Annotated in this window: 47 protein-coding genes (1 of these 47 running past the window's edge); 16 read left to right on the top strand and 31 right to left on the bottom strand. The window is 68.5% G+C overall.

Translation table 11 applies throughout. The annotated features are described in order from the left end of the window. The 7 genes in view from BGO82_RS15590 to pobA are tightly spaced (at most 9 nt apart) and all read left to right on the top strand, a layout consistent with a single transcriptional unit that may run on beyond the window. Positions 1-881, top strand: the 3' portion of a protein-coding gene (locus BGO82_RS15590) for an aldehyde dehydrogenase (RefSeq protein WP_291306540.1). 568 nt of this gene lie to the left of the window's left edge; the window shows 881 of its 1,449 coding nt (coding positions 569-1,449); its start codon lies off the left edge, out of view; the stop codon is at positions 879-881. Beyond that, the gene (pcaD, locus tag BGO82_RS15585; protein ID WP_291306539.1) at positions 881-1,699 is read left to right on the top strand and encodes a 3-oxoadipate enol-lactonase; all 819 of its coding nucleotides are present in this window, start codon (positions 881-883) and stop codon (positions 1,697-1,699) included. The genes BGO82_RS15590 and pcaD overlap by 1 nt, the downstream gene beginning before the upstream one ends. Further along, positions 1,686-2,090: a 4-carboxymuconolactone decarboxylase gene (gene pcaC / locus BGO82_RS15580; protein ID WP_291306538.1), complete on the top strand. Its 405-nt coding sequence runs from the start codon at positions 1,686-1,688 to the stop codon at positions 2,088-2,090. Before pcaD ends, pcaC begins: the two co-directional genes overlap by 14 nt. Continuing rightward, a complete protein-coding gene (gene pcaH, locus BGO82_RS15575) occupies positions 2,087-2,836 on the top strand; it encodes a protocatechuate 3,4-dioxygenase subunit beta (protein WP_291306537.1) in 750 nt (249 codons plus the stop codon). Before pcaC ends, pcaH begins: the two co-directional genes overlap by 4 nt. Then, on the top strand, positions 2,836-3,450 hold the full coding sequence (gene pcaG, locus BGO82_RS15570; protein WP_291306536.1) for a protocatechuate 3,4-dioxygenase subunit alpha: 615 nt from the start codon (positions 2,836-2,838) through the stop codon (positions 3,448-3,450). Before pcaH ends, pcaG begins: the two co-directional genes overlap by 1 nt. 9 nt (positions 3,451-3,459) lie before the next feature. Continuing rightward, positions 3,460-4,524 carry a 3-carboxy-cis,cis-muconate cycloisomerase gene (locus BGO82_RS15565; RefSeq protein WP_291306535.1) on the top strand — a complete coding sequence of 355 codons (1,065 nt, stop codon included), beginning with the start codon at positions 3,460-3,462 and terminating at the stop codon, positions 4,522-4,524. Further along, complete coding sequence (gene pobA / locus BGO82_RS15560; RefSeq protein ID WP_291306754.1) at positions 4,524-5,693, top strand: 4-hydroxybenzoate 3-monooxygenase; 1,170 nt, start codon at positions 4,524-4,526, stop codon at positions 5,691-5,693. Before BGO82_RS15565 ends, pobA begins: the two co-directional genes overlap by 1 nt. 14 nt (positions 5,694-5,707) lie before the next feature. Here the strand turns inward: pobA and BGO82_RS15555 are convergent, their stop codons facing one another. Further along, a complete protein-coding gene (locus tag BGO82_RS15555; RefSeq protein WP_291306534.1) occupies positions 5,708-6,259 on the bottom strand; it encodes a polysaccharide biosynthesis/export family protein in 552 nt (183 codons plus the stop codon). 156 nt (positions 6,260-6,415) lie between these two features. Between BGO82_RS15555 and BGO82_RS15550 the strand changes: the two genes are divergently transcribed. Continuing rightward, positions 6,416-6,757, top strand: coding sequence for a VanZ family protein (locus BGO82_RS15550; protein ID WP_366246968.1), 342 nt, complete (start codon positions 6,416-6,418; stop codon positions 6,755-6,757). Here the strand turns inward: BGO82_RS15550 and BGO82_RS15545 are convergent. From BGO82_RS15545 to BGO82_RS15525, 5 genes are read right to left on the bottom strand one after another with little or no spacing between them, the layout of a single operon-like run. After that, positions 6,754-7,764 (bottom strand): P1 family peptidase, encoded by a 1,011-nt coding sequence (locus tag BGO82_RS15545; RefSeq protein ID WP_291306532.1) that lies wholly within the window; start codon positions 7,762-7,764, stop codon positions 6,754-6,756. The genes BGO82_RS15550 and BGO82_RS15545 overlap by 4 nt on opposite strands. Next, positions 7,761-9,053, bottom strand: a complete 1,293-nt coding sequence (locus BGO82_RS15540; protein WP_291306531.1) for a tetratricopeptide repeat protein — start codon at positions 9,051-9,053, stop codon at positions 7,761-7,763. Before BGO82_RS15540 ends, BGO82_RS15545 begins: the two co-directional genes overlap by 4 nt. 36 nt (positions 9,054-9,089) lie before the next feature. After that, a complete protein-coding gene (locus BGO82_RS15535; protein WP_291306530.1) occupies positions 9,090-9,833 on the bottom strand; it encodes a glucose 1-dehydrogenase in 744 nt (247 codons plus the stop codon). Further along, positions 9,821-11,284, bottom strand: coding sequence for an aldehyde dehydrogenase family protein (locus tag BGO82_RS15530; RefSeq protein ID WP_291306529.1), 1,464 nt, complete (start codon positions 11,282-11,284; stop codon positions 9,821-9,823). Before BGO82_RS15530 ends, BGO82_RS15535 begins: the two co-directional genes overlap by 13 nt. A gap of 59 nt (positions 11,285-11,343) precedes the next feature. Next, positions 11,344-11,592, bottom strand: coding sequence for a hypothetical protein (locus BGO82_RS15525; RefSeq protein WP_291306528.1), 249 nt, complete (start codon positions 11,590-11,592; stop codon positions 11,344-11,346). Positions 11,593-11,723: 131 nt separating this feature from the next. Here BGO82_RS15525 and BGO82_RS15520 point away from each other — a divergent pair, with 131 nt between their 5' ends. Beyond that, a complete protein-coding gene (locus BGO82_RS15520; protein WP_291306527.1) occupies positions 11,724-12,383 on the top strand; it encodes a S24 family peptidase in 660 nt (219 codons plus the stop codon). A gap of 21 nt (positions 12,384-12,404) precedes the next feature. Here the strand turns inward: BGO82_RS15520 and BGO82_RS15515 are convergent, their stop codons facing one another. The 15 genes from BGO82_RS15515 to BGO82_RS15445 form a co-directional block, all read right to left on the bottom strand. Beyond that, complete coding sequence (locus BGO82_RS15515; protein WP_291306526.1) at positions 12,405-13,994, bottom strand: dipeptide ABC transporter ATP-binding protein; 1,590 nt, start codon at positions 13,992-13,994, stop codon at positions 12,405-12,407. Beyond that, positions 13,991-14,869: an ABC transporter permease gene (locus tag BGO82_RS15510; RefSeq protein WP_291306525.1), complete on the bottom strand. Its 879-nt coding sequence runs from the start codon at positions 14,867-14,869 to the stop codon at positions 13,991-13,993. Before BGO82_RS15510 ends, BGO82_RS15515 begins: the two co-directional genes overlap by 4 nt. Further along, the gene (locus BGO82_RS15505; protein WP_291306524.1) at positions 14,869-15,813 is read right to left on the bottom strand and encodes an ABC transporter permease; all 945 of its coding nucleotides are present in this window, start codon (positions 15,811-15,813) and stop codon (positions 14,869-14,871) included. Before BGO82_RS15505 ends, BGO82_RS15510 begins: the two co-directional genes overlap by 1 nt. Before the next feature lie 198 nt (positions 15,814-16,011). After that, on the bottom strand, positions 16,012-17,490 hold the full coding sequence (locus BGO82_RS15500) for an ABC transporter substrate-binding protein (protein ID WP_291306523.1): 1,479 nt from the start codon (positions 17,488-17,490) through the stop codon (positions 16,012-16,014). A 104-nt stretch (positions 17,491-17,594) separates the two neighbouring features. Then, on the bottom strand, positions 17,595-18,878 hold the full coding sequence (locus BGO82_RS15495) for an acetylornithine deacetylase/succinyl-diaminopimelate desuccinylase family protein (RefSeq protein WP_291306522.1): 1,284 nt from the start codon (positions 18,876-18,878) through the stop codon (positions 17,595-17,597). A gap of 31 nt (positions 18,879-18,909) precedes the next feature. Next, positions 18,910-20,472 carry a PAS domain-containing sensor histidine kinase gene (locus BGO82_RS15490; protein WP_291306521.1) on the bottom strand — a complete coding sequence of 521 codons (1,563 nt, stop codon included), beginning with the start codon at positions 20,470-20,472 and terminating at the stop codon, positions 18,910-18,912. A gap of 71 nt (positions 20,473-20,543) precedes the next feature. Continuing rightward, entirely contained in the window at positions 20,544-21,602 is a 1,059-nt protein-coding gene (gene ugpC, locus BGO82_RS15485; protein ID WP_291306520.1) for a sn-glycerol-3-phosphate ABC transporter ATP-binding protein UgpC, read from the bottom strand. Positions 21,603-21,612: 10 nt separating this feature from the next. Then, entirely contained in the window at positions 21,613-23,802 is a 2,190-nt protein-coding gene (locus BGO82_RS15480; RefSeq protein WP_291306519.1) for a glycoside hydrolase family 2 TIM barrel-domain containing protein, read from the bottom strand. 13 nt (positions 23,803-23,815) lie between these two features. Further along, positions 23,816-24,631, bottom strand: coding sequence for a carbohydrate ABC transporter permease (locus tag BGO82_RS15475; protein ID WP_291306518.1), 816 nt, complete (start codon positions 24,629-24,631; stop codon positions 23,816-23,818). After that, positions 24,628-25,524, bottom strand: coding sequence for a sugar ABC transporter permease (locus BGO82_RS15470; RefSeq protein WP_291306517.1), 897 nt, complete (start codon positions 25,522-25,524; stop codon positions 24,628-24,630). Before BGO82_RS15470 ends, BGO82_RS15475 begins: the two co-directional genes overlap by 4 nt. Positions 25,525-25,644: 120 nt before the next feature. After that, on the bottom strand, positions 25,645-26,922 hold the full coding sequence (locus tag BGO82_RS15465; protein WP_291306516.1) for an extracellular solute-binding protein: 1,278 nt from the start codon (positions 26,920-26,922) through the stop codon (positions 25,645-25,647). 109 nt (positions 26,923-27,031) lie between these two features. Next, positions 27,032-28,057 (bottom strand): LacI family DNA-binding transcriptional regulator, encoded by a 1,026-nt coding sequence (locus BGO82_RS15460; RefSeq protein WP_291306515.1) that lies wholly within the window; start codon positions 28,055-28,057, stop codon positions 27,032-27,034. Between the two features lie 76 nt (positions 28,058-28,133). Beyond that, on the bottom strand, positions 28,134-29,648 hold the full coding sequence (locus BGO82_RS15455) for a hypothetical protein (RefSeq protein ID WP_291306514.1): 1,515 nt from the start codon (positions 29,646-29,648) through the stop codon (positions 28,134-28,136). After that, complete coding sequence (locus BGO82_RS15450) at positions 29,645-30,679, bottom strand: cellulase family glycosylhydrolase (protein ID WP_291306513.1); 1,035 nt, start codon at positions 30,677-30,679, stop codon at positions 29,645-29,647. Before BGO82_RS15450 ends, BGO82_RS15455 begins: the two co-directional genes overlap by 4 nt. Continuing rightward, positions 30,676-32,589 (bottom strand): GumC family protein, encoded by a 1,914-nt coding sequence (locus tag BGO82_RS15445; RefSeq protein ID WP_291306512.1) that lies wholly within the window; start codon positions 32,587-32,589, stop codon positions 30,676-30,678. The genes BGO82_RS15450 and BGO82_RS15445 overlap by 4 nt, the downstream gene beginning before the upstream one ends. Before the next feature lie 247 nt (positions 32,590-32,836). On the opposite strand from BGO82_RS15445, the gene BGO82_RS15440 reads away from it, so the two are divergent. Together BGO82_RS15440 and BGO82_RS15435 are read left to right on the top strand one after the other, a co-directional pair. After that, on the top strand, positions 32,837-34,207 hold the full coding sequence (locus BGO82_RS15440) for a lipopolysaccharide biosynthesis protein (protein ID WP_291306511.1): 1,371 nt from the start codon (positions 32,837-32,839) through the stop codon (positions 34,205-34,207). 6 nt (positions 34,208-34,213) lie between these two features. Further along, complete coding sequence (locus BGO82_RS15435) at positions 34,214-35,296, top strand: glycosyltransferase family 4 protein (protein WP_291306510.1); 1,083 nt, start codon at positions 34,214-34,216, stop codon at positions 35,294-35,296. Positions 35,297-35,463: 167 nt separating this feature from the next. Here BGO82_RS15435 and BGO82_RS15430 read toward each other — a convergent pair whose 3' ends face one another. Beyond that, entirely contained in the window at positions 35,464-36,894 is a 1,431-nt protein-coding gene (locus BGO82_RS15430; RefSeq protein ID WP_291306509.1) for a hypothetical protein, read from the bottom strand. A gap of 228 nt (positions 36,895-37,122) precedes the next feature. Between BGO82_RS15430 and BGO82_RS15425 the strand changes: the two genes are divergently transcribed. Next, positions 37,123-38,286 carry a GNAT family N-acetyltransferase gene (locus tag BGO82_RS15425; RefSeq protein WP_291306508.1) on the top strand — a complete coding sequence of 388 codons (1,164 nt, stop codon included), beginning with the start codon at positions 37,123-37,125 and terminating at the stop codon, positions 38,284-38,286. On the opposite strand, the gene BGO82_RS15420 is transcribed toward BGO82_RS15425, so the two are convergent. Genes BGO82_RS15420 through BGO82_RS15410 form a run of 3 tightly spaced genes read right to left on the bottom strand, consistent with a single transcriptional unit; the run spans position 38,283 to position 41,625 of the window. Then, positions 38,283-39,449, bottom strand: a complete 1,167-nt coding sequence (locus tag BGO82_RS15420) for an FAD-dependent oxidoreductase (protein WP_291306507.1) — start codon at positions 39,447-39,449, stop codon at positions 38,283-38,285. The genes BGO82_RS15425 and BGO82_RS15420 overlap by 4 nt on opposite strands. Further along, positions 39,446-40,234 (bottom strand): WecB/TagA/CpsF family glycosyltransferase, encoded by a 789-nt coding sequence (locus BGO82_RS15415; RefSeq protein ID WP_291306506.1) that lies wholly within the window; start codon positions 40,232-40,234, stop codon positions 39,446-39,448. The genes BGO82_RS15420 and BGO82_RS15415 overlap by 4 nt, the downstream gene beginning before the upstream one ends. Further along, complete coding sequence (locus BGO82_RS15410; RefSeq protein ID WP_291306505.1) at positions 40,231-41,625, bottom strand: exopolysaccharide biosynthesis polyprenyl glycosylphosphotransferase; 1,395 nt, start codon at positions 41,623-41,625, stop codon at positions 40,231-40,233. Before BGO82_RS15410 ends, BGO82_RS15415 begins: the two co-directional genes overlap by 4 nt. 347 nt (positions 41,626-41,972) lie before the next feature. On the opposite strand from BGO82_RS15410, the gene BGO82_RS15405 reads away from it, so the two are divergent. Both BGO82_RS15405 and BGO82_RS15400 read left to right on the top strand, forming a co-directional pair. After that, on the top strand, positions 41,973-43,823 hold the full coding sequence (locus BGO82_RS15405; protein WP_291306504.1) for an ABC transporter ATP-binding protein: 1,851 nt from the start codon (positions 41,973-41,975) through the stop codon (positions 43,821-43,823). A 1-nt stretch (position 43,824) separates the two neighbouring features. Then, a complete protein-coding gene (locus BGO82_RS15400) occupies positions 43,825-45,717 on the top strand; it encodes an ABC transporter ATP-binding protein (RefSeq protein WP_291306503.1) in 1,893 nt (630 codons plus the stop codon). A 275-nt stretch (positions 45,718-45,992) separates the two neighbouring features. On the opposite strand, the gene BGO82_RS15395 is transcribed toward BGO82_RS15400, so the two are convergent. Genes BGO82_RS15395 through BGO82_RS15370 form a run of 6 tightly spaced genes read right to left on the bottom strand, consistent with a single transcriptional unit; the run spans position 45,993 to position 53,629 of the window. Further along, positions 45,993-46,817 carry an amidohydrolase gene (locus tag BGO82_RS15395; protein WP_291306502.1) on the bottom strand — a complete coding sequence of 275 codons (825 nt, stop codon included), beginning with the start codon at positions 46,815-46,817 and terminating at the stop codon, positions 45,993-45,995. Positions 46,818-46,846: 29 nt separating this feature from the next. Then, a complete protein-coding gene (locus BGO82_RS15390; RefSeq protein ID WP_291306501.1) occupies positions 46,847-48,757 on the bottom strand; it encodes a hypothetical protein in 1,911 nt (636 codons plus the stop codon). Further along, the gene (locus BGO82_RS15385; RefSeq protein WP_291306500.1) at positions 48,758-49,579 is read right to left on the bottom strand and encodes an FAD-binding protein; all 822 of its coding nucleotides are present in this window, start codon (positions 49,577-49,579) and stop codon (positions 48,758-48,760) included. Beyond that, positions 49,576-50,325, bottom strand: coding sequence for an electron transfer flavoprotein subunit beta/FixA family protein (locus tag BGO82_RS15380; protein WP_291306499.1), 750 nt, complete (start codon positions 50,323-50,325; stop codon positions 49,576-49,578). Before BGO82_RS15380 ends, BGO82_RS15385 begins: the two co-directional genes overlap by 4 nt. After that, positions 50,322-52,745, bottom strand: a complete 2,424-nt coding sequence (locus BGO82_RS15375; protein WP_291306498.1) for an FAD-dependent oxidoreductase — start codon at positions 52,743-52,745, stop codon at positions 50,322-50,324. The genes BGO82_RS15380 and BGO82_RS15375 overlap by 4 nt, the downstream gene beginning before the upstream one ends. Beyond that, positions 52,742-53,629: a phosphotransferase gene (locus tag BGO82_RS15370; protein ID WP_291306497.1), complete on the bottom strand. Its 888-nt coding sequence runs from the start codon at positions 53,627-53,629 to the stop codon at positions 52,742-52,744. The genes BGO82_RS15375 and BGO82_RS15370 overlap by 4 nt, the downstream gene beginning before the upstream one ends. A gap of 213 nt (positions 53,630-53,842) precedes the next feature. Between BGO82_RS15370 and BGO82_RS15365 the strand changes: the two genes are divergently transcribed. Both BGO82_RS15365 and denD read left to right on the top strand, forming a co-directional pair. Continuing rightward, positions 53,843-56,497: a caspase family protein gene (locus BGO82_RS15365; RefSeq protein ID WP_291306496.1), complete on the top strand. Its 2,655-nt coding sequence runs from the start codon at positions 53,843-53,845 to the stop codon at positions 56,495-56,497. Positions 56,498-56,554: 57 nt separating this feature from the next. After that, positions 56,555-57,541 carry a D-erythronate dehydrogenase gene (gene denD, locus BGO82_RS15360; protein ID WP_291306495.1) on the top strand — a complete coding sequence of 329 codons (987 nt, stop codon included), beginning with the start codon at positions 56,555-56,557 and terminating at the stop codon, positions 57,539-57,541. Positions 57,542-57,671: the final 130 nt, after the last annotated feature.

Below are 57,671 nucleotides of genomic sequence, written 5' to 3'. Positions count from 1 at the left end.
CCGATGCCGGCATGCCCAAAGGCGTGGTCAACGTCATCAGCAACGATCCCAAGGACGCTGCCGCCGTGGTCGAAGCGCTGATCGCGCATCCGGCGGTGCGGCGCGTGAACTTCACCGGCTCGACCGGGGTCGGCCGGCGCATCGGCGAGCTTGCTGGCAAGCACCTGAAGCCGGCGCTGCTCGAGCTCGGCGGCAAGGCGCCGCTGGTGGTGCTGGACGACGCCGACCTCGACGGCGCGGTGAATGCGGCGATCTTCGGCGCGTTCATGCATCAGGGCCAGATCTGCATGTCGACCGAACGCATCATCGTCGACGACACGATCGCCGACGCGTTCGTCGACAAGCTTGCGGCGCGCGCGGCGCAATTGCCGGCGGGCGATCCGCGCGGGCATGTGGTGCTGGGCTCGCTGATCAGCACGCAATCGGCCGAAAAGATGGAGGCGCTGATCGCCGACGCGACGGCCAAGGGCGCCAAGCTCAAGGCGGGCGGCAAGCGCACCGGCACGGTGGTGGAGGCGACGGTGCTCGACAATGTCGGGCCGGGGATGCGCCTCTATACGGAGGAGTCGTTCGGGCCGGTCAAGTCGGTGATCCGCGTCAAGGGCGAGGCAGAGGCGATCCGCGTCGCCAACGACACCGAGTACGGCCTGTCGTCGGCGGTGTTCAGCCGCGACATCCAGCGGGCGCTGCGGGTCGCGGCGCAGATCGAGGCCGGCATCTGTCACATCAACGGGCCGACGGTGAACGACGAGGCGCAGATGCCGTTCGGCGGCGTCAAGGGATCGGGCTTCGGTCGCTTCGGCGGCAAGGCGGCGATCAACGAGTTCACCGATCTGCGCTGGATCACCATCGAGGATCCCAAGCAGGGCTATCCGTTCTGATGCAGTTCGCGCGCCTCAACGACGTCACGATGCACCATCAGGTGATCGGCGGGCCCAAGGGCCGGCCGACGCTGGTGCTCGTGAATTCGCTGGGGACGGATTTCCGGATCTGGCGTGACCTGGTGGTGCGGCTTGCCGGCGAGGTGACCATTGTCGCCTACGACATGCGCGGGCACGGGTTGAGCGAAGTGGGGCGCACGCCGTATTCGATCGCGCTGCTGGCGGACGACCTGGCGGCGCTGCTCGGGCATCTCGGGATCGGCCGCGCCATCATCTGCGGCGTGTCGGTGGGTGGACTGGTGGCGCAGCAGCTTTATGCCTCGCGCCCCGATCTGGTCGAGGCGCTGATGCTGTGCGACACGCTGGGAAAGATCGGCGATGCCGCGTTCTGGGCGGCACGCATCGGCCGGATCGAGGCAGAGGGCCTCGTGGCGGTGGCCGATGGCATTCTCTCGCGCTGGTTCACGGCGGCGTTCCGCGTGCCGGACAATCCCGACTATGCCGGCTATCGCACCATGTTCGAACGGCAGGCGGTCGAGGGATATCTCGCGACCTGCGTGGCGCTGCGCGATGCCGACCTCAGCGCACTGGCGCCGCGGATCCGGGTGCCGACGATCTGCGTCGTCGGCGACGAGGACGGCTCGACGCCGGCCGCGGCAGTGGCCGATTTCGCGCGGTCCATCCCGCGGGCGCGGTTCGAACTGATCAAGGCCTGCGGGCATCTTCCTTCGATCGAGCAGCCGGACACCCTGGCCGCCATCACGCGTAGTTTCATGTCCTTCGTCGCAACGGAGACGGGTTCTCATGTCAGTCACTGATCTCAAATCGCCGCGTCTCCGGCAGGGACTGGAAACCCGACGAGCCGTCCTCAGCGATGCTTATGTCGAACGGGTCGAAGCGGCGACGACCGAATTCGACGAGCCGTTCCAGGCGCTGATCACCGAGGCGGCGTGGGGGCATCTGTGGTCGCGCAACGAATGGAGCAAGCGCGAGCGCTCGATCGTCACCATCGCGCTGCTGGCCGCGCTGGGGCATACCGACGAATTGGCGATGCATATCAGGGCGACGGCGCGCACCGGCGCCACCGAAGCGGACGTACGCGAAGCGCTGTTGCATGTCGCCATCTATGCCGGCGTGCCGACGGCCAATACGGCGTTCCGGGTGGCCAAGCAGGTGTTCGCCGACATCGCGGCGGGGAAGGGCGAATGAGCGGGCGGAGCAACGAAGCGCCCGAGACCGGGCCGTTCTATCCGCGCGACCGGCTATGGCATCCGCCGGCGCTGACCCCGGCCTACAAGACCACCGTGCTGCGCTCGCCGCAGCGCGCGCCGATCTCGTTCTCCAACACGATGTCGGAAATGACCGGGCCGGTGTTCGGGCCGAACATCATCGGCGAGCTCGACAACGATTTGATCCACAATTTCGCCAAGCCCGGCGAGAGTGCGCAGGGACCGCGCATCATCGTGCACGGTCGCGTGCTCGATGAGCGTGGAAGGCCGGTGCCGGGCGTGCTGATCGAGTTCTGGCAGGCCAACGCGGCGGGGCGTTACCGGCACAAGAAGGACGGGTATCTGGCGCCGCTCGATCCGAATTTCGGCGGCTGCGGGCGGGCCCTGTCGGGCGAGGATGGCAGCTATGCGTTCCGCACCATCAAGCCGGGCGCCTATCCGTGGCCGAACGGCGTCAACGACTGGCGGCCGGCGCATATTCATTTCGCGATCTTCGGCTCGGGCTTCGCGCAGCGGCTGATCACGCAGATGTATTTCGAGGGCGACCCGCTGATCAAACTCGACCCGATGACCGGCGGCCTCAGCGACCGGCGCGCGGTGGAGCAACTGATTGCTCCGCTCGACATGGCGCGCACCATTCCCATGGATGCGACCGCGTACAAATTCGACATCGTGCTGCGCGGACGACGCTCGACCATGTTCGAGAACCGGCTGGAGGGCAATTGATGCCGCAGGCGCTCGACACGCTCAAGGAGACGCCGTCGCAGACCGCGGGGCCGTATGTCCATATCGGACTGATGCCGAACTTCGTCGGCATCCACGGGGCGCATGCCGAAGACCTCGGCGGGCGGATGCTCAACGACAAGGCCAAGGGCCAGCGCATCGCCATCGAGGGGCACGTGTTCGACGGCACCGGCGAGCCGCTGCGCGACTGCGTCATCGAGATCTGGCAGGCCGATGCCGCGGGGCTCTATCCCAGCCCGTCGGAGACGCGCGGAACCGCCGACCCCAATTTCGCCGGCTGGGGGCGGGCGGCGGCCGATCCGCAGAGCGGCCTCTATCGCTTCGAGACCATCAAGCCGGGCCGGGTGCCGTTTCCCGACGGGCGATTGCAGGGGCCGCATGTGAGCCTATGGATCGTGGCGCGTGGCATCAATCTGGGACTCAACACGCGCATGTACTTTTCCGACGAAGCGGAGGCCAATGCCGCCGATCCGATCCTGTTGCGGATCGAACACCGGACGCGCGTGCCGACGCTGATCGGGACGCGAACCGGGGACAGCTATCGCTTCGACATCCACCTGCAGGGGCCGGATGAAACAGTGTTCTTCGACATCTGAGGCGATGGCATGAGCGTGTCGCCGTTCGACCATCCGCTGCTGTCGGGCCTGCTCGGGGACGACGAGATTGCGCCGTTCTTTTCAGCCGAGGCCGAAATCGCCCAGATGCTGCGCTTCGAGATGGCGCTGGCCGAGGCCGAGGGCGCCGAGGGCGTGATCGACGCGGAGGCGGCGCGGCACGTGGTCGAGCAGTTGAAGCTGGTCGAGGTCGATGCCGACGCCATCCGCACGGCCACGACGCGCGACGGTACCGTGGGCGTGGAGTTCGTGCGGCAATTGCGCGACTGGCTCGGTGCCCCGTACGACCGGGACGTGCATTTCGGCTCCACCAGCCAGGACGTGGTCGACACCGCACTGATGCTGCGTCTGAAGCCGGTGCTGGCGATCTTCGCCGCACGACTGCGGGCGATCATCGCGCGGCTCGACGAGCTCGATCGGCGGTTCGGGACAAACCAGCTCATGGCGCGCACCCGGATGCAGGATGCCCTGCCGATCCATGTGCACGACAAGCTCGCGACGTGGCGCGCGCCGCTGCAGCGCGATCTCGACCGGCTGGCAGAGTTGAATCCGCGCCTGCTGCAGGTGCAGTTCGGCGGTGCGGCCGGCACGCTGGACAAGCTTGGGGACAAGGGGACCGCGGTCACGGCGCGGCTGGCGCAGGCGCTCGATCTCGCGGCGCCGGCGCGAAGCTGGCATACGCAGCGCGATACGATCGCGGAGCTGGCCGGCTGGCTGTCGCTGGTCAGCGGCAGCCTGGGCAAGCTCGGCGTCGACGTCGGGCTGATGGTGCAGAACCGCGTCGGCGAGATCGCGGTCGAAGGCGGCGGCGGCTCCAGCGCCATGCCGCACAAGCACAACCCGGTTGGCGCCGAGGTGCTGGTGGCGCTGGCCCATTACGGAGCGGCACTGACGGCGGCCATGCATGTGAGCCTCGTGCATGAGCAGGAGCGATCGGGCGCGGCGTGGACGCTCGAATGGCTGGCGCTGCCGCAGGCGGTGATGACGACGGCGGCCAGCCTCAGGACCACCGGTGCGCTGCTGGCGCAGGTGACGCGGATCGGCAGCCCGCCATGATCCGCACGCAGGTGGCGATCGTCGGGGCAGGACCGGCCGGCCTGCTGCTGGGCGCGCTGCTCGGCCGGGCAGGCATCGACAACATCATCGTCGAGCGCGCGAGCCCCGAGCATGTGCTGTCGCGTATCCGCGCCGGCGTGCTCGAGCAGGGCACGGTCGATCTGCTCGATGCCGTGGGATGCGGCGCGCGCCTGCACGCCGACGGATTGATCCATGAAGGGATCGACATCGCCTTCGGCGACACGCTGCATCGCGTCGACCTGAAGCAGCATTCGGGCGGGCGTGTGGTGACCGTCTATGGCCAGACCGAGGTGACGCGCGATCTGATGGAGGCGCGCGCAGCCAGCGGGCAGCGCACGATCTACGAGGCCAGCGACGTGACGCTGCACGACGTCGAGCGTTCGCCGGCGGTGAGTTTTCGGCACGACGGCGCCACGCAGCGCATCGCCTGCGATTTCATCGCCGGCTGCGACGGCTTTCACGGCGTCAGTCGTCGCAGCATTCCGGCTGAGGTGCTGCGGGTGTTCGAACGGGTGTATCCGTTCGGCTGGCTGGGGCTGATGGCGGACGTGCCGCCGGCCAATGACGAATTGATCTATGCCCGGCATGCGCGGGGCTTTGCCCTCTGCTCGATGCGCTCGCCGACGCGCAGCCGCTATTACGTGCAGGTCGATGCGAGCGAACGGGCCGAGACGTGGAGCGACGATGCGTTCTGGGACGAACTGCGGCGCCGGTTGCCGGACGCTGCGGCAGACCGCATCACGACGGGGCCGTCGATCGAGAAATCCGTGGCCGCGCTGCGTTCGTTCGTGATCGAGCCGATGCAGCATGGGCGGCTTTATCTGTGCGGCGACGCCGCGCACATCGTGCCACCCACCGGCGCCAAGGGGTTGAACCTCGCGGCCAGCGACGTGCACTATCTGTCCCGGGCGCTGATCGAGCACTACCGCGACGGCGAAGACGACGGGCTTGCTGCGTATTCCGCCCAGGCGCTCGCACGCGTGTGGAAGGCGGAGCGCTTTTCGTGGTGGATGACCTCGACGCTGCATCGCTTTCCCGAGAACGGGGAGTTCAGCGAGAAGCTGCAGCTTGCCGAGCTCGACTATCTCATGGGCTCGGATGCGGCGATGAGCGCGCTGGCCGAGAACTATGTCGGCCTGCCGTTCTAGCGCGCCGCGATCGGTCAGAACCAGCGGTCATCGATGACGAGGCTGTCGCCGGGGCGGATCGGCGTGTCCAGCGGCACCGACAGCTTTGCCGTTTGCGCACCCAGCTTGCGATAGATGGTGACGTGGCCGCGATCGGCGAAGTCCTTGAAACCGCCGGCGGTGGCCACGGCCGCGCGGGCGGTCATGCCCCAGACATAGGGGAACTGGCCGCCACTGACGACGGCCCCGTCGATGAAGAAGGGACGGTAGGTGCTGATCTCCACCGACACTTTTGGGCTGATCATGTAGCCGTCGGCAAGCAGCCGGGTGATCATCTGCTCGGTGCTGGTGATGGTGCGGCCGCGCACATTGATCGAGCCGGCCAGCGGCAGGCTGATGGTACCCTTGTCGGTGACGGTGTAGGTGGTGCTCAGCGTGGCGTCGCCATAGACGGTGACGCGCAGGATATCGCCGGTGTCGAGGGTGTATTCGGTCGGGGCGGAAAGGCTGCTGTCCGGCATCCGGTTGACGGCACAGCCAGCAAGCGAAAGCGCCGCCAGGGCGACGAACAGCACGGACCAACGCATGACACAACCACGGGACGCAATACACAACTGGCTCAAAGGTGCGCCAGCATGGTTAATATTGCTTGAAGGCAGGTGCAGCCTGCGAGCGCCGCTTAACCAGCCGCTTACCCTGATAGGGTAGGTCCCTCCAGTCCAACCCCGGCTCCCATCGTGTCGCTGTCGCTCCTGCTCAAAATCCTCGCCTGGCTGCTGCTGGCCGCGCTGGTGGTGGTGACCATCGGCCCCATCGGCTGGCGGCCGATCTCGCCGTTGCCGACGCAACTTGAGCGGGCCCTGGCGCTGTTGCTGATCGGCATCGTGTTCGCGCTGGCCTATCCACGGCACATATTGCTGGTCGGCCTGCTGCTGGTGGGAGCGACGGCGCTGCTTGAGCTGACGCAGGTGTTCGAGCCGAGCCGGCATGGCCGCTGGCTCGATCTTGGAGTGAAGGTGGCTGGCGGCGTCGTCGGCCTCGCCATCGGCGCCGTGCTGACGCGCCTGAGGCCTGGGCCGCGCTAGTCGCGCTTCCCCCATTTCTGCTGCCAGGTCGGGAAGTGATCGCCGGGCGCCGGCGTCGCGAAATAGACGGCGCGCGCGATGGCGCGGCTGAGGCAGACCGCCGCCGCGTGGCCAAGCGCGATCATGTCGTAGATCGGCTCGCTGATCGGCCGGCTGCCCGTCGAGACCGAGAACACGATGTCGCCGTCGACTGGGGAATGCGACGGGCTGATGGCGCGCGCCATGCCATCCTGCGCTGCCACCGACAGGCGCTTGAGCTGCGCCTTGCTGAGATCGGCGTCGGTGGCGACGATAGCGATGGTGGTGTTGGACATCTCGGTCATGTATTCGCGCTTGGTGCGCCCGGCGTCGACCAGCGAGACACGCTGCGGGGAGGGGCCGAGACCACCGAATTCGTCGCCGATCTCGAACGCGCCGGCCCAGAAATGGCCGGCATCGCCAGCGACGACGCCGCCGGTAGGATTCGCGCCTACCAGAGCGGCCACGGTGAAGCCGCTGGGCAGCAGCAGCGACGCGGAGCCGAGGCCGCCCTTGAGCCCGGCGGTCGTGGCGCCGACGCCGCAGCCGGCGGTTCCGAGGGCGAAATCTTCGGCGGCGGCTTCGAGCGCGCGCCGGCCGAGGTTGCGGTATGGATTCTCGTTCCAGCTCTTGTCGCCGCCATTGATCAGGTCGAACAGGATGGCGCCCGGCACGATGGGCACGGTCACCGGCCCCACCGCAAAGCCGCGGCCCTGGGCGCGCAGGCCATCGGCGACGCCCGAAGCGGCGTCGAGGCCGAAGGCCGAGCCGCCGGAGAGGACGAGCGCATCGACCTGATCGACCAGCTTGTCGGGCGAGAGCAGATCGGTCTCGCGCGAGCCGGGCGAGCCCCCCATCACGTCGACGGAGGCGCGGAACGGCCGGTCGGCGACGAGCACCGTGGTGCCGGTCTTGATGGTGTGGTCTTCGGCATTGCCGACGCGAAGGCCGGCGACATCGGTGATGAGATTGCGGGGGCCAGGTTTCATGTAAGCGCCAGGTGTGAGCGGACGAGAGCGAGGTCACGGTTGAGAGGCACGCCGTCGGGGTCCCAGATGCGGCGCATTTCCAGCATGTCGGCAGCGACACGCCAATTGCCCAGCTTGAGATGGGCGTCGAGCAGGAGCTGTCCGAACAGGTCGCGCTGGGCGTGGCTGCCGCCGATCTCGGTCATCCGCGGATTGGCAACGGCGAGGTTGCGTGCGGCGATGGCCCAGTCGCGCTTCGCATGGGCATAGACGCCGCGCGCGGCGGGCAGCGCCACCTCGCGCCAGACCAGGCGGTCGAAGGCGTCCGACGTGCGGGCCTTCTCCTCGACGGCGGCGAGGAGCGCGTCGGCCTCGGCATAGTCGGCGCGGGCGAGGCCATAGAGATATTGCAGCGTCAGGAACGGCTGGATGACGTCCTGTGCACGAGGCTTCAGATATTGCGCCAGTTGCTGCCAGCGGTCGCCGACGTCGAGGCCGGCGATCTCCATGCGGGCAAGCAGCGATACCGCGCCGACCTGGTCCTGCGAATAGGTCGGCTCGATGCCCCACACATGGTTGTCGTAGGCGTCGAACACCGCGGCGGTGTCGCCCAGCGAGATGTGGAACAGCGCCTTGTGCCACCAATTGTGGGTGTACATGAAGCTGTTGAGGTCGACCCAGGTGCGCTGCGCCTCGCCGAGGAAGTCGACGCCCTCGCGCACGCGGCCGGTCGAGAGCATCACATGCGCCAGCGCGTGGTGGGCCCATGGCTCCTTCTGCTTGATCTCGAGGGCGCGGCGGGCGGCACGCTCGGCGTCGGCAAGCTGATGCGTCTGCTCGTAGCCGAAGGCCAGCATGCCGTAGAGGTGGGGGCTGTCGGAATTGGCCGCCTCGGCCCTCTGCGCGATGGCCAGCATGGCGGGCGCGTCGCCGCGATTGAAGCTGAAATATTGGTGCAGCTTCACCGACGCGAGGTCGCGCGGGAAGGCATCGACGATGGTTTCGCCGATGGCCTGCACGGCGGGGATGTCGCCGGCGATCCAGCGCTCGAGCTGGCGCAGCAGCAGCGCCTCGCGCGGATTGGCCGCCGCCGCGGCGCTGCGGGCGCGGTCGAGATAGAGCTGCGCACGCGCTTCCGCCCCGGCGGCCTCGAGGAACATCCAGGTGAAGCCGGCATAGATGTTGGCGAGCACCGACTCCGCATCGGCGTCGGCGGCGGCCAGCACGTTGGTGGCCCTGGTCTCGTAGGCGAGGAAGCCGGTGACGAAATCGTCGATGCCGTGCAGCGTCGTGGCGTCACCGCTGCTCACTGCGTTGCCAAGCGCATCCTGGGCCATGGCCAAACCTCAGATCACGCGACCGCCGTCGACTTCGAGCGCGACGCCGGTGATCATGCTGGCTTCGTCGGAGCAGAGGAAGCAGGCGGCGTTGCCCATGTCGGCAGGAGTGGAGAAGCGGCCGAGCGGAATCGTGGCGAGGAATTTTGCACGGATTTCGGGCGTGTCCTCGCCCATGAAGGTCTTGAGCAGCGGCGTCTCGCCGGCCACCGGGTTGATGGCGTTGACGCGGATGCCGAGCGGGGCGAGCTCCACCGCCATCGACTTGGTGGCGGTCACCATCCAGCCCTTACTGGCATTGTACCAGCTCAGCCGGGGGCGCGGGCTGACGGCGGCAGTGGAGGCGACGTTGAGGATGACGCCGGACTTCGCCGCCTTGAAGCGCGGCACGGCGTGCTTGGCCATGAGGTAGACCGACTTCACGTTGACGGCCAGCACGCGGTCGAAATCGGCCTCGGAAATTTCGTCGAGCGGCGCCGGCAGGTGGCTGACGCCGGCGTTGTTGACCAGGATGTCGAGCTTGCCGAAGGCGGCGTAGGCGGCATCGACCAGGGCGGCGACCGAGGCATCCTTCGACACATCGACCTGCTGCGATTTCGCGCCGAGCTCCTTGGCCAGCGCCGCGGCGCCGTCACCATTGATGTCGGCAATCAGCACCCTGGCGCCTTCGTCGACGAATTTGCGGACGATGCCGGCGCCGAAACCCGAGGCACCGCCGGTGACGATCGCGGTCTTGCCGTCTAGCCGTGCCATGCCGCCACCGTCTTGAGCACACTGAACCCGTACAATGCTTCCATGCCTTTCTCGCGGCCGAAGCCGGATTTGCCGGTGCCGCCGAAGGGCAGCTCGACGCCGCCGCCGGCCCCGTAATTGTTGATGAACACCTGGCCCGAGCGGATGGCCTTGGCCAGCCGCATCTGCCGGCCGCCGTGATCGGTCCAGAGGCCGGCGACAAGGCCGAAATCGGTGCCGTTGGCGATGGCGACGGCCTCCTCCTCGCTGTCGAACGGGATCACAACCTGTACCGGGCCGAAAATTTCGTCCTGCGCCAGCCGGTTGTCGGGGGAGACACCCGCGAGCAGCGTCGGCTGCAGGAAATGGCCGCCGGCGGGGGCATCGGTCTCGATGCTGCCGCGGCCCGCGATCTCGGCGCCGCCGAGGTCGCCGAGGAAGTCCGAGACCACCTGCTTTTGCCGTTCGCTGACCATCGGGCCGAGGTCGAGGTCGGCAATCGCCGCGCCGACGCGCAGCGCGCGGTAGCGCTCGGCCATGCGGGCCAGCAGTTCATCGTGAATCTTGCGCTCAACCAGGATGCGCGAGCTTGCCGAGCAGGTCTGGCCGGCGTTCTGGATGCCGGCGTTGACGAGGAAGGGCAGGGCGCGGTCGAGATCGGCGTCGGCAAACACCAGTTGCGGCGACTTGCCGCCGAGCTCCAGCGTCACCGGAACGACGTTCTGCGCGGCGGCGCGCTGGATGATCTGTCCGACCGGCACCGAGCCGGTAAAGGAGATGTGGTTGACGCCCGGATGCGCGGTCAACGCCGCGCCTGCCTCCTCGCCGAGGCCGGGGACGACATTGAGCGCACCGTCCGGCAGGCCGGCTTCCTTGGCGATTTGCGCGAAGGCGATGGCGGTGAGGCAGGCTTCTTCGGCCGGCTTCAGCACCACGGCGTTGCCCATGGTCAGCGCGCCGCCGACGGAGCGGCCCAGCACCTGCATGGGGTAGTTCCACGGGATGATGTGGCCGGTGACGCCGTGTGGCTCGCGCAGGGTATAGACGGTATAGCCGTCGAGATAGGGAATGGTCTCGCCCATCACCTTGTCGGCGGCCCCGCCATAAAACTCCATGTAGCGGGCGAGGGCGAGGGCGTCGGCGCGCGCCTGCTTCAGCGGCTTGCCGACATCGAGCGCCTCGATACGGGCGAGGTCGTCGACCCGCTCAAGCACGAGCCGGCCGATGCGGGCAAGAATGCGTCCGCGTTCGGCCGCGGGTGTCCTGCCCCAGGCGCCGTCGAGGGCGGCGCGCGCCGCGGCCACCGCCGCGTCGATGTCGGCCGCGGTGCCGCGTGGGATCTGCGCGATAACGGTGCCGTCGGACGGGTTCTCGACGGGCAGGGCATCGCCGCCGAGCGGGGCGACCCAGCGGCCGCCGATGAAGCATTTGGAGGGATCGAAGAAAAGCTGCGGATCGGGTCGGATGTTCATGCCGACCTGCCTACGCCGCTCCTCCCTTGGCATCAAGACATGACGACGCCAGGGGGCACTCAGTGCTCCGGCCGTGTCCGCCGGCGAACGTCCGTCGGTGTGCCGGCAGCCTTGCGGGCAGTCTCGGCGATGGAGTCGATCCAGGCGAGCAAGGCGGCGCCGCGCAGCCCGTGCTGCTCGCCGATGAGGGTGATCGACATGGCCAGCGCGGCGCGCACCACCGGGATGCTGCGTCCGGCGGTCGCGGCGGCGATGCCGAGATACGTCTCGGCGACCGCGTCGGCGCCCAAAGGCGGCCCTTCGCTCATCGTGGCTTCGCTTCCAACATGGCCTGTGTCACAAAGGGGTGTCCACGACTCTGGGCGCACCGTGTGATATGCAAAATTATTCTTGCATTGTGCCAACGTAATTTTGCATCCGTCAAGTGGATTTGTCGGGTATGGCCGAACTCGATGGGAAAACGCAGGAAGAGCGTATCGCGGCGCTGGTGAACGCCGTGGGCGGGCCGGTGCGGGCGGCGGCGCTGCTGGGTAAGACGCGAACACATGTCGACAACATGCGCAAGCCAGGCGCGCCGCTGCGGCTCGAGGACGTGCTGGTGCTGGCGCGGGCCGCCGGGGTGACGCTCGACTGGGTGGCGAGCGGTCAGGCCGTGCGGCCGGACCTGCGGGGGCTGAGCGACGCCGGCGCCGCGACGTTCGACGCCCTGCCGGGCTTCGTGCGGCTGTTGCCGCTGCGGCCGGAGGTGGTGACGGCCGGCGGGCGCATGGTCGAGCGGTGGACGCCATCCGAATTCGCCGTGAGCTCACACTGGCTGGACGGGCTCGGGCTCAGCGAGGCGGCGGCACGCTATGCGTCGGCGGGCGATGGCGGCATGGCGCCGGCGATCGGCAAGGGGGCTTTCCTCGTGCTCGATATCCGGGAGCGGCCGGCTAGAACGGGTCTCTATCTGGTGGCGGTCGGCGACGAGCTCTTGCCGCGGCGGCTGCAGCGGCTTCCCGATGGGACGACGGAGCTGATCGCCGATGCCGATCCGCGCTGGCGGTTCGCCGGTGAGGCGGAAATGTATCGCATCGTGTGGGCGGGGCAGGGCGTATAGCGCCGCCTCCGCGACCCTAACCTATTCCGCCAATGCCCGTTCGAGGCTCGGGGTCGCGGCCAGGAGGTCGCGGGTGTAGGGGTGCTGGGGATTGGCGAAGACCTCGGCGGTCGGACCGGATTCGACGATCTTGCCGGATTTCATCACCAGCACGCGATCGGTGATCGAGCGCACCACGCTCAGATCGTGCGAGATGAACAGATAGGAGATGGCGAGGCGGTCGCTGAGCTCGGCCAGCAGGTCGAGGATCTGGGCGCGGATGGAGACGTCGAGCGCCGACACCGCCTCGTCGAGGATGATCAGCGACGGCTCGATGATCAAGGCGCGGGCGATGGCGATGCGCTGGCGCTGGCCGCCCGAAAATTCGTGGATGTATTTTTCCGCATCCGATGGAGCGAGGCCGACATTGGTGAGGGCGGCATCGATGCGTCGCCGGCGTTCGGCGCCGCGCGGCGCGTCGGTCCCCAGCAGATGGAACGGTTCGGTGACCAGCGTGTCGACGCGCTGGCGCGGATCGAACGAACCGTAGGGATCCTGGAACACCACCTGCAGCTTGCGGCGGGTCTTGAGGTCGCGGCCGTCGAGCGGCACCCCGTCGATGCGGATGGACCCGGCCTGCGCTGTTTCCAGCGCCATGATGGCGCGGGCGAGGGTGGACTTGCCGCTGCCGCTTTCGCCGACGAGGCCGACATTCTCGCCGCGCTCGATGGTGAGGCTGACATTGTCGACGGCGCGGAACGCGCCGGCCGGACCGAACAGTCGCTGCGGCGGCACGCGGTAGTCGCGCACGAGGCCGTCCACGGTCAGCACCGGCTCCCCGCCGGGCAGCGAGGGGTCGCGCGGCGGCACGTGCGCCGACGCCTCGAACAGCTGGCGCGTATAGGGATGGGCGAGGGCGCGGAACACCTCGCGCGTCGCCCCGGATTCGACCACTTCGCCATGGCGCATCACCACCACGTCGTCGGCGAGGCCGGCGACCACCGCAAGATCGTGGGTGATGAAGATCAGCCCCATGCCGTCTTCCGCGACGAGGCGCTTCAGGAGCTCGAGGATGCGGGCCTGGGTGGTGACGTCGAGCGCTGTCGTCGGCTCGTCGGCGATCAGCAGCTTCGGGCGGAGTGCAATGGCCGAAGCGATGACGACGCGCTGGCGCTGGCCGCCGCTCAGCTCGTGCGGGAAGCGCGTGCGGGGGAATTGCGCTGCCGGCAGGCCGACGCGCTCCAGCACGCGGTCGGCCTCGGCGAGGGCGTCACGGCGGTTCATCTTGCCGTGCACCCAGATGGTCTCGGCCACCTGGTCGCCGATGGTCTTCAGCGGATCGAGCGCCGTCATCGGCTCCTGGAACACCATGCCGACGTCGCGGCCGCGAATGGCGCACATGTCGCGCTCAGACTTTTGCAGCAGATCGGCGCCGTCGAGACGAATGGTGCCGGAGACCGTGGCGGAGGCCGGCAGCAGCCGCATGATGGAGAGCGCCGTCATCGACTTGCCCGAGCCGGATTCGCCGATGATGCCGAGCACGCGGCCGGGCTCGAGGCGAAGGTCGATGCCATGCAGGATCGGGACGGGGCCGATCGCGAGCTTCAGATCGCTGATTTCGAGCAGGCTCATTGGCGGCTCCGCTGCAGGCGCGGATCGAAAATGTCGCGCAGCCCGTCGCCCATCAGGTTCAGGCCGAGCACGGTCAGCACGATGGCGACGCCGGGGATGATGGCGAGATGCGGGGCAAGCGAGATCAGGGTCTGGCTGTCGGCCAGCATCTTGCCCCAGCTCGGGGTCGGCGGCTGCGCGCCGAGGCCGACATAGGCGAGCGCCGCCTCGGCCAGGATGCCGAGGGAGAACTGGATGGTGATCTGCACCACCAGCGTATTGAGGATGTTGGGCAGGATGTGCTCGAGCGAGATGCGGGTGGCGCCCTTGCCGGCGACGCGGGCGGCGAGGATGAAGTCGCGGGTCCAGATGCTGAGCGCGGCGGCACGGCTCAGTCGGGCGAAGACAGGGATGTTGAAGATGCCGATGGCGATGACGGCGTTGGTGGCGCTGGGGCCGAAAACGGCAGTGATGAGGATGGCGATCAGCAGCGCCGGAAAGGCGAAGACCAGGTCGTTGAGCCGCATGATGGTCTCGTCGAGCAGCGTGCCGCGGCGGGCGGCCGCCCACAGGCCGAGCGGCACGCCGACGCCCACGCCGACCGTCACGGCGATGAGGGCGACGGCAAGCGAGGTGCGGGCGCCGACCAGGATCTGCGAGAACACGTCGCGGCCGTACTGGTCGGTGCCGAACCAGTGCGCGGCGGTGGGGGCGTGGAGCTTGTTGGGAATGTCCTGCGCGGCGAAGTCGTAGGGCGTCCACACGAAGCTCAGCAACGCGATGCCGACGAAGAGCAGGGTGACGATGGCGCCGGCGACGAAGCTGGGCGAACGCAGCGCGGCGCGCAGCAGCGAGCCACGCGGCAGGTCGATGGAGGCGATGCCGGCGTCGGCCATCAGCGCCTCCTGAGCCGCGGGTCGACGGCGATGTAGCTCAGATCGACCAGGAAATTGACGAGGATGACGGCGAATACCAGCAGCATCACCACCGATTTGACGACGATCAGGTCGCGCTGGGTGATGCCCTGGAAGATGAGGCGCCCGAGCCCGGGCAGGAAGAACACGTTCTCGATGATGATGGCGCCGGCCAGCAGGAAGGCGAATTGCAGCCCGACGATGGTCAGCACCGGGATCAGGGCGTTGCGCACCGCGTGACGCCAGAGCGTGGCGCGCTGCGACAGGCCGCGGGCCCGGGCTGAACGGATGTAGTCTTCCTCGAGCGTATCGAGCAGGGCCGAGCGCATGACGCGGGCAAGGATCGAGGCCTGCGGCAGCGCCAGCGCGATGGCGGGCAAAATGAGCGAGCGCAGGCCGATCCACAGGCCCTTGTCCCAGCCCGGAAAGCCGCCGGCCGAAAACCAGTGGAGGATCACCGCGAACACCCAGACGAGCAGGATGGCGAACCAGAAATTGGGCACGGCCACGCCGAACTGGGTGACGCCCATCACGGCGAAATCGGTTCTGGAATTGCGTTTTGCGGCGGCAAGAATGCCGGCCGGAAAGGCGATGAGGATAGTGAGGCTCAGCGACAGCACGGCGAGCGGCAGCGACACGCCGAGGCGCTGCAGCACCAGCTCGGTCACCGGGGTCTTGTAGGTGTAGGAGATGCCGAGATCGCCATGCAGCATGCCGAACAGCCAGGTGACGTAGCGGCTGAAGGCCGGTTGGTCGAGGCCGAGCTGCTCGCGCAGGGCGGCGAGGGTGTCGGGCTGCGCGTTCATGCCCAGCATGAACTGCGCCGGATCGCCGGGCACGACCTCGAGGATCAGGAAGATGACGATGGACGCGACAAGCAGGCTGATGACGAGCGAGCCCAGGCGGCCGAGCAGATAGGTGGACATCGGGCTATTCAACCATGCCTGCGCAGGGGCGCAAGCGGAGCAGTGCGATTGCGGTCGGGCTTTCCCTGCACGGCGAAAAGGGTGGCCCCGAAGGCGATGGAAAGGGGCGGCCACGAACATGAAGTGTGCGGCCGCCCCTGTACCAGCTTGGCTGGTCCTCCTCGCCCGCGCCGCGGGAGAGGAGTCCTGATTGCGAGGTCACTGTGCCCAGGACATCTCGGAGATGATCGTGGCCGGGATCGGTGCGTTTTCCCAGATGCCCTTGAGGTCCTTGTTGGCCACGGTGATGTTGGGCAGCTCGAACAGGAAGCCGGCCGCAAAGTCGTTGGCGAGCAGCTTCTGCACGTCCTGCTTGATGGCGGTCTGCTTGGCAGGATCGGTGGTGTTGCCCAGCTCGGTCATCAGCTTGGCGAACTCCGGATTCTTGTAGTTGAAGTAGTAGCCGTCCTTGCCGAAATTGCCGAAATCGTTGGGCTCGACGTGGCTGACGATGGTCAGGTCATAGTCCTTGTTGGTGAACACGTTGGAGAGCCAATCGGCCCATTCGACATTGGTGATGTCGACCTTGATGCCGATGTTGGCGAGCTCCTGCTGGATCACCGGGCCGGCGGCCCGGGCATATTGGGCCGGCGGCAGCTTCAGCGACAGCGTCAGGTCCTTCACGCCGGCTTCGGCGAGCAGGGCCTTGGACTTGTCGGGGTCGAAATTGGAGATCGAGGTCAGGTCGATATAGGCCGGATCGCCGGGCGAGAAGAACGAGCCGATCGGCGTACCGTAGCCGAACTGCGCGGCGTCGATGATCGCCTTGCGGTCGATGGCGTGGGCGATGGCCTCGCGCACCTTGATGTTGTCGAGCGGCGCCTTGCCGTTGTTCATGGCCAGCACGGTTTCGCCCTGGGTCGAGCCGACGGTCACGGAGAAGCGCGGGTCGGCCTTGATCTGGTCGACGGCCTCGGGCGCCGGGAAGCCGCCGAAGACGTCGACGTCGCCGGCGAGGATCGCCGCGACCGCCGCGGTCGGATCGGAGATGAACTTGATGGTGGCCTTCTCGATCGAGGGCTTGGCGCCCCAATAGTCCGGATTGGCGACGAGGGTGACATGGTCGCCCTTGACCCAGTCGCTGAAGCGGTAGGGGCCGGTGCCGACCGGGTTGGTGGCGTTGGTGGCGGCGGTCTTCTGCGACACGATCACCGCATCGCCCCAGCCCATGTCATAGAGGAAATCGCCCTGCGGGCCGCTGAGTGTCACCTTGACCGTGGTGGGATCGACGACGTCGACCGAGGCGATCTTGGCGAACAGCTGCTTCTGCGCGTTGACCGACTTTTCCCCGCGTGCGGCATCCAGCGAGTATTTCACGTCGTCGGCGGTGAAGGGCGTGCCGTCCTGAAACTTCACGCCGTCGTGCAGGTGGAAGGTGTAGGTCAGGCCGTCGGCGGAGATGTCCCAGGACTTGGCGAGCAGCGGCTGCACGGCGCCATCGCGGTCGATGCGGGTCAGGCCCTCGAAGATGTTGTCATAGGTCACCGAGCGGATGGCGGCGGCAGCGCCGCCGGTGGTGGGATCGAGGCTCGGGGGTTCGAGCTGCATCGCGATATTCACATCGGTCCGCGATTGGGCATAAGCGGTGCCCGACAGCATTGCGCCGGCAATCGCCAGCAGAATCAAGGATTTGCGCATGGACGTCCCTTCCCGTAAGGCAGCCGCCTGGTGCGGCCTTGGGCGAAGCTTAGAACGATTTTGCGCGCGCACAAATGGTCTTTCGGGACAGAAAAACCCAATCGCTACACGCGCAGGAGATTTTCCAGCGCCAGCCCCATCACCTTGGCGGAATCGAGCATGTCGGTGATGCCGACATATTCGTCGGGCTGGTGCGCCAGATCGAGGATGCCGGGACCGTAGGCGATGCAGTCGTGCAGCCGGCCGATGCGGTCGATATGCTTCTGGTCGTAGGTGCCGGGCGAAACCACGTAGTCGGGGCTGAGGCCGAGCACTGCATTGATGGCGGCGTCGACGGCGCGGACGACGGGCGCAGCCTTGTCGGTCATGGTCGGCGGGATGGTCCATAGGTCGCGCAGCTCGTAGCTGAAGCCGGGGCGGGTGGCCTTCAGCCGCTCCAGCAGGTCCAGCACTTCCTGGCGCACCGCTTCGGGCTTTTCCTCGATCAGATAGCGGCGGTCGATGACGATGCGGGCCGAATGGGCGACGACCGGAGCGGGAAAGCCGGTGTAGCCGTCTTCAGGCTCGGGTTGGCCGCCGTGGATGGAATTGATGTTGAGCGTCGATTGCCGGGCGAGCGGCGGCACCACCGGCATCGCCGTCTGCCGGGTGGCGAGGGCGGGGTAAAGGCTGGTCTCGATCTCGCCGAGCAGCGCCGCCATGTGGCGGATGGCGCTGTCGCCGAGGAACGGCATGGAGCCGTGGGCGATGCGGCCATGCGTCTCGATCTCCGCCCACCACACGCCGCGGTGGCCGAGGCAGATGCGGTTCTTGTTGAGCGGCTCGGGAATGATGACGTGCTGCACGCGGTTGGGCGAGAACATACCCCTCTCGGCGAGGTACGCGACACCGCCATATCCGCCGGTTTCCTCGTCGGCGGTGGCGGAAATCTCGATGGCGCCGGAGAAATCCGGGTGGGTGTCGATGAAGGCCTCGGCGGCGATGATGGAGGCGGCGAGGCCGCCTTTCATGTCGCACGCGCCGCGGCCATAGACCTTGTCGTCCTTCACTTCGCCGCCGAAGGGATCGACGGTCCAGCCGCTGCCGATCTCGACCACGTCGTGGTGCGAGTTGAAATGCACGGTATCGCCGCCGGCCTTGCCGGGGCGGCGGGCGACCACGTTCCAGCGCGGATATTTGTCGATGTCGCCGATGGCGCCTTCGGCGCGGATCAGCTCGATCTCGGGAAAGCGCGGCCTGAGCCGGCGTTCGACGTATTCGCAGATCTCGCGATAGGCGTTGCCCGGCGGGTTGATGGTGGGGATGCGGATCAGGTCGGCGGTGAAGGCGACGAGGTCGTCGCGACGGCTGTCGACGGCGTCGGTGAGGCGGGAGGGCTGCTGGGTCATGCCGCCATGGTGGCGGCGCCCGGCGGCAAGGTCAATCGGCGCGCGGGCCGATTTGCGCCAGGACCTTTTCCAGATCGGACTGGAAGAAGGGCTTGGACAGGCGCGGAATGGTCTGGTCGGCGCCGGGCGGCAATTCGGCATAGCCGGTGGCGAGGACCACCCGCAGATGCGGGTTGAGCTCGTGCGCGGCGCCGATCAACTGGATACCGGTCATCTGTGGCATGGCCTGGTCGGTGATCATCAGGTCGAAGCCGTTGTTGGTCTTGAGCTGCTCGAGCGCGAGCTGGCCGGAATGCACCTCGACCACTTCATGACCGAGATCCTCGAGCATCGCCGAGGTGTTCATGGCGACGAGGAAATCGTCGTCGACGACGAGGACGCGCAGCGGCCGGCCTGCGTCCGGCTCGGCGGCTTCGGCGGCGTCGCCGGGCTCGGTCGCCGCCATTTCGGCGGCTTCGCCGGTGACCTCGGGGAGCCACAGGGTGACGGTAGTGCCGGTGCCCAGCGTGCTTTCGAGCGTCACCGTGCCGCCCGACTGCTCGGTCAGGCCGCGTACCATGGCGAGGCCGAGGCCGGTGCCCTTGCCGACGCCCTTGGTGGTGAAGAACGGTTCGGTGGCGTGGGTGAGCGTCTCCTCGTCCATGCCGGTGCCGGTATCGGTGAGCGACAGGGTGACGTAGCGACCGGGCGGGAGCCCCGACTGCCGGCTGGCCAGCACCTCGTCGCGGGCGCTGATCGTCAGGCGGCCGCCGTCCGGCATGGCGTCCTTGGCGTTGACCGCGAGGTTGAGGATGGCGAGCTCGAGCTGGTTGGCATCGATGAGCACGCGGCTCAGCGGGCCGATGGTATAGGTTTCGATCTCGACGCCGGGACCGAGCGAGCGTGACAGCAGCTCGGTCATGCTGGAGACCAGGGCGGCGACGTCGACGAAATCGGGCCGCAATTCCTGCCGGCGGGCAAAGGCCAGCATGCGCTGCGTCAGCGAGGCGCCGCGACGGGCGCCCTGCATGGCGTTGTCGATGAGCCGGATGAGGCGCGGATCGTCGGGGATGCGCTTGCGCAGCAGCTCGAGGCTGCCGGTGATGGCCATCAGCAGATTGTTGAAATCGTGCGCCACGCCGCCGGTCAGACGGCCGATGGCCTCCATCTTCTGGCTCTGCAGCAGCTCTTCCTTGGTCTGCGCCAGCGACTGCGCCGCTTCCCGGCGTTCGGTGAGGTCGCGCGTCACCTTGGCAAAGCCGATGGTGCGGCCGTCCTCGTCCCTGATCGGGTCGATGATGACGTGGGCCCAGAAGCGCGAGCCGTCCTTGCGGACGCGCCAGCCTTCGTTTTCGAAGCGGCCCTCGGTTTCCGCCGTGCGCAGCGCGCGGGCCGGCAGGTCCACGGCACGATCCTCGGGCGTATAGAAGCGGGAGAAATGCTGGCCCAGGATTTCCTCGGCCCGATAGCCCTTGAAGCGCTGGGCACCCGGATTCCAGCTCGCCACATAGCCGCCGGCGTCCAGCATATAGATGGCGTAGTCGGCAATCGCGTCGATGAGCAGCCGGTAGCGATCGGCCTCGCTCATCGTATGGACGGATCGGATTTCGGTCATGCGCTCCCCGCTGCGCCCACAATGCAGCGGCAATGGAACGAGGGAAACAGGGAAAGGTTCCGACTGCCGAGCTACCGGATACGCTGGCCGGCGGGGTCGAAAAGCAGGGCCTTGGCGGGGTCGAAGCGGGCGGAGAGCTTGTCGCCGCCCTTGAGCTCGCGGTCGTTCTGGGTGGCGATGGTGAGCACGTCGCCGGCGCCGTGGCGGGCATAGGCGTAGGACTCGCTGCCCAGATGCTCGACCATTTCGACGGTGACGTCGAGCTGCGAGGCGCCGCCGGCCTTGAAGTATTCGGGGCGGAGGCCGACCGTGACCTCGCTGCCATGGGCGGCTTTGGCGACCAGCGGGATGGTCTGGTTGCCGTGATCGGGCAGGCGGACGACGCTGCCGTCGACGATGCCCTTGAGGAAATTCATCTTGGGCGAGCCGATGAAACCGGCGACGAACAGGTTGTCCGGATCGTCGTAGAGCTTGAGCGGCGAGCCGACCTGGGCGATGGCGCCGTCGCGCAGCACCACGATCTTGTCGGCCAGGGTCATGGCCTCCACCTGGTCGTGGGTGACGTAGATGATGGTGGTCGCCAGCTCCTTGTGCAGCCGGGCGATCTCGATGCGCATGTGGACGCGCAGTTCGGCGTCGAGGTTGCTGAGCGGCTCGTCGAACAGGAACACCTGCGGGTGGCGGACGATGGCGCGGCCGATGGCGACGCGCTGGCGCTGGCCGCCCGAAAGCTCCTTGGGCCGGCGGTTGAGCAGCGGCTCGAGTTCGAGGATGCGGGCGGCCTCGGTCACCTGCCTGTCGATCTCGGCCTTGGCGACGCCGGCGAAGCGCAGAGCGAAGCCCATGTTTTCGCGCACCGTCATGTGCGGATAGAGCGCGTAGGACTGGAACACCATGGCGATGCCGCGGCGCGACGGATCGACGTCGTTCATGCGCTTGTCGCCGATGTCGAGCTCGCCGCCGCTGATGGTCTCGAGGCCGGCGATGAGGCGCAGCAGGGTGGACTTGCCGCAGCCCGAGGGGCCGACGAAAACCACGAATTCCTTGTCCTCGATGTCGAGGTCGATGCCCCTGAGGACTTCGACCGCCCCGAAGGATTTGCGAATGCCGCGCAGCTTCAATCCGCTCATCGGGGACTCCTCAGGTGGCGCTCAGAGAGATGGTGGTGGTGCCAAAGCGCGGGCCGGTCACCCTGACGGCGATGGGGCCGGGCGTGCCGGTGGATTCGAGCCAGAAGCCGGTCGAGCCGCCGCGCAGCGGCACGAGGTGCGGGCCGACCAGGCGCGCAGCGCCCTCGACCTCGATGTCGACCGGGTCGAACAGGAAGGGCAGCTTGTTGCCGGCCTGGTCGAGAGCGCGGACCATGACGCGCACGCAGTCCTTGCCGGCGGCGTCGATCTCGTTGCGGTCGGCGACCACGTCGAGGCGGTGCGCCACAGGGTCGGCGACGTAGCTGATCTCGGCGGCCGGCTTACCGTCGACATAGCCGACGAGCTTCACGTCCAGCCATTCCATGCCCCACAGGCCGAGCTCTTCGGCGGTGAAGTGCCGGCGGTCGATGACCACGGGCGGATGCGGCAGATGCGGGAAGGCCTCGCGGTCGGGGCCGACGCGCTTGGGCGGGTGGTTGCCGTAGATGAGCTCGACCTCGTCGCAATTGGTGAGCACGATCAGCGGCAGGGTGCCGCCGATATTGCGCTCGCCGCGGGCCCAGAAGGTCACCGGCTGCAGGATCACCTCTTCGTGCGGCTCGCACTGGCTGGCATAGACATAGGCGGCGAATTTCGGTTCGCGGAACATGTCCATGACGCCATGGTGGCAGATGCGGTCGCCCGAGCCGAAATCCTTGTGGGTATTGTAGTCGAAGGCGCACCAGCCGATGGCGCCGGCGATGCCGGGATTGCCGTAGGCGGCATCGAGCACTTCGAGATGGCGGCGGACGTGCTCGGCCTGGCGCTGCTCCTGGTCGAAGCTCTTGGTCGGGTACATGTGCCCGCCGAACTCGGTGATCATGTAGGGTACGGGGCGGTCGAGGCCGGTGGTTTCGGCGATGGGGCGCAGCGCCGTGCGCGGACGGTTGCCGCCCAGCTCCTCGTTACCGAGGATGAAGTCGTTCATGGTGTAGACGTCTTCGAGCAGCTCGCTGTCGGTGATGTAGCGGACGCCGCCGGTGGGGCGGGTGGCGTCGAGCTCGTGCGCCAGCCGGTTGGTCTCGAGGTAGAAGTCGTGATCGTCCTGCGATTCATTGATGCGCACGCCCCAGATGACGATGGACGGGTGGTTCCAGTCGCGGGTGATCATGCGGCGGACATTCTCGATGGCTTCGGCCTGCCACGCTTTGTCGCCGATGTGCTGCCAGCCGGGGATCTCCTCGAACACCAGCAGGCCAAGCCGGTCGCAGGCATCGAGGAACCACGGCGATTGCGGGTAGTGCGAGGTGCGCACCATGTTGACGTGCAGCTCGTGCTTGAGGATTTCGGCGTCGCGCTCCTGCGCGGCGCGGCCGAGGCCGTAGCCGGCATAGGGGAAGGATTGGTGGCGGTTGAGGCCGCGCAGCTTCAGCGGCCTGCCGTTGAGGCGGAAGCCCTCGGTGGTGAACTCGGCGGTGCGGAAGCCGAAGCCGGTGGTAAGGGTGTCGTCGCCGAGGGCGAGGTCCAGCACATAGAGGTTGGGGCTATCGAGATCCCACAGCGCGATGCCGGCGAGATCGTCGAAGCGGACGAGCATGCGTGCCGCGGCGGGCATCGAGGTGGTGGCGACGATGCTGCCGCCGGCGTCGCGCAGCGTGGCGGTGAGGGTGCCCGAGACGGCTGCGTTCGTCGGGTTGCTGAGATCGACGCGGGCGCGGACGGATTTGCGGTCGGCCAGCGCGTCGGGGGTTTCGATCTTGACGGCGCCGATGGAGACGGGGGCGGTGAGCTTCAGCCAGACGTCGCGATAGAGGCCGGCATAGGTCAGGTAGTCGATGCGGCCGCCGAAGGGCGGGATTTCAGGGTTCTCCGAGCCGTCGATGCTGACGGTGAGCTCGTTGCGGCCGGGCCGCAGCCGGCCGGTGAGACGCGCCTCGAACGGCGTGTAGCCATCCTTGTGGGAGGCGATGCGCTCGCCGTTGAGCGACACCACGGCATTGGCCATGGCGGCGTCGAAAACCAGCGATACCTCCTTGCCGGCCCAGGCGGGATCGGCGTCGAAGCTCTTGGTGTAGGTGAAGGGACGCTGGTAGATGCGCTCGTCGAAATAGGCGAAGGGCAGCTCCACCGCGTTGTGCGGCAGGGTGACGGCCTTGCCCTCGAACAGCCAGCCGTCATTGAAGGAAGTCACGGAACGCATAGTCGATAGAACCTTATTTCACGGAGCCCAGCAGTCCTTCGACGAACTGGCGCTGGAGCAGGAAGAAGATGATGAGGGTGGGAAGCGTCGCCAGCACCGTGCCGAACAGGATCATGCCGTAGTCGGGGGTGTAGGCGGAGGTGAGGGCCGAGATGATCAGCGTCGCGGTCTTCATGTCGGCGGTGTTGAGCACGATCAGCGGCCAGAGGTAGTTGTTCCAGTTGGCCATGAACACGATGATGGTGGCCGCCGCGTAGGTGGAACGCATCACCGGCAGGTAGATGTAGAGGAAGATCTGCCATTCCTTGAGGCCGTCGACGCGCGCGGCGTCGCGCAGCTCGGCGGGGAACGCCTTGGTGGCCTGGCGGAAGTAGAAGATGATGAAGATCGAGGCGATGCCGGGCAGGATCACCGCGGCGTAGGTGTTGGTGAGGTGCGCCTGCGAGATCATCACGAACAGCGGCACCATCAGCGCCGCGAACGGGATCGACAGCAGCAGCAGCATCAGGGCAAACAGCCGTTCGCGGAAGCGCGAGCGGAACATCTCGAAGCCGTAGCCGGCGAGCGAGGAGACGGCGAGGGTGAGCAGGCTGCCGACCACGGCGATGAGCGCCGAGTTCCAGAAGATGCGCGCCACGTCGACGGTGGCAAAGAAGGTCGCGGCGTTGGCGAACAGGCTGTCGCCGAGGCTCGGCTTGCCGGTGACGATGTCGGCCGATTTGTTGGTGGCGCCCACGACCATCCAGTAGAACGGAAAGACCGAGACGAAGGCGGCGACGCTGAGCAGGACGTAGACGAGGGGGCGGCGGGCGAGGGCGAGCGCGTTCATGCGGCGGGCCTCCGGTCGCGGGCGATGAGGAACTGCAGGAAGCTCAGGATCGCGACGATGACCACGATGACCCAGGAGACGGTGGCGGAGTAGCCGAAGCTGGGCATGAATTTGAAGGTCAGGTTGTAGATGTAGAGCGACAGCGTCAGCGTGGCGTCGGAGGGGCCGCCGATCGTGATGTTGTTGACCTCGTCGAACAGCTGCAGCGTGCCGATGGTGGAGATGATGGTGGTGAACAGGATCACCGGCTTCAGCATCGGGATGGTGATGCCGGTGAAGCGGGCCCAGGCGGGAATGCCGTCGATGCGGGCGGCCTCATAGATAGAGCGGTCGATGTTCTGCAGCGCCGCGAGGTAGAAGATCATGTTGTAGCCGGTCCAGCGCCAGGTGATGGCGAGGATGATCAGCACCTTGGCCCAGAACGGATCCTGCAGCCACGGGATCGGGCCGGAGACGACGTGCAGCCAGATCAGCGCGTTGTTGACCACGCCGTCGGTGGCGAACATCGATTTGAACAGGGTCGAGTAGGCGATCAGCGAGGTGACGCAGGGCAGAAAGATCGCGGTGCGGAAGAGGCCGCGGAAGCGCAGCTTCGGGTCGTTCAGGGCGACCGCAAAGAGCAGCGCCAGCACGATCATGATGGGGACCTGCACGACAAAGAAGATGCAGGTGTTGACGAGGGCGCGGATGAACACCGGGTCCTTGGTGAGGCGAATGATGTTGGCCCAGCCGCCGAAGCTCAGATTCATGCCCTTGCCGACCTGGAAGCTCATCCACAGCGACCAGATGATGGGGTAGATCATGAAGATGCCGAGCAGCACCAGCGCCGGGGCGACGAAGGCCCAGCCCGTCACCTGTTCGCTACGGCCGAGCTTCGCTTGCGCCACTTGCACCCCCCGAAGACAAACGCCGCGATACACTAGCGGCCGGCAAGCGGTCGCGCCACCGTCACCACGGGGCGCGGCCGCCGGGAGAACGGAGGCGGGCGAAACGCACCGCCTCCGAAACCCGGTTTACTGCATCTGCTGCTGGGCCTGGTCGTTGATGGCCTTGAGCGCGTCATCGACGCTGCCGCCCTTGGCGATGGCCGGAAGCTGCGCCACCACGGCGGCATCCACTTCGGCCGTGAAGGTGCCGTAGTCGACGCCCGGGATCTTGGCGAGCCAGTCGGAGAAATTGGCCCAGACGGGCTGGCCGCCGAAGAACTCGTCGGAAGATTTGTAGGCCTCGCCGTCACGGGCGGCGAGCCAGGTGCCGACGGCGCCCTGGCCGACCAGGATCTTCTGGTAGAAGTCCTTGTCGCCGGCCCAGATGGTCTTGAGGAAGTCGATGGCGGCGTCCTTGCCCGGACCCGAGGACAGCACGTACCAGCTCGAGCCGCCTTCGTTGGAGTAGTGCGTGGCGCCGTCGACGCCGGCCAGCTTAGGCGTGGGCGCGACGCCCCATTTGCCGGACTGGTCGGGCTTGGACTTGATGGTGCCCACCATCCAGGCGCCGTCGACGGTGCCGACCGTGTCGCCCGAGGTGAAGGCGCCGGTGAAATCGGTCCAGCCGGACACCGGCTTGACGATGTCGGCCTGCCAGATCTTGCCGTAGGCGGTGAGCGCGGCCTTCAGCGGGGCGTTGTCGACGATGTTCAGCGAGCCGTCCTTGTTGAAGTACCAGGCGCCGGCCGACTGCATCATGATGCGGATGAGACCGTCGCCATTGAGGTCGAGACCGAACAGGTTATGGCCAGTCTTGGCCTTCACGGTCTTGCCGATGTCGATAAGCTTGTCCCAGTCGATGTCCTGCAGGTCGGCGGCCTTGTAGCCGGCCTGGTCGAGATAGTCGGTGCGGTAGAACAAGCCCGTTACGCCGGAGTCGAAGGGCAGCGAATAGGCCTTGCCGTCATGGGTCGCGGCCGCGACCTTGTACTGGGCGAATTGCGACATATCGATGCTGTCGCCGAGCGGCACGAAGGCGCCCGGGAAGGACTGCAGATATTTCTGCGCCACGTCGTCCTGGATCAGCACGATGTCGGGCAGGCCCTGGGTGTTGTTGGCGAGAAGCTGGGTCTGCAGCTTCTGGCGGATATCGTCCTGCGACATGGACACATCGATGTTGATGGTCACGTCGGGGTGGTCCCTGTTGTAGCGCGCGGCGGCCTCACGCATGGCGGCGCCGTTGAAATTGGTGTCCCAGCACCAGACGTTGACGGTCGTCGCCGCGAGGGCGGCCGAGGCGGTGATCATGCTGATCCCGGCCACGGCAATGCCAAGGGCGCGACGCCAGGGGGCGAAGCGATTCATGTGATGTCCTCCCATAACAGAGGCGGGTTCCTCCCTGCCTCGTGCCCACATTGGTAGCGGGGCGGTTCGGGAGGCGCAATATTTTCAGTAAATATTTATTCCGGGATTTTCAGATCGCCGCCGGCGGCCGGCGCGTGCTGCCGCGCCAGATGATCTGGTTGGCGAGGGTGATGCGCTTGGCAAGCTCGCGGCCGGCAATGCGCTCGAGCAGCAGCTCGACGGCGGTCTCGCCGATCTCTTCGGAGGGCAGGTGCACGGTGGTCAGCGGCGGGTTGAGGAATTGCGCCACCGAGATGTCGTTGAAGCTGGCGATGGCGATATCGTCGGGGATGGCGAGGTCGAGCTCGTGCGCGGCGCGATAGACGCCGACGGCGATGTTGTCGTTGCAGGTGACGATGACGTCGGGCGGCTTCTTCTGGCCGAGCAGCCGCAGGCCCAGTTGGTAGCCGGTCTGCTCGGTGTTGCGTTCGATGGCGCGGTCGGTGGCGCACAGCTTGGGCTCGAACAGATCGTGCTCCTGCATCCAGGCGACATAGGCGCGGCAGCGGCTCTCCTCGTAGGGGCCGGGGCTGTTCTCGTCGACCCAGCCGGCAAAGCCGATGCGGCGGTAGTTCATCTCGGTCAGCGAGGTCAGCAGCTTGCGCATGGCGAGCAGCAGGTCGCTGTCGACGCCGTCGAACTCGCCCGACGGCGGGGCGAAGTCGGCGAAGACGACGTGGCGGCTGTGCTTTTTCAGCCAGGCGATCTCATGCTCGCGATGGCCGCCGATGGCGATGACGCCGGAGGCGCTCTGCAGCAGCGACGCCTCGGGCAGCGATTCGGTGTGGTAGACCTTCACCGTCTCGATCTTGAGGGCCTGGCAGCGGCTCTCGATGCCGAGGCGGAGGCCGACGTAATACGGGTCGATCAGCTCCTGCTCGGGACGCAGGAAATGCACCAGCGCCACCTTGTTGAGGCCCTGCTGGTTGGCGCGGTTGCGCGCCCGCGGGGTGGCGTAGTTCATCGCCTCGGCCGTCTCGATGATGGCCTGGCGCTTCCTGGCCGTCACCGACAGGGTCTGGTCGAAATTGAGCACGCGCGACACGGTCGCGGTCGACACACCGACGGCTTTGGCGATTTCCTTGAGGGTAACCATTGGCTTCAGCTTGAAGGGGGAGCCCCACCTCTCGGCAGCCTTGATGGCAAAAACCGGCCAAGGCGGCAATAAATATTTACTCGCGGAAACTCCGCGCCTGTGAGGTCGGCGACCAGTGGGCGGCAAGGCGGGCGCCGCCGAGCAGCAGCGCGAAGCCGAGCGCCAGCGGCGAGAAGAAGGCCTCCTCCTGCAGCACGGCGTTGGCGGTGATGGCGACGACCGCGACCACTAGGAACAGCACGGCAAAATCGCCGCTGCGACGATAGGCACGCCACGCGGCACGGGCAATGGCCAGCAGGAAGGCGAGGAACAGCAGGCTGCCGATGCCCATCTGGTAGAGCATGACGCCGATGGCGCTTTCCATCGGCTGGGCGGCGGCGCCGTGCGCCTGGGCGAGATCCCAGTTGACGTCGACGGTGGTGCTCGACAGGTTGCCGCCGAGCCCGAGGCCGACCCCGAGCGGATTGTGCGTGAATTCGCGCAGGCCGGCGAACAGGCCGAGCACGTGGTAGTCGCCGGCGCGGATGCCGAAGCCGATCGAGCCGGCAACCCAGGCCACCGACGCCGCAACGGTGAGCAGCAGCGCCGGCCGAATGCCGAGCAGCGGCTTTGCGAGGCGGACGAACAGGCCGACCAGCAGCAGGAACATAGCGCCCTTGGAGCCGATGACCAGGAGCAGCGGCAGCGCCAGCAGCGGCAGCAGCCAGCGCCTGTTGAACAGCAACCACACCGAGACGATGCTCAGCGCGTAGGCGAAGCTGATCGAATGGAACGTCGGTCCACCGATGCGGAAGACCTGCGGCAGGCCGGGGATAGGCAGGTTGAACAGATTGGTCAGCAGCACGTCCTGCAGGCCGCGGAGCACGAAGCCGGTCTCCTGCAGCGCCTTTTCGTAGGCGCCGCTCTGGATCTGCCGGGCGATGGCGCGGAGGATGTACTGGTCGCCGTGGAACAGGCTGAGGAAATCCATGCCGAAGGCGAGCTCGCAATAGCCGTAGGCGATGGCGAAGCCGGCGAGCCAGGGCACGGTGCGCGTGAGGTCGATGCGATAGAGGCTGGCGGCGATGATGGCGACGTAGAAGCAGGCGATCGGGGTGATGACGTTGCGGAAATAGACGATGGCGTCCTTGGCGTCGCCGTGCACGGCGCCGAGGCCGAGATAGACGACGATCGTGCCGCACAGCCAGACGCCGCCGACGATCCAGGGCCGCAACTCGGCGATGGCGCGAGCCCGCGCCTGGAAGGCGGCGAGGAAGAAGGCGGCGAAGGCAGTGGCGAGAATGACGAAATTGGCGCCGCGCAGGGCGTCGAAATCGGTGTTGTCGGGGATGCTCGGCGTGTACCAGGCGACCACCATGTTCTGGGTGACGAAGGAGACGGCGACGAGCAGCGGGATCGATGCCGGCACGGCGATGGCGACGATCGCCGTCATCACGAAGCTGGCGGCGACGCCGAAGACGGTGGAGACGGCAAAGCTCGAGACCGAGAGGATGACGACGAGCACGGCGATGCCGGCATGAAACAGCGCCTCGGCGGCGGCCGGCGCGAGGCGCAGGCGAAGCGGGGGCTGCTGCAGCGCGTCGGTAGTCATGCGAGCAGCGCCTCGACCATGCCGGCATCGATGCCGCCGGCTGCGGCGCGATCGGCGACGAAGCCGAAGCCCTGGTCTGCTTCCCAATAGGTCCAGCCGATACCATTGGCCTCGGCGGCTTCGCGCACGACGCGGACCCAGCGGGCGCGGCTTTGCGGATCGACGGCGAAATCGAGCACGCCGAATTCGCCGAGCAGGGCGGGGGTGCCGTGCGCCTTGGCCCAGGCGGCGAGGGTGGCGAGGTCGCCGGCGATGCGGGCGGCGGTCCAGGCGGTCTTGAGCTCGGCCTCGAGATAGCGGCGGTCGGCGGCGTCGAGGGTGGCCGCGAGAGCTGTGATCTCGGGCATGTCGGGGCTGAGCGGGAAGGGCAGATTGTGCATGCGGGCGAGGGGGTTAGGGTCCCAGGTCTCGCCCTGATGGGTGAACAGCATCGGGGTGTAATAGTGCGCCGCGACGATGCTGTTGGCGTCGGCCAGGGGGCCGGTGGCGTCGAGCTCCCAGATGCCCTGCACGCGGGCGGGACCCCAGATCACCGTGTGGTTTGTGGTGGCAGTGCGAACGATTTCGACCAGCGATTCTCTCAGGTTATCCCACGCTCGCGGTGCCAATGGCGGCTCGTTGAGCAGCTCGGCATAGACGCGGTCCGGATCGGTGGCGGCAACGACCGGGGCCAGCAGCCGCCAGCAGAGCTGGATCTGGTCGGAGTCGATGTCGCCACCCGGGTGCAGGTCGAGGATGGCGTTGAAGCCATGGGCGGTCACCGTTGCCAGCACCGCGGCGATGCGGCCGAGCGTGGCCGGCGACACGAAGGTCGGATCGACGGGCAGGCGGATGGTCTCGAAGCCCAGCGCACGCAACCGGTCGAGCAGCGCCGGGGCCGGTTCGCGCGGCGTGGCGGCGAGCCAGTCGGGCAGGGCGAAACCGCGGCTCGGGACGCGCGCCTGTGCCGAAGCCTGCGCCAGGGCGGGTGCGACGACGCCGGCCGCGAGCGCGGCGAGGGCGGTGCGGCGGGTGACGCGCAAGGCGGTCACTGTACCGCGGCGACCCTCGAGGGGCGCGATGGCGATTGCACCGGCACCAATTGCGGACGCGGCGGCGGCTCGCCGGGCAGCACCAGCGCCACCTCGCCCGGATGCAGCGGGCGTCGCCGCAACTCGTCGGTGGAGGCGACGCGGATGTCGAGATCGGCGCTGGACGCGAGGTGATGGGTGTCGCCCACGAGGATGAAGCGGTAGGCGGCGGCGTCGCCGGGAATTTCGCCGGGCTCGGCGACCAGCGCCTTGCCGCCGATGCGCTCGAGGCCCATGGCGGCGAGCGCCGTGCCATAGGCGGCGAGCTCGGGATCGCTGGCGGTGACGGCGAGCACGAAGGGGCCGTCATGGGTGGGCAGCACGGCGAGCACTTCGCGCAGCAAATCCTGCACGGCCTGGGTCAGCGGCGTCGCGTCGGTGCCGAAGATTTCGCGGCGGGCGCTGTCGAGGCTGGCATAGCGGCGGGCGGTGGAGCGCGGCAATTCCGCGGGCGTGGCGCGGGCGAGGCCGCGCTCGCGGCGGGGCCGGTCGGGCGTGACCGGCGCGGGCGCCGGGGCGGTATCGCGCGCGGCGGGGCCGAGCAGCAGCGCCAGGCCCGAGCCCGCGAGCAGGCCGAGCACGGCGCTGACCGGCAGCAGCAGAGCGGGCTTCGGCCAGGTGGCCTCGGTGGGGGCGGCGGCGCGGGAGATGACGTGCACCTGCTGGTTCTGCAGGCCCTCGATCTGCGCCGTCTCCTGCGAGCGCTGCTGGAAATCGTCGAGCACCTTGTGGGCGGCGTCGGCCTTGCCCTGCAATTGGCGAAGCTGTACCTGCGCCAGGTTCATGTCGGCGGCTTTCCGGCGCATGCCGGCGAGGCTGGCATCGAGCTTGTCGAGATTGGCGGCGGCGAGGTCGCGGTCGGCCTGGAGCTGGCGCGAGATGCGCGCCGCCTCGCGCGACAGCAGTGCCACGACCTTGGCGAGCTCGGCATTGGCCTGCACCACGGTGGGGTGGCGCGGGCCGAGCGTCGCCTGGGCGCTGGCGAGGGCGGCGGCCTTCTGGTTGTAGTCGGTGCGCAAGGCGTCCATGGCCGGCGACGACAGTGCGTCGGAGAGGCGGAGCAGGGCGGCGGGCGAGGTGCCGGCGGCCCTGGCCTGGTCGAGGCGGGCCTGCGCCAGGCTGAGCGCGTCCTGGGCGGCGACGACCTGCGCCGAGATGGCGTCGATCTGCGACTGCAGGGTGCCGCCGGTGGTTTCGTCGTAGATGCCGTTCTGCTGCTTGAAGTCGGCGACGGCGCGCTCGGCGGCGCCGACGTCGGCCTGCAAGGCGGTGATGCGGGTATTGAGCGTGCTGGTGACGCTGGCGGCGGCATTGGTCTGCTGCGCGCCATTGGCGGCGATGTACTGCTCGACCACGGCGTTGGCGATGCGGGCCGCCTTGTCGGGGCTGGCCGATTTGACGGTGACGTCGATGACGTAGGTCAGGCCCTCGCGCTCGACGTTGACGGCGCGCAGGAATTTCTGCAGCGCCACGGCGTCGTCGGCGGGAGCGGCGGGGCGGAGGATGCCCAGCAGGCCGCCGCCGGAGCCGGCGAATTCGGGGTCGGCGGCAAGGCCGAGCCGGTCGAAGACCTTGCCGAGCAGATCGCGCGATTCGATCACCGCGACCTGGCTGGCGATGGCGGCGCTGTCGGCGCCGATGCCGGGCAGCACGCTGTCGATATTGGTGGTCTTGATGTCGCGCGGATCGACCAGGATGGCGGCGGTGGCGGTGTAGCTGGCCGGCGTAACCAGGACATAGAGCGAGGCCAGAACGATGCTGGCGACGGTCACCAGCACCACCAGCAGGCGGCGGCGCCAGAGGATGCTCCACACGGCACCCACGTCGAACAGCGGAGGCGGGTTGCGATAGTCGAGAATGGCGGAGGTCATGGTGCCGCGAGGTCCTGTTTGGGGCGAAGCTATCGCGCGGGCCAAGACCAACCAATGTTAGGCGGCGGTTAACCTTAAAGCCGCTGCATTTGAGTCAAATGCGAGCGATCGGATCGCCGTTCCAGCCGGGGCCGGAGTAACCATTGCGGGCCGTGGCGGTGGAAGCGGGTGGCGCGATTGGCGATAAGCGGGCATGCACGCGGCGTCGGTCCCGGGTGCGATCCTGTCCCGCGGATGGCGAACCTGAGTGAGCAGCACCGAAGCCATTGACTATTCGGCCCCGGCCGAACGCATTTCGGTGACCGGCCTCGCCCGCAACGGCGCGGTCGCGGGAATCATCAAGCTGGCGAGCGCCGGGCTGTCGTTCGCGATGTTCCTGGCGGTGGCGCTGGTGACCGACGAGCGGCAGTTCGGCCTGTTCAGCGCCGCCTATGCCGGGGCGAGCCTGGTGTCGTTCTTCGCCAGCGTCGGGCAGCAGAGCGTGGTGCTGCGCTTCTGGCCGCAATATGCCGGCGCCGGACAAAAGGGGGTAGCCAACAGCCTGATGCTGCGCTCGATCCTGGTCGCCATGGGCGGCCTCGTGGCGACCAGCGCCGGGCTGGTGCTGGTGGGCATGCTGCCGGGGTTCAGCGTGGCGACGCCGGAATGGCTGCCGCTCTGCTGTGCCGCGGCGCTGCTGTCGCTGGCGCTGGGCTGGTCGGAATTCGCCTCGGGCGCGTTCCGCGCCAAGAGCGTGCTGGTGGGGGCGCTGCTGCCGCGCGACGTGGTGTGGCGCGCGCTCGTGCTGCTGGCGACCGGCGGCCTCTATGTCACGCATGGGAGCACCGACGCGGTGACGGTGACGCTGCTCACGGCCGGGCTGCTGCTGCTGTCGGTGCTGCCGCAGGCGGTGCTGCTGCTGCGCGACACGCTGCGGCTCGAGCGGACCCCGCTGAGCCTGGAGCAGAAGCGGGAATTTCGCAGCGTGACGCTGGGGCTCTGGGGCGCCACGTCGCTGCCGCCGGCGCTGGGGCAGGTGAGCACGCTGCTGGTCGCCGCCATCCTCGGGCCGGAAGTGGCGGGCGCGGTGTTCGTCGCCGACCGCACGACGCGCGTGGTGCTGCTGGCGCTCACCGGCATCAACCAGGCGCTGGCGCCGGAAATCAGCGGCGCCTATTACAGCGGCGACACCGAGCATGTGCAGCGGATCACCAGCCTCACGGCGCTGGGCGCGAGCGTGGTGGCGGTGCTGACGCTGGCGGTGTTCGCCGCGTTCGGGCCGTTCATCCTCCGAATCTTCGATCCGGCCTATGCGACGCCCGGCACGCATGCGGTGCTGATCATTTTCGCGCTGGGGGCGAGCTTCGCCGCGGCGTGCGGGCCGATCGAACTGCTGTCGCACCTGACGGGACTGCAGAACTCGCTGCTCAAGGTGCTGGTGGCGGTCAACGCCATCGGCCTCTGTGTCACGGCGCTGGCGACGTGGCAGCTCGGCCCGCCGGGCGCGGCGGCGAGCATCGCCGGCACGCTGATCGTGTGGAACAGCATTTCGGTCGGCATCGCCAAACGGCGCATCGGCATCGACTCGTCGGTGCTGGGATTGCTGCGGCTGCCGGCCGGCCGGCGCGTGCTGGGATAGCCGCAGGTGAAGATCGTCCAGGTGCAGACGCAGGCCGAAGCGGCAGGGGCGCAGCGGGTGTCCGACATGGTCGGCGCGGGCCTGAGGGCACGCGGCCACGAGGTGCGCACGGTGTTCCTCTATCGCAAGACCGACGCCTATGATGGCGATCCGCACGCCGATTTCGTGCTCGCGCACCGGCCGCGCGGCGCCGGCGATCTGCTGCGCGCGGTGACGGGGCTCGTCGGCTACATGCGCCGGGCGCGCCCCGATGCGGTGATCTCGTACCAGCACTACGGCAACATCGCCGGCACCATCGCCGGCCGGCTGGCCGGGGCGCGGCACCTGCTCGCCAACCAGAGCGGGGCGCCGGGCCGGCATGGCGGCTGGCCGGCGGCGCTGGCCGACCGGCTGCTGGGGCTCGCCGGTGTGTATCACTATTCCATTGCCAATTCGGGCTGGCTGGCGGCGCAGTTCGACGGCTATCCCGCGGGCTATCGCAGGCGGCTCAAGCGGATCGACCATGGCGTCGCCGCCGCGGCGAGCGCGCTGGGGCGGCGCGAGGCGCGGGCGGCGTTCGACCTGCCGGCCGGGAGCTGTCTCATGGTGTCGAGCGGGCGGCTGACGCGCGACAAGAACCACGCGGCGCTGGTCGGCGTGCTCGCGGCGCTGCCCGACGTGCACCTGGCGCTGGCGGGGGTCGGGCCGGAGCGGGAGCCGCTGCTGGCGCTGGCGGCGGCGAAGGGCATCGGCGGGCGGCTGCATCTGGTCGGCGAGCTGCCGCGGCAGCAGCTGGCGGATTTCCTCGCGGCCGGCGATGTGTACGTGTTTCCGTCGCGAACCGAGACGTTCGGGCTGGCGGCGGCGGAGGCGGCGATCGCGGGACTGCCGGTGGTCGCCAATGACCTGACGGTGCTGCGCGAGGTGCTGGGCGAGGCGGCGATCTACGCCGATGCCGAACGGCCCGAGGCGCTGGCGGCGGCGGTGCAACAGGTGCGCAGCGATCCGGCGCTGGCCGCGGCGCTGTCGCGCGCCGGGCGGCAGCTGGCGGAGCGCTATTCGCCAGAGCGCATGTGCGCCGAGTATGAGGCGCTGCTGGTCCGGACTTAGGATACGGAATTTTGTGGTTGTGGCCCCCACCCCCAGCCCCTCCCCGCAAGGGGGAGGGGAGCCCGACTGCACCACCGTGATCGCGGCTCCATCGCCTCCCTCCCCCTTGCGGGGAGGGAACGAGGGTGGGGGCAGAATTCGCCGGATATTGTTTTGTGCGAGGTTGCCTAGCGCTTCCGCACCGCGGCGATGCCATCGATCACTTCGAGGCGGCCGGCGCGGTTGAGGGTATGGATCTGCGGATAGGGGAAGTCGCCGGCGCCGGACACCGGGCGCGGCTCGCCGAGGACCACTTCGTCGGCATCGAGCCGGACGATGCGGCTGAGGCCGAGGCCGGCGCCATAGCCGTCGGTGCCGTCCTGCACCGGCAGCAGCAGCTCGCTGCCGTGGCGGATGACGCCGCCGCCGGGACGGGCGCGGCGCCGGTCGATGCGGATGGGATTGCGGCGATGCGGCGTCCACGGGCCGAGCAGCGTCGGGGCGCGATACACCACCAGCGTGTCGGAGGTGCTGCCGAGGCCGCCGTCGCGGTCGGTGGCGAACAGCCAGAGGGCGCCGTCGTGCTCGACGAGGGTGGCGTCGGAAATCTCGCCGCCGAGGAGCGTGGCCGCCGGGGTCCAGCGATCGGGGAAGCGCTCGGCGCGGTAGAGCGTCAGCCCGCCGCCGCCGCTGCCTTCGGGCAGCATCCAGAGGCTGCCGTCGCGGGCGAAGATCTGCGGATAGGAGAGATGGTGCGGCGCTTCGAGCACGGGCACCGGCGGGCCGGCGACGCCGTGGTCGTCGAGCGCCGAGACCGAGATGACGGCCTTGCGCGTGGTGTGCGGATAGTCCTCGACGAAGATGTAGCGGCGGCCGTCGTGCTCGACCGGGAAGGGGTCGGCGAAAAAGCGGCTGCCGTCGTCGGGCAGCACGGACCAGCCGGCGCCGAGCGCGCCCGTCTCGGCGACGCCGGGGCCGTCGAGGAGGCGGTAGCCGACGCGCCAATGGGCGAAGCGGTAGCGGCGGCGCCGCAGCGCTTCGCGGGCGAGGCGCGGCAGGGCCGAGCCGAGGTAGCGCAGCGCGAAGGCGCCGCTGTCGGGGGGCGCGGCGAGCGGCGCGGTGGCGCGGTCGCCGGCGCCGTAGCGGGCGACGGCGGCGACGGCGAGGGTGATGGCGCGGGCGAAGACGTCGTCGGCGCCGGCGGCCATGACGACGCGGTTGTCGACCATCGGCGCGGCGTGGCCGAAGCCGCGGCCGTCGAGCACGATGTCGATCTCGGGCAGGCGGCCGCCGGCCAGCGCGGCGGGAACGGCGGCGTCGTCGACGGTGCCGTCGAAGGCGAGGCGGAGGGTGGGGGCCGTCGCTGCGGCGGTGCCGGTCAGATCGACGGCGAGATCGGCGGCGCCGGGGCGGGAACGGGCCGGCAGATCGACGGCGGCCGACAGGGCGCCGCGATGGAGGAGGCGGCGCTCGAGCGCCAGCACGGCGCGCGTCGTGGCGGGCCAGCCGGCCGCGGCGGCGGGGATGATCGCGAGATCGTGACCGGCGGCCGCGAGGCGGTCGGCGAGGATCGCGTGCCAGCGGCGGGCCGGGCGCGGAACGATGATGTCAATTTGCATAAAACACCGTTCTTGCTGCAATGGCGCGGAACGCCGGCTGTCGGCAGGGTCGCCGCAGACGGGGCCGGAGGCAAAGCATTTCTGCCCGCCCGGCGGCGGAATTGGCGTCAACCTTAACCGCGCTTCGGTGCGGCGGCGCCGGCGTAAACCATTTGCGCAAGCGTAAGTTGCCGCCGGCTGCGGCGTGGCCGATGAGGAGCGGCAGATCAAGGGAGGGGCGTCGCCCTCGTGTTCGCTGTTTCGGTTGAAGACGATTTCAACTTCGCCTCGCCGGAGTATGCCGCGCTGTACCGCGCGTCGTCAGCGACGGCGTTCCAGCATCCCGCCTGGCTTGCCGAGCTTTATGGCCGGCTGGTGGCGGCGAACGACGCGACGCCGCTGATCGTGGTGCTGCGCCATGCCGCCGATCGCTCGCTGGCGGCGGTGCTGCCGCTGGTGCGACGGCGCTACGGCATGCTGAAGGTGGTGGAGTTCGCCGATCTGCGCGTCTCCGATTATACGGCGGTGGTGACCGACCCGGCGACGTTCGGCGCAATCGTCGCCGGCGGCGCGACGTGGCGGCAGATCGTTGCGGCCATCGGCCCGCACGACGTGCTGCGCATCGGCAAGCTGCCGGACGGGGCGTTGCCGCTCAACCGGCTGTTCGGGGTCGGCGCGCTGCGGCCGATGCGCACCAATTCCTATGCGGTGCCGCTGGACGGCGATTTCGAGAGCTGGCGGGCCAGCCACCTCAACCGCTCCTACGGCAAGGAACTCGGCAAGAAGCTGCGGCAGCTCAGGCGCAAGGGCGAGGTGGCGTTTGCCGAAGTCACCGACGCGGTGGGCCTCAGGGCGGCGTTCGAGGCGATGAAGGTCTTCCGCCGCGACCGCTTCGAGCTCAATGGCGGCGGCGAGCTGCTGCAGGTGCCGGCCTATTTCGATTTCTACCTCGCGATCGCGCGCCGGCCGGAACTGGCGCGCACCTATCGCCTGACGGTCGACGGCCGCATCGTCGCCACGGCGCTGGGGCTTGCCCATGGCGGCGCGTTCCTCGTCATCCTCGGCGGCTTCACCCAGACCGAGTTCAAGAACCAGTCGCTGGGCAGCCTGCTGTTCGAGCAGATCGCGCGGGACTGCATCGCGCATGGCGAGACGCTGCTCGATTTCACCATCGGCGACGAGCCCTACAAGCGCACGTTCGGGGCGCAGCCGACGCCGATGTGGCAGCTGTTGCGGGCCGGCAGCCCGCTCGGCTTCGTCGCCTCGGCGGTGGTCGAGCGGCTGCCGTCGGTGAAGGCGCTGGCGCGCAGCCTGTTCGACTCGCGCACCGGCAAGGCACGGCCGCAGGACGACGCCGCGGCGGCGCCCGAGCCGGCGGTGCTTGCGGAGCAGCCGGAGCGCGTCGGGGACTAGGCGCGCAGGGCGCGGATGCGGGCTGCCAGCGGCGGGCTCAGCGTATCGATGGCATTGAGCAGGCGGCGGCGCAGGAACTGCGCCTGCCGCCGGGCGCGCCACGACAGGCGGGTGTCGACGGTGAAGGCGCGGCGATAGCCGGCGAGACCGAGGGCGTGCGCATCCATCGCCGCCTTGACCGGATCGTCGTAGAAGGCGGCGATCCTGGCCGCGTCCATGCCGGGCGTCGCCAGCCAGGCCGGCACATGGGCGGCGAGGCGCTCGACGTCGGTCAGGAGGCGGCTGACGCCGGTGCCGGCGGCGGGGCAGGAGGTCTGGTAGGCGTCGCCGATCAGCACCACGCCCGGCTGCCGGACGTTGCGGGCGACCGCGAGGTCCATGATCCAGTTCTGCACCCGCCCCTCGAGCTCGACGTCGTCGAGGCGATGGCGGAGGCCGGGGAGCCTGTCGTCGAGCGCGGCGAGCGGGTCGGCGCGCAGCGCCTTGATCCACGCGTCGCGGTGGTCGAGGAAGACGAAGAGGTTGGCGCGGATGAGCCCGCCGATGGGGAACAGGGTCAGATAGTCGATGCCGTCGCGCGGGCGCTCGCCATAGACGGTCAGCGCCGGATGAGCAGCGATGCCGTCGCGCGGTCTCAAATTGAAGCCGAAGGTCAGCGACTGGCGCTCGTGCAGCACCTCGCGCGTGATGCCGAGGCGGGCGCGCAGCAAATCGCTCATGCCGCTAGCGAGGACGACGAGGCGGGCGCCGAGCGTGCCGTGCTCGGCGATGGTCAACTGCTGCAGTTCGGCGCCGGTCGCAAGCTCGGTGACGCGGCCGATGACAGTGCGCACGCCGCCTGGCAGGGCGCTGCGCATGGTTTTGACCATGTCGGCGTAGAAGGCGGCCTGGTAGCGGGCATTGGTGCGGTCGACGATGCGCCCATGGCGGATGTTGAGCGACTGGTCGAAGCGGGTGGAGTGCGCGGCGAGCAGGTCGAGCAGGCCGAGGCGCTCGAGACTTTCGAGCTGCATGCCGCCGAGCTTTTCGACGCGGAATTCGTCGGGCGGCACGGCGTTGCGGTCGATCAGGGTGACGCGTGCGCCGGTACGGGCAAGGGCGATGGCGGCGATGGTGCCGGCGAGGCCGCCGCCGACGATGGCGATATCGGTGTCCGCGGTCATCGCGAATTCCTCAGCATGGCGTAGAGCGCCTTGGGGTTGGTGGTCAGGTAGCGCACGAACAGGCGGCGCGGCTCCATCAGCAGCCGCCACAGCCATTCGAAGCCGAGGCGCTGCCAGAGCAGGGGCGCGCGCCGGACTTTCCCGGCCATGTGGTCGAACAGGCCGCCGGCCGTCTTGATCATGCCGACATGGCGGAGCCTGTGGCCGTGCTCGCGGAAGAATATCTGCTCGCGCGGCACGCCGAGGCCGAGCCACAAGATGTCGGGGGCGAGCGCGTCGATCTCGGCGAGCTTTGCCTCGAGCGCCGCGCCGTCCAGATAGCCATGCGTGGCACCGGCGATGTCGAGGCGCGGATAGGCGGCGCGAGCGGCGGCCACGGCGCGGGCGTTCTCGGCCTCGGTGGCGCCGAACAGGTAGAAGCTGGTGCCGGTGGTTTCCGCCAGCCGCGCCACGTCGTGGAAGAGGTCGGTGGTGGCGACGCGCTCGGGCAGCGGCTCGCGGCAGAGCAGGCGCGAGGCGATGACCAGCGGCTGGCCGTCGGCGACGATCTGGTCGGCCAGTGCAAAGAGGGCTGCCTGCGCCGGATCGAAGGCAGTGCGGGCGATGACCTCGCCATTGGCGGAGGTGAAGAACAGCGGCCCCTGCGGCCGCCGGCGCGCCGCAAGGCGCACCATCAGCTCGGCTTCGGCGCGGCGGTCGATGACGGTGATGGGCAGGCCGCCGAGGACGATGGTGGGCGCGTCCCGTTCCGGCGCGGCGCCGCCGATGATGTCGAGCACGCTCATCGCGCGTTCCTGCGGGCGGCGGGGTGGAACACGGTGAGGATGATGATCCAGAGGTCGAGCAGGATCGACCAGTTGTCGATGTAGTAGATGTCGTGCTCGACGCGGCCTTCGATCTGCTCGCGCGTCGTGGTCTCGCCGCGGAAGCCGTGCACCTGGGCCCAGCCGGTGATGCCCGGCTTGATGCGCTGGCGATGGGCGTAGACCGCAAGCTCGCGGCTCAGCGCCTCGTCGTGCGAGACGGCGTGCGGCCGCGGGCCGACCAGGCTCATCTGGCCGGTGAGGACGTTGACCAGCTGCGGCAGCTCGTCGATCGAGGTGGCGCGGATGAAGCGGCCGACGCGGGTGATGCGCGGGTCGTTCTTTTGCGCCTGCTGCATCCGGTAGCCGCTTTCGACCACCCGCATGGAGCGGAACTTCCAGATCATGAAGGTGTCGCCGTTGAAGCCGCGGCGCGCCTGCCGGAAGATCACCGGGCCGCGGGATTCGACGACGATCAGCAGGGCGACGAGGGCCAGCAGCGGCGACAGCAGCAGCAGCCCGAGGCCGGCGAGCACGATGTCGAAGGCGCGCTTGAGGATCACCGAGGTTTCGCCCATCGGCGTGCGCACGATGCGCAGCACGTTGTTGGGACCGATGGCGGTGACGTCGAGGAATTTCAGCGCCCGGTTGCGCGAGGCGGGGGCGTAGAGCAGGTTCAGGGCGTAGCGCTTGAGCTCGCTGGCGACACCCTCGAAGGCGTCGAGCTCGGCGAGGTTGCCGACGAAGACGAGCTGGTCGGTGCCGTGCCTGAGGTTGCGTTGCGCGAACTGCAGGACGGCCTCGGGGCGCAGCCTGCCGGCCTCGTCGCGGGCCTCCTCGAAATACAGGGTGGATTGCAGCTTGTGGCCCTGCCGCCAGATCTCGCCGCCGAGGAGGAAATTGAGCACGTCGGCGCGGTTTCCCATCACGGCGATGGTGTCGTAGTGCAATTCGCCGCGGCGGATGCGCCCGTCGACGAAGGTCTGGACGAGGTTGCGCACCACGAACATCACGGGAATGCCGACGAGGTAGGCGGTGGTCAGCGAGACGCGCGAGAAATCGCCGACGCGGCCGAGCAGGAACGCGGTGAGCAGCGTGATGCCGATCGAGGCGGTCCAGGAATAGAAGGCGTGCTGGATGTCGAGATAGGGCGTGACCGTGCGGTCGAGCAGGCGGGAGCAGGCGACGGCGGCGAACAGGCCATAGACGAAGGCGGTCAGCACGCCATAGGCGACGTAGAAGTGCCCGTCGAAGGTCGCCAGCGACTGGTGCAGGCCCCACAGATGGTAGGCGACGGCCGCGCCGAGCACGAGGACGAAGGCGATGGCGGCCTCGATGGCGGCGACGATGGCACACAGGATCAGCCGATGCATCACCTCCTCGCCGCGGGGGAGAGCGCGGCGATCCGAGCTGGCGGCGAGGTGTTCGGTGTTGGCCAGTTCCGGCGGGATCCGTGGAAATTTCCACGATCTCTAGCGGGAATTTCAATCACGCGGAGGCGATGCTTAAGCATTGGTTAAGGCGTAAAATTTGCTGAAAATTGTCCGGAGCCGGCAGGGCGGCGGCACAGGACCATGTCAGGCTTGTGACGTTGCAACTCGCGGATTTGGCGTTGAAATCCGCCGCCCAGTGTCCTAACAGTCGTTACCGACTCGGACCCCGACAAGGAGTCCGCTCTCGCCCGTGCAGTCGCGGGCATCCAGATTTCGGATCAACTCCCGTGACCACGGACCGGGCCGGCGCCAGACGGCGCGCCAATTCATTCTCCCATGTCGCCAAGGCGAGCTGGGGGAAAGGCGTAGGTACGCTATGGCGGATCGTCCGCCTCAATCTGCGCCATCCGGTGCAGGTGACGATCTGCATCGTGTCGACCTTCATCGCGGCGACGCTGCAATTGTTCATCCCGCGGCTGCTCGGCCATGCGGTCGACCAGGCGCAGGGGCTGGGCGCGGGGTCGGGCGCGGCGGCGCAGGCGGCGCTGTGGCAGACGGCGATGCTGCTGCTCAGCATCTCCATCGGGCGCGGCGTGTTCACGCTGCTGCAGAACTATTACAGCGAAAGCGTCGGGCACCACGCGGCCTACGAGCTGCGCCTCGCGGCCTACGAGAAGCTGCAGCAGCTCAGCTTTTCGTTCCACGACCGGGTGCATTCGGGCGACCTGATCACGCTGGGCATCCTCGACATCGACGGCGTGCGCATGTTCTTCGCCACGGCACTGGTGCGCTTCGTGCTGCTGGTGGTGCTGATCGGGGTCGGGGCCTATCTGCTGATCTCGTCCGATCTGGTGCTCGGGCTGTTGAGCCTCAGCTTCGTGCCGTTCGTGGCGTGGACCTCGTCGCGGACGCAGCTCAAGCTGCGCGCCACCTGGCTCGAACTGCAGAACCGGTTGACGGTGATGTCGCGGGTGATGGAAGAAAATCTCGGCGGCATCCGCGTCGTCCGCGCCTTCTATGCCGGCGAGCACGAGATGCAGAAGTTCGAGAAGACCTCGGGCCACGCGCTCGAGCTGGCGCATGAGCGCGTCGATCTGCGGGTCAAGAGCACCTCGGCGATGAACTTCTCGTTCTTCCTCGCCATGATGCTGGTGCTGTGGGTGGGCGGCAACAAGGTGATGGCGGGCGAGATCAGCGTCGGCTCGCTGGCGCAGTTCCTGACCTTCATGACCATTCTGCAGATGCCGGTGCGGCAGCTTGGCCTCCTGGTCAATTCCATTGCCCGCGGCGCCACCTGCGGCATGCGGCTGTTCACCCTGCTCGATCTCGAGCTCGCGGTGCAGGACAAGCCCAACGCGCCCGAGCTCAAGGTGACCGAGGGCACGCTCGAATTCTCGCATGTGAGCTTCCGCTATCCGGGCACCACCCGCGACGTGCTCAGGGATGTGAGCTTCACCGCCAGGCGCGGCGAGACCATCGCGCTGGTCGGCCCGCCGGGCAGCGGCAAGTCCAGCCTCGTGCACCTGATTCCGCGCTATTACGACGTGTCGAGCGGCACCATCACCATCGACGGGCAGAACGTCGCCGAGGTGAAGCTCGATTCGCTGCGCCGGCAGGTGGCGGTGGTGCAGCAGGATTCGTTCCTGTTCACCACCACGATCGAGAACAACATCGCCTACGGCAATCCGTGGGCGAAGGAGCGGCGCATCGAGCGCGCGGCGGAATCGGCGCAATTGCACAATTACGTCGCCGGCCTGCCGGCGGGCTACGACACGATCGTGGGCGAGCGCGGGGTGTCGCTGAGCGGCGGGCAGCGGCAGCGCCTCACCATCGCGCGCAGCCTGGTGCTGAAGCCGGCGGTGATGGTGTTCGACGATTCGACCGCGGCGATCGACGCGGCGACCGAGCAGCGCATCCGGCTCGCCATGCGCAAATTCTCCGAGGGCCGGGTGACGATCATCATCGCGCACCGGCTGAGCTCGCTGATGCATGCCGACCAGATCCTGTTCATCGAGGACGGCAAGATCGTCGAGCGCGGCTCGCATCTCGAGCTGCTGGCGCGGCGCGGCAAGTACCGGGCGCTGTACGATCTGCAGGTCAGGCCGGAGACCGACGCGCCGCTGATGGCGGGAGAATGAGATGAGCACCGTCGACGTCGATCTCGAGGAAGAAGACCGCAGCCGCCGCCCGAGCAAGGCGGTGGTCGGCTCGCACCGCGAGGAAGAGGAGGTGTTCGGCAAGGCGTACGATCCGCGCATCGTCCGGCGCATCTGGTCGTTCGTCAAACCCTATCGCAGCCGCATCCTGATCTCGGTGGTGTCGGTGCTGGTGTTCACGCTCACCAACCTCGCGATCCCGCTGATCATCCGCTTCGCCATCGACAAGGGCATGGCGTCGGGCAGCGACGGGCAGGTGCTGCTGTGGTGCATCGCGGCGTTCTTCGTGGTGATCTGCATCAATTACGGCGCCAGCCGGGTGCAGGAATCGGTGGTCGGCAAGGTGGCCGAGCACGTGCTGTTCGACATGCGCCGGGCGATGATGGCGCGGCTGCAGAAGGTGTCGCTGAGCTTCATGGACAAGACCGAGGTGGGGCGGCTGATGTCGCGCCTGCAGGGCGACGTGAACTCGATGCAGGAGTTCCTCGAGACCTCGGTGATGTCGGTGGGCGACATCGTGCTGCTGTTCGGCATCTTCTTCGTGCTGCTGGCGCTGGATTTCCGGCTGGGCCTGCTGACCATGGCGACGATGCCGACGCTATTGGTCATCCGCTTCTTCTGGCTGCCGCCGGCCAAGCGCAGCTTCATGGCGGCGCACGAGACCAATTCGATCGCCAACGGCGCGCTGGCCGAGGGCATCAACGGCGTGCGCACGGTGCAGAGCCTCAACCGGCAGCGGGTCAATTTCGACCTCTATGACGAGAAGGCCTACAACAACCTCAAGACGCATCTGCGCGCCGCCAAGTTCGCGCAGGTGACGGTGCCGATCGTCGATACGCTCACCGGCATCTCGATGGCGACGGTGATCGTGGTCGGCGGCCAGATGGTGCTCAACCACGAGCTCGCCATCGGCGTGATGGTGGCGTTCCTGTTCTACATCCAGCGCTTCTTCGATCCGATCCGCTCGCTGACCATGCAGTATTCGGTAATGCAGCGCGCCATGGCGTCGGGGCAGCGCATCTCGGAAGTGCTCGACGTGCCGGTCGACATCAAGGACAAGCCCGACGCCGTCGATCTCAAGCCCGACATGGACGGCTCGGTCGAGTTCCGGCACGTGACCTTCGGCTATCGCAAGAACCAGCCGGTGCTCAAGGATGTGAGCTTCACGGTGAAGCCGGGCGAGACCGTGGCGCTCATCGGGCCGACGGGCTCGGGCAAGACCTCGTCGATGGCGCTGGTGCACCGCTTCTACGACGTGTGGGACGGCGCGGTGGTGGTGGGCGGGCACGACGTGCGCGACGTGACGCAGGCCTCGCTCGGCCGCTCCATCGCCATGGTGCTGCAGGAGCCGTTCCTGTTCACCGGCACCGTGATCGAGAACATCCGCTACGCCAAGACCGACGCCACGGTGGAAGAGGTCACCAAGGCGGCGCAGGCGGTGGGCGCGCACGATTTCATCATGGCGCTGCCCGAGGGCTACGACACCAAGCTCGAGCAGCGCGGCGGCAACCTATCGCTGGGGCAGCGGCAGCTGATCAGCTTCGCCCGCGCGCTGGTGCAGGACGCCAAGATCCTGGTGCTGGACGAGGCCACGGCGTCGATCGACAGCTACACCGAGCTGCAGATCCAGGAGGCGCTGAAGGTGCTGCTCAAGGGCCGCACCGGCCTCGTGATCGCGCACCGGCTGGCGACCATCCGCAACGCCGACCGCATCCTGGTGTTGCAGAACGGTGTTCTGATCGAGCAGGGCAATCACGAGCAGCTGATGAAGCTCGGCGGCCTCTACGCCAAGCTCTACAACATGAACTACGCCAGCTTCGACGACATCCCCGAAGAGATGATCCCCACCGCCGCGGGCGTGGGGGCGGCGACGTAGGGCGCCGAACCCGCCATCTGCTCACCTCGCCCCTTCAGGGGAGAGGTCGCGCGCTTGGCGAGCAGAGCGAGCCTAGCAAGCGGGTGAGGGGTGCGATGCCTCCTCCGAGCGATGCTGTTCGCAACGTGCAAGGTTCACCACCGCACCCCTCACCCAGCTCCGCTACGTCGCTGCGCTCCGAAGCTGCGCTACCCTCTCCCCTGAGGGGCGAGGGGACCGACTGCAGGATCGTTGCGCGCCTGAGAGGCGAGGGGTGCCAGCGGCGAGGGCGCAGATCAGATCCGATAGATCCGCTCGGCGTTGCGGTGGAACAGGCGGGCCTGTTCGTCGGTGCTGGCGCCGGCGACGAGGACTTTCGTGGCCTCGACCCATTGCGTCAGCGTGCCGTTGCGGGTCAGCACCGGGCGGTCGGAGCCCCACACCACGCGGTCCCAGCCGAAGCGCTCCAGCATGTGCTCGACGACGGGGCGCAGATCGTCGGCCGTCCAGTCGGGCCGCGCATGGGTGACGATGCCGGAAATCTTGCCGGCGACGTTGGGCAATTGCGCCAGCGCGGCGATGTCGGCGCGCCATTGCCGGATGTCGCCGCTCGAAATCGGCGGGTTGCCGCAATGGTCGAGCACGAACTGCACGTCGGGGCAGGCGGCGGCGAGATCGCGGGCGAGCCCGAGCTGGCGCGCCCGCACGCAGATGTCGAAGCTCAGGCCGAGCGGCGCCAGGCGGCGGAGATTGTCGCGGAACACCGCGCCGGCGGACAACTCGTCCGGGTCGGATTGCAGCAGGCGGCGGATGCCCTTGATGCGCCGGTCGACCGCCATGCGCTCGAGGTGCTGGGGGAAGTCGACGTGCTCGGGGCGGGCGTTGGAGATGGCGCCGACCACGCGCGGGTCGAGGTCGAGCACGAAGCGCGTCTCGTCCTCCATCTCCTGCACCGGAACGTCGACCTCCATGTGCAGGGCCGCCTCGATGCCGAGCGTTTCGGCTTCGGCGAAATAGCTCGGCGCGTCCCATTGCCGGTTGAGGGCCGGCACCTCGGCCAGCCAGGGATAGCTGAACTTGTCGAGGTAGATGAGGTGCAGATGGGTATCGACGATGCGCATGGATCAGCCTGTAGCAAAGCGGGTGAGGATCAGGACGCCGGAATGGCCAGCGCCGCGAGGGTGCCGGTGATGGCCGCATCATAGGCCCAGGGGCCGGCGGTTTCGATGCGGATCGTGATCGGCGCGTCGAGTCCGGCGATGGTGCCGGCGGCCAAAGCGCGATAGTCGGCGATGCTGCGGATGGTGGGCGAGATCAGCATGCCGGCGCGGATCATGCCCGGGATCAGGCGGTAGGTCTCGCTGCGGCCGTCGGCGTAGCCGAGGGTGAGATAGACCAGCGGCGGCTTGAAGGCGATCTCGGCGAGGCGGCCGAGGAGCGTTTCGCCGATGTCGAGTTGCAGCAGCAGCGGCCGGCCCTGCGGCAGGGCGATGTCCTTGCCAAAGCCGGCGGCGATCGGCGCGAGGGGCGTTGCGGCGATCGGCGCGGGCGCGGGGCGGCGGTCGAGGAGCAACTGGCCGGAGGCCTCGCCGGCAATGGCATAGTCCGACAGCAGCAGGGGCCAGAGCGATCCTTCGACCGAGGCGGGGTGGCGGTTGTCGGTGGCGCCGGGGGCGAACAGCAGATGGTCGGGCGCGCCGGGGCCGGAGAGATAGGCGGCGTTGCGGGCGATCAGCGCCGGCGAGGCGGTCATGTTCTCCTGGATGGTCGGGCGCGGCGCGTAGTCGAGCCCGGCGGCGATCACCGCGCCCTGGATGTTGGAGAGGGCATCGACGCGGCCGGTGAGCGGCGGCAGGGGCAGGTCGGCGCGGATCTGCGCGTAGGCGGCGTCGGAGCGCTGTTGCTGGCCGGCAAGCCATGCCGCGGGGTTGCGGACGAAGGCGCCGGCCGCCGTCACCTGGCCGGCGAGGATGCCGGCCGGGGTGGCGGCGAGCGGCGCCAGCGACTGGCCGGTGGCGGCGAACAGGCCGCAGATGCCGACGAGCGCCAGCAGCATCGGGGCGTAGAGGGTCCAGGCGATGCGGGGGCGCCAGGCCGGCGCGGTGCGGGGCAGGCCGAGCAGGAGCAGCAGCATGAGCAGCAGGCCCCAGGCGGCGATGGAGTGCGTGTCGTGGCGGACGAAGCCGGCCTTCAGCGCCATGAAGCCGGTGCCGGCGACCAGCAGCAGGCGCAGCAGCGAAACCAGCGGCCGTTCCTCGCCGCGGCGGACGAGGCCGATCTCGCGCCATAGCGCGACGAGCAGGGTGAAGGCGCAGAGCGCGAGGAACGCCACGAGCTCGAGCAGCGGGCCGTCGACGGCGAGCGCGGCGGTATAGGCTGCCGTCATCTCGGCGCTGCCGATGAGGAAGGGCACGAAATCCCCCGGCTGCTGGCCGGCGAGGACGAACAGCGCCCAGCTGGCGGCGGCGTAGCCGAGGGTCGCCACCGGCGGGCGGCGGCGGGAGAGCGCCGCGATGTCGACCAAAACGAACACCCCGAGGCAGAAGGGGATGAACGATACCTTGCCGAGCCCGATGGCGGCAGCGGCGACGATGCCGGCGGTGCGGCCGGCCCAGCCGTCGCGCCGCGCCAGCGCCAGCAGGCCGGCGAGCAGCGGAATGGCGAGCAGGAGGCCGTCATTGGCCTGCCAGGCGACGGTGGGCCAGAGCAGCAGCGCCGCGGCGGCGAGGATGGCCCAGCCCAGCGGCCGGCCGGTGTCGCTCAGGCGGGCGAAGCCCCAGCTCAGATAAAGCACGAGGGCGAGCCGCCCGAGCACGTACCAGCCGGAATCGCCGCCGGCCCAGTCGCGATGGTAGAGCGGGAACAGCGGGCCGTTGGTGAAGACGAACTGCGTTCCATAAGCGAAGCGGTGGAGGCCGGCATAGACCGAAGCGAGGATCCACGAGCCCTCCATGTCGCCGAGCGGAAACTCGAAGCCGAACGGGGCAAGGCCGGTGAGGAACAGCAGCAGGAACAGCGCGAAGGCAATCACACCCGGCCAGACCGCGCGCCGCTCCGCCATCTAGAGCTTGCTCGTCAGCTCGGGCACCAGCGCGAACAGATCGCCCACCAGGCCGTAATCGGCGATGGAAAAGATCGGCGCCTGCGGGTCGGAATTGATGGCGACGATCAGCTTGCTCGATTTCATGCCGGCGAGGTGCTGGATGGCGCCGGAGATGCCGATGGCGATGTAGAGGTCGGGGGCGACGATCTTGCCGGTCTGGCCGACCTGCAGATCGTTGGCGGCGTAGCCGGCATCGACCGCGGCGCGCGAGGCGCCGATGGCGGCATCGAGTTTGGCCGCCAGCGGGCCGAGCAGGGCGTCGAACGTCTCCTTGCTGCCGAAGGCGCGGCCGCCGGAAACGACGATTTTCGCCGAGCCCAGCTCCGGCCGGTCGGAGATTTGCGCATCCTCGGAAACGAGGCGGGAGAGCGTGGTGTCGGCGGGGCTCAGCGTGATGGTCGTAACGCCCGCGAGCGAGGTGGGCGGGAAGGCGGAGGCGCGCACCGTGACGATGCGCCTGGCGTCGGCCGACTGCACCGTCTCGATGGCGCTGCCGGCATAGGTCGGGCGCTTGAAGATGTCGGGCGCGAGCACCTCGACCACGTCGGAGATCAGCATGACGTCGAGCAGGGCGGCGAGGCGAGGCAGCAAATTCTTGCCGGTCGAGGTGGCCGGGGCGACGATGGCGTCGTAGCCGGCGAGCGCGGCGATCGGCTCGGCCCAGGCTTCGGCGATGGCGTTCGGCGGCAGCTCCAGCACGTGCACCTCGGCGCCGAGCGCGAGCGCGGCGGTGAGCGCGTGCGGGGTCGCGGCGCCGTCGGCGATGAGCAGCGTGGTCATGGCAGCACCCTCGCGTCGCGCAGTTTGGCGAGCAATTCGTCCACCGAGCCGACGACGATGCCGGGCGGGCGCGCCGCGGGTTCCTCGACCCTGAGGGTCGTCAAGCGCGGCGCGAGGTCGACGCCGAGCTCGGCCGGCGTGGTTTTGGCCAGCGGCTTCGAGCGGGCCTTGATGATGTTGGGCAGCGCGGTGAAGCGCGGCGTGTTGAGGCGGAGGTCGGTGGTGACCACGGCGGGCAGCTCCAGCTCCAGCGTCTGCAGGCCGCCGTCGACCTCGCGGGTGACGGTCGCCTTGCCGTCGGCGACGGCGATGCGGCTGGCAAACGTTGCCTGGCCGCGGCCGAGCAGGGCGGCCAGCATCTGGCCGGTGGCGTTGGTATCGTCGTCGATGGCCTGCTTGCCGAGCAGCACCAGGTCGGGCGCTTCGCTGCGGGCGATGGCGGCAAGGGTCTTGGCGACGCCGAGCGAGTCGGCCTTGCCGTCGTGCACGACGAGGATGGCGCGGTCGGCGCCCATGGCGAGGGCCTGGCGCAGCGTGTCCTCGGCCTTGGCGGGGCCGATGGACGCGACGACGATCTCGCTGGCGATGCCGGCTTCCCTGAGGCGGATGGCCTCCTCGACGGCGATCTCGTCGAACGGGTTCATCGCCATCTTGACGTTGTCGAGCTCGACGCCCGAGCCGTCGGATTTGACGCGGACGCGGAAATTGGCGTCGACGACGCGCTTGACGGCCACCACTATCTTCACGCCTTCACCTTCGCGTTCTGCGGGTCGTAGAGCGGCGCGAAATGAATCTGCGCCGTGACCCGCTCATTGGCGACGACCAGCTCGTAGTTGCCCGCCTGGGGCTCCGGGTGGCGCACATAGCCCATGCCGATGGGCTTGCCAATCGTGTAGCCATAGCCGCCGGAGGTGAGGTAGCCGGCGAACTCGCCATTGCGCAAGATGGTCTCGCGGCCGAGTAGAACGATGTCCTCGCGAGCGGTGGTGAAGGTGGCAAGCCGTTTCCTCAGCGGCTTGTCCTGCAGCGCAACAAGTGCGTCGCGGCCGAGGAACGGCACGCCGGATCCGAGCTTTACCGCCCAGCCGAGCCCGGCCTCGAACGGCGTGTCGTTGGGCGTGATGTCGCTGCCCCAGGCGCGATAGCCCTTTTCGAGGCGCAGCGAGTCGAGGGCGCGATAGCCGACCGGGCGGAGGCCGTGCGGCGCGCCGGCGGCGAGCAGCGCGTCGTAGACGTCGCCGGTGGCGGCGAGCGGCACGTGCAGCTCCCAGCCGAGCTCGCCGACATAGGTGACGCGCAGGGCGCGCACCTCGTGCCCGGCGATGGGGACGAGGCGCACATGGCCGAAGGGGAAGGCGGCGTTGGAGATGTCGGCACCGGTCACGGCGCCGAGGATGTCGCGGGCGCGCGGGCCCATCAGCACCAGCGTGCCGAAGTCTTCGGTGACGTCGGCGATGGTGGCGTCGCTGCCAGCCGGGATATGGTCGCGTATCCAGGCGAGGTCGTGGGTGCGAAAGCCGGTGCCGGTGACGATGTAGAAGCGGTCGTCGGCAAGGCGCGCGATGGTGAGATCGCATTCGATGCCGCCGCGCGAGTTCAGCAGCTGCGTGTAGGTCAGGCGGCCGACGGGCTTGTCGACGCTGTTGGCGGCGATCCAGCTCAGCGCCGCCGCGGCGTCCTTGCCGGCGACCTCGTATTTGGCGAAGGAGGACTGGTCGAAGAGGCCGGCCTTTTCGCGCACCAGCCGGTGCTCGGCGCCGACGGCGTCGAACCAGTTCTGTCGGCCCATGGCATAGCGGTCGTGCGGCTCGCTGCCGGGCGGGGCGAACCAGCTGGGGCGCTCCCAGCCGAGCTTGCTGCCGAACACGGCGCCGGCGGCCTTGAGGCGATCGTAGAGCGGCGAGACGATGCGGTTGCGGCCGCTCTCATATTCCTCGTGCGGGTAGGCGATTGTGTAGTGCTTGCCGTAAGCCTCGAGGGTGCGCTCGCTGACCCAGTCGCGGTCGCGGTGGAGGGCCGAGAAGCGGCGGATGTCGACGACCCAGAGGTCGAGCGGCGCTTCGCCGCGCATGGCCCATTCGGCCAGGGCCCAGCCGGCGCCGCCGGCCGAGGCGATGCCGAAGGCGTTGAAGCCGGCGCCGACGTACAGATTGGCGCATTCGGGCGCGGCGCCGAGGATGAAATTGCCGTCGGGGGTGAAGCTTTCGGGGCCGTTGATCATCTGCCGGATGCCGGCGGTGGCGAGCACTGGCACGCGCGCCATCGCCTGCTCGAGATGCTGGCCGAAATGCTCCCAATCGTCGTCGAAGAGCTGGAACTCGAAGGGGCGCGGGATGTCGCCGGTGGTCCAGGCGATGGGGTCGGGCTCGTAGCCGCCCATCACCAGGCCGCCGACCTCCTCCTTGAAGTAGGTGCGCCGGTCGGGGTCGCGCAGCGTCGGCAGGCCGGGAGCGAGGCCGTCGATCTTTTCGGTGACGATGTACTGGTGCCTGACCGGCTGCAGCGGCACCGCGACGCCGGCCATGGCGCCGATCTCGCGGGCCCACATGCCGGCGCAGTTGATGACCGTGTCGCAGGCGATGCGGCCGGCGGTGGTGAGCACCGCGGCGATGCGCGCGCCCTGCATCTCGAAGCCGGTGACGCGCACGCCCTCGTGGATCCTGGCGCCGTGCATGCGGGCGCCGCGGGCCAGCGATTGCGTGATGTCGGAGGGCGAGGCCTGGCCGTCGGTGGGCAGCCACGAGGCGCCGATCAGGTCGGAGACGTCGAGCAGCGGCCACATGCGCTTGACCTCGGCGGGCGAGATCAGCTCCATCTCCATGCCGAAGCTGCGCGCCGTGGTGGCGAGCCGCTTGTACTCGGTCCAGCGGTCGTCGGTCATGGCGAGGCGCAGGCAGCCGGTCATCTTCCAGCCGGTGGCGAGGCCGGTCTCGGCCTCGAGGGTCTTGTAGAGCTCGACCGAGCGTTTCAGCACCTGGGTGATCGAGGCCGAGGAGCGGAGCTGGCCGACGAGCCCGGCCGCGTGCCAGGTCGAGCCCGAGGTGAGCTTGCCCTGTTCGAGCAGCAGCACGTCGGCCTTGTGCTCCTTCGCCAGATGGTAGGCCGTCGAGCAGCCGATGATGCCGCCGCCGATCACCACGATCTGCGCGTGCGCCGGCAAGGTCATGCGGGCGGCCCGCCGAAGCGCCGGCGATACGCGCCGAGCGCAATGTCGAGCCGGGCGAAATTCTCGTCGGCATAGGCGGCGTAGTCGACGCCGGGGCGGTCGAGATGGTCGACCGAGACCAGCGACCACAGTGCCTCGCGCAGCAGCGAGGCGGCCTCCATCGCGGCATGGCTGCGCCGCACCGCCGCGCTCGGCGGGGCGCCGAAATAGCTCGCGAGCAATGTCTCGGACTCGGCGGCCGAGAAATGGTTGTTCGAGCTCAGATTGGCGAGGTCGAACATGGCGGTGCCGAAGCCGGCATATTCGTAGTCGATCAGCCACAGGCGGCGGCCGTCGTCGATGAGGTTGGCGGGCAGCAGGTCATGGTGGCCGACGACGATGGGCAAATCCGTCTGCGCCGCTTCGAGCTCGGCGTTGATCGCCTGCCAGGCGGCGAGCGGGGCGTCGGCGTGGCCCGTCTCGCGCAATTGGCGCAGGTAGTCGCGGTTGACGTGGAACACCCAGAAGATGAAGCCCGGGCCGCTGAGGCCGGGCGGCATGTCATGGTGGAAGCGGCGGAGGAAGGCGGCGATGCGCGGGATGGCGGCGCGCACCCGGTCGGCCGTCAGCACCTCGCCCTCGATGAAGCGCGACACCATCAGGCCGGGCTCGGCATGCACCACCTCCGGGGCAAAGCCGGCGGCGTGGGCGGCGCGGGCCGCCATCACCTCGCGGTCGCGGAAGACGTGGTGGAAGGGGAAGTCGCGGGTGATGCGGACGACGTATCTGCCGGTGGAATCGGTGGCGGTGAAGCTCTGGTTGGAGATGCCGCCCGCCAGCGGGGCGAGGGCCACGGGGCCGGTCCAGATCGGCAGCGCGGCGATACGGCCTTCGACGTCCGACATTTTGGCCCGGATGCTCCTCCTCGACCGGAGAACGACCCGGCGGCGCCTTGTTAGCCGATCGGAAGGCGCCGTCCAACCCGGTTTAGCTGCCGTTCAGGTTGGGCCGCCTATGTTTTGCATCTTGCCCGCCGGCCGCGGGGCGGCCAAGGATAGCGCCGCCTGAGGCGTCTATTGGGGTAAGCCCGCCGTTTCGACCATGCCGAAAGCCCACCCGTGATCTTCCGCGTCCTGTTCGTCGCCACCGTTTTCGCGGCCAGCCCGCTTGCCGCCACTCAGGTTGCATGGGCCGCCCAGGCGATGCACGGGGTGGCGCTGGTCATCGGCGAGAGCAAATACGAGCAATTGCCGGCGCTCGCCAATCCGAGCAAGGACGCGCGCGACATCGACCGGCTGCTGGGCGATCTCGGCTTCGACGTCGACCGCGTGCTCAATGCCGATGGCGACGAATTGCAGGAGGCGATCGCCCGCTTCGAGGACGAAGCCAAGGATGCCGACATCGCGCTGATCTACTATTCGGGGCACGGCATCGAGGCCAAGGGGCAGAACTTCATCGCCCCCACCGATACCGACCTCAAGACGCCGGAGACGGCGGGCGCCAGCATGATCGCGGTGCAGCCGATCCTCGATGCGCTTGCCAGGGTGGTGCCGGTGTCGATCATCCTGCTCGACGCTTGCCGCTCCGATCCGTTCCCGCCGGGGCAGACCATCGTGCTGCCGGGCGACACCGCGCCGACGCCGGTCGAGGGGCACGGGCTCGCCCCGGTGCGCGGGCCGACGCCGGTGGCGGTCAAGGCGGCCGATCCGGACAGCTTCGGCTCGGTCATCGGCTTTTCGGCAAGCCCGGGCGAGCCGGCGCTGGACGGGGCGCCGGGCGAGAATTCGCCCTATGCCGCGGCTTTGCTCAAGCATTTCGCCGCCGGCGGCTATTCGTTCGGCGACGTGATGACCATGGTCACCGAGGAGGTCTATCTCAAGACCAAGGCCAGGCAATTGCCGTGGACCAATTCGTCGCTGCGCAAGGTGCTGAATTTCGAGGCGCCGGCGGACGGAGACGGCGATTCCGACCAGTCGGCGATCAAGAGCGAGCGGCGCAAGCTGCTGCTCAGCATCGCCGGCACGCCGGTGGCGACGAAGAAATATGTCGAGCAGCTCGCCGGCCAGGAAAAGGTGCCGCTCGATGCGCTCTACGGCATGCTCGACGTGCTCGGCATCAAGACCAGCGACGAGGGCGGCGACGTCGAACAGCAATTGCAGAAGGGGGCCGAGCGGCTGAAGCAGATCATCGCCGAGAAGCCGCAGGCGGTGAAGACCGACCCCGAGCTGGAACGGCTTTCCAAGCTGGCCGACGACGCCGAGGCGGAAGGCGCCATCGCGCTGGCGCTCAAATATCGCGACGCGGCCAGCGGCCGCGCCGATACGCTGCTCGACCAGAAGCAGAAGCAGGCCGAACAGCTTCGCCAGGACATGCTCGACATCGCCGCGACCTATGCGCAGAACGCGGCGACGGCGCTCCTGAATTTCGACCACCGGCACGCGGCCGAGCTCTACGGCAAGGCCTATGACGCGGTGAAGGACTGGGACAAGGCGCAGGCGCTGACCTACAAGATCGGGCAGGGCGATGCGCTCTACGACCAGGGCTATTACAAGGCCGACAACGCCGCGATCACGGCGGCGCTGTTCGTCTATCACGACGCGCTGACGCTGGCGCCGCGGGAGAACGATCCCACCGGCTGGTCGGAGGTGCGCGACCGCATGGGGCAGGCGCAGCAGGTGCTGGGCGACCGGCTGACCGACCCCAGCATGCTCGAGACCTCGCTGCTGTCGTATCGCGCCGCGCTCGACGTGCGGACCAAGGCGGCGATGCCCGTCGAGTGGGCCAACACCCAGAACAATCTGGGCAACATCCTCTACACCATCGGCATGCGCCAGCGCGACACCGCCATGCTGGACGAGGCGGTGGCCGCGATGCAGGCCGCGCTCACGGTGTTCACGCCGGAGGACATGCCGGCCAAATGGAGCGTGACGCTGGGCAACCTCACGGCGGTGCGCGTCGATCTCGCCGCGCTCACCTATGCGGCGACCGACAATGCCGAGATGGCCGCCGCCGCGGCCGGCGTCGCCGACCCCACCAACATTCCCGAAGTGGTCAAGGCGCGCGCCGATGCCAACGCCATCCTCGAGGTGGCGCTGACCACCCTGCACAGCGCGCTCGACGCCAAGGGCAGCAGCCTCAATCCGCTCGACCGGGCGATGCTCAGCCACACGCTGGCGTCGGGCTACGAGCAGAAGGGCGAGATGAACCATTCGCCGCCCGACCTGCGCAAGGCGGCCCAGCTCTACGAAAGCGTGCTCCAGGTGCACACGCGCGAGCGCACGCCGGCGCAGTGGGTGCGCTCGAGCAACAACCTCGCCATCACGCTCAAGAAGCTGGCGGACGAGACCGGCGATCCGGCGCCGCTGCGGCAGGCGGTGGGCATCTATCGCGACGTGGTGGCGACGACGTCGCGCGAGTCGATGCCGCTCGACTGGGCCGACTACCAGCAGAATTTGGGCAACGCGCTGGCGGCGCTGGCCGAATACGAGGACCCCGCGCCCAATCTCGATGCGGCCCTCGCCGCGTACGACGCGGCCGGCGAGATCACCACCGTGGCGCGCGGCGCCAGCAAATGGCAGGGGCTGCAGACGGCCATCGCCACGACGCTGCTGATGAAGGGGCTGAAGACGATGGACCGCGCGCCGGTGCTGGAAGCGCAGCAGATCACCCTTGCGGCGCGCGACAGGATGCGCGAGCTCGGGGCGCCGGCGGACGATTTCTACACGCAATATCTCGCGGCAGTGGACAAGGTGCTGGCGATCCTGCCCAAATAGGTTTCCGTCGGGTGCGGCGGCGGCTAAGGTCCCGGCCGCATCGCTGGAGGCTTTCTCGTGCATATTCTCATCATCGGCGCGGCCGGCATGGTCGGCCGCAAGCTCACCGAAGCGCTGGTCCGGAGCGGCGAGGTGGGCGGCAAGCCGATCGCGCGGCTGACGCTGGCCGACGTGGTCGCCGCGGCGGCGCCCAAGACCGAAGCGGCGGTCGAGACGCTGGCGCTCGACCTTAGCGCGCCCGGCGCCGCGGCGTCGCTGGTGGGCAAGCGCCCGGACCTGATCTTCCACCTGGCGGCGATCGTTTCGGGCGAGGCCGAGGCGGATTTCGAGAAGGGCTACCGCATCAATCTCGACGGCACGCGCGACCTGCTCGAGGCCATCCGGCGCGAAGGGCAGACGGCGCCGTACCTGCCGCGGCTGGTGTTCACCTCCTCGATCGCGGTGTTCGGCGCGCCGTTCCCGGATGCCATCGACGACGAGTTCTTCTCGACGCCGCTCACCAGCTACGGCACGCAGAAGGCCATCGGCGAGCTGCTGCTCAACGACTATTCGCGCAAGGGGTTCGTCGACGGCGTCGGCATCCGCCTGCCCACCATCGTGGTGCGGCCGGGCAAGCCGAACCTGGCGGCCTCGGGGTTCTTCTCCAACATCCTGCGCGAGCCGCTCAGCGGCAAGGAAGCGGTGCTACCGGTGAGCCGCGACGTGCGGCACTGGTTCGCGAGCCCGCGCGCCGCGGTCGGCTTCCTGTTGCATGCGGCGACGCTCGACAGCGCGGCGCTCGGCTGGCGCCGCACGGTGAGCGCGCCCGGCCTCAGCGCCACCGTGGGCGAGGAGATCGAGGCGCTGCGGCGGATCGCCGGCGACAAGGCGGTGAAGCTGATCCGCGAGGAGGCCGACCCGACCATCGTCAGGATCGTCGCGGGCTGGCCGCGCAATTTCGACACCAGGCGGGCGCTGGCGCTGGGGTTCGTGGCCGAACGCTCGATGGACGAGATCATCCGCGCCCATGTCGAGGACGAACTGGGCGGCAAGATCGGCGGCTAGAGCGGTTCACGGCCGAACGGACGCGCATCTGGTGGCTGTGGCCCCCACCCCCCGACCCCTCCCCGCAAGGGGGCAGTGTTTACACTGGACTCATGGTGTGTCTGTTGAAGAACAGGTCGAGGGTTATTTT

The organism is Devosia sp. 67-54 (assembly GCF_001899075.1).
Taxonomy (GTDB): Bacteria; Pseudomonadota; Alphaproteobacteria; order Rhizobiales; family Devosiaceae; genus Devosia_A.
Note: the sequence above shows the minus strand (reverse complement) of the source record. Positions and strands in the feature narration are given on the sequence as shown.

Bases quoted from the DNA above. Each gene is read 5' to 3' on its own strand.
- BGO82_RS15420 (WP_291306507.1), bottom strand. From the start codon at position 39,449: ATGACCGCGGACACCGATATCGCCATCGTCGGCGGCGGCCTCGCCGGC.
- pcaC (WP_291306538.1), top strand. From the start codon at position 1,686: ATGTCAGTCACTGATCTCAAATCGCCGCGTCTCCGGCAGGGACTGGAA.
- BGO82_RS15460 (WP_291306515.1), bottom strand. From the start codon at position 28,057: ATGGTTACCCTCAAGGAAATCGCCAAAGCCGTCGGTGTGTCGACCGCG.
- BGO82_RS15555 (WP_291306534.1), bottom strand. From the start codon at position 6,259: ATGCGTTGGTCCGTGCTGTTCGTCGCCCTGGCGGCGCTTTCGCTTGCT.
- BGO82_RS15505 (WP_291306524.1), bottom strand. From the start codon at position 15,813: ATGTCCACCTATCTGCTCGGCCGCCTGGGCTCGCTCGTCATCAGCCTG.
- BGO82_RS15530 (WP_291306529.1), bottom strand. From the start codon at position 11,284: ATGAACATCCGACCCGATCCGCAGCTTTTCTTCGATCCCTCCAAATGC.
- BGO82_RS15400 (WP_291306503.1), top strand. From the start codon at position 43,825: ATGAGCACCGTCGACGTCGATCTCGAGGAAGAAGACCGCAGCCGCCGC.
- BGO82_RS15510 (WP_291306525.1), bottom strand. From the start codon at position 14,869: ATGGCCGACGCCGGCATCGCCTCCATCGACCTGCCGCGTGGCTCGCTG.
- pcaD (WP_291306539.1), top strand. From the start codon at position 881: ATGCAGTTCGCGCGCCTCAACGACGTCACGATGCACCATCAGGTGATC.
- BGO82_RS15390 (WP_291306501.1), bottom strand. From the start codon at position 48,757: ATGGCGGAGCGGCGCGCGGTCTGGCCGGGTGTGATTGCCTTCGCGCTG.
- BGO82_RS15395 (WP_291306502.1), bottom strand. From the start codon at position 46,817: ATGCGCATCGTCGATACCCATCTGCACCTCATCTACCTCGACAAGTTC.
- BGO82_RS15490 (WP_291306521.1), bottom strand. From the start codon at position 20,472: ATGACCGAAATCCGATCCGTCCATACGATGAGCGAGGCCGATCGCTAC.
- pcaG (WP_291306536.1), top strand. From the start codon at position 2,836: ATGCCGCAGGCGCTCGACACGCTCAAGGAGACGCCGTCGCAGACCGCG.
- BGO82_RS15430 (WP_291306509.1), bottom strand. From the start codon at position 36,894: ATGCAAATTGACATCATCGTTCCGCGCCCGGCCCGCCGCTGGCACGCG.
- BGO82_RS15495 (WP_291306522.1), bottom strand. From the start codon at position 18,878: ATGACCCAGCAGCCCTCCCGCCTCACCGACGCCGTCGACAGCCGTCGC.
- BGO82_RS15445 (WP_291306512.1), bottom strand. From the start codon at position 32,589: ATGACCTCCGCCATTCTCGACTATCGCAACCCGCCTCCGCTGTTCGAC.
- BGO82_RS15475 (WP_291306518.1), bottom strand. From the start codon at position 24,631: ATGAACGCGCTCGCCCTCGCCCGCCGCCCCCTCGTCTACGTCCTGCTC.
- BGO82_RS15385 (WP_291306500.1), bottom strand. From the start codon at position 49,579: ATGACCACGCTGCTCATCGCCGACGGCGCCGCGACCCCGCACGCGCTC.
- BGO82_RS15500 (WP_291306523.1), bottom strand. From the start codon at position 17,490: ATGCGCAAATCCTTGATTCTGCTGGCGATTGCCGGCGCAATGCTGTCG.
- BGO82_RS15415 (WP_291306506.1), bottom strand. From the start codon at position 40,234: ATGAGCGTGCTCGACATCATCGGCGGCGCCGCGCCGGAACGGGACGCG.
- ugpC (WP_291306520.1), bottom strand. From the start codon at position 21,602: ATGAGCGGATTGAAGCTGCGCGGCATTCGCAAATCCTTCGGGGCGGTC.
- BGO82_RS15455 (WP_291306514.1), bottom strand. From the start codon at position 29,648: ATGACTACCGACGCGCTGCAGCAGCCCCCGCTTCGCCTGCGCCTCGCG.
- BGO82_RS15515 (WP_291306526.1), bottom strand. From the start codon at position 13,994: ATGAGCCTGCTCGAAATCAGCGATCTGAAGCTCGCGATCGGCCCCGTC.
- BGO82_RS15375 (WP_291306498.1), bottom strand. From the start codon at position 52,745: ATGACCTTGCCGGCGCACGCGCAGATCGTGGTGATCGGCGGCGGCATC.
- pcaH (WP_291306537.1), top strand. From the start codon at position 2,087: ATGAGCGGGCGGAGCAACGAAGCGCCCGAGACCGGGCCGTTCTATCCG.
- BGO82_RS15480 (WP_291306519.1), bottom strand. From the start codon at position 23,802: ATGCGTTCCGTGACTTCCTTCAATGACGGCTGGCTGTTCGAGGGCAAG.
- BGO82_RS15465 (WP_291306516.1), bottom strand. From the start codon at position 26,922: ATGAATCGCTTCGCCCCCTGGCGTCGCGCCCTTGGCATTGCCGTGGCC.
- BGO82_RS15410 (WP_291306505.1), bottom strand. From the start codon at position 41,625: ATGCATCGGCTGATCCTGTGTGCCATCGTCGCCGCCATCGAGGCCGCC.
- BGO82_RS15545 (WP_291306532.1), bottom strand. From the start codon at position 7,764: ATGAAACCTGGCCCCCGCAATCTCATCACCGATGTCGCCGGCCTTCGC.
- BGO82_RS15525 (WP_291306528.1), bottom strand. From the start codon at position 11,592: ATGAGCGAAGGGCCGCCTTTGGGCGCCGACGCGGTCGCCGAGACGTAT.
- BGO82_RS15535 (WP_291306530.1), bottom strand. From the start codon at position 9,833: ATGGCACGGCTAGACGGCAAGACCGCGATCGTCACCGGCGGTGCCTCG.
- BGO82_RS15370 (WP_291306497.1), bottom strand. From the start codon at position 53,629: ATGTCGGACGTCGAAGGCCGTATCGCCGCGCTGCCGATCTGGACCGGC.
- BGO82_RS15565 (WP_291306535.1), top strand. From the start codon at position 3,460: ATGAGCGTGTCGCCGTTCGACCATCCGCTGCTGTCGGGCCTGCTCGGG.
- BGO82_RS15520 (WP_291306527.1), top strand. From the start codon at position 11,724: ATGGCCGAACTCGATGGGAAAACGCAGGAAGAGCGTATCGCGGCGCTG.